Source organism: Kutzneria buriramensis (genome assembly GCF_003387475.1).
Classification (GTDB): domain Bacteria; phylum Actinomycetota; class Actinomycetes; order Mycobacteriales; family Pseudonocardiaceae; genus Kutzneria; species Kutzneria buriramensis.
Map to the genome: position 1 here is coordinate 57672 of NZ_QUNO01000023.1, position 57671 is coordinate 115342.

At 66.7% G+C, this 57671-nt stretch carries 37 protein-coding genes, 2 pseudogenes and 2 CRISPR repeat arrays (2 of these 41 cut by a window edge); of the genes and pseudogenes, 25 read left to right on the forward strand and 14 right to left on the reverse strand.

Annotation, left to right across the window (positions count from 1 at the left end; genetic code table 11):
* The 4 genes from BCF44_RS46790 to BCF44_RS46805 form a co-directional block, all read left to right on the forward strand.
* Positions 1-2210: the 3' portion of a transglutaminase TgpA family protein gene (locus tag BCF44_RS46790; RefSeq protein WP_147328932.1), read on the forward strand. Its footprint begins 19 nt before the window's first position; the window shows 2210 of its 2229 coding nt (coding positions 20-2229); its start codon lies beyond the left edge, outside the window; its stop codon occupies positions 2208-2210.
* Positions 2207-6595, forward strand: coding sequence for a type VII secretion EssC family protein (locus BCF44_RS46795; protein WP_147328933.1), 4389 nt, complete (start codon positions 2207-2209; stop codon positions 6593-6595). The genes BCF44_RS46790 and BCF44_RS46795 overlap by 4 nt, the downstream gene beginning before the upstream one ends.
* A gap of 15 nt (positions 6596-6610) precedes the next feature.
* Positions 6611-6880 carry a WXG100 family type VII secretion target gene (locus BCF44_RS46800; RefSeq protein ID WP_211353561.1) on the forward strand — a complete coding sequence of 90 codons (270 nt, stop codon included), beginning with the start codon at positions 6611-6613 and terminating at the stop codon, positions 6878-6880.
* An 85-nt stretch (positions 6881-6965) separates the two neighbouring features.
* Entirely contained in the window at positions 6966-8408 is a 1443-nt protein-coding gene (locus BCF44_RS46805; protein ID WP_116181034.1) for a pentapeptide repeat-containing protein, read from the forward strand.
* 1189 nt (positions 8409-9597) lie between these two features.
* On the opposite strand, the gene BCF44_RS46810 is transcribed toward BCF44_RS46805, so the two are convergent.
* Positions 9598-14568, reverse strand: coding sequence for a LamG-like jellyroll fold domain-containing protein (locus BCF44_RS46810; protein ID WP_116181035.1), 4971 nt, complete (start codon positions 14566-14568; stop codon positions 9598-9600).
* Positions 14569-14889: 321 nt separating this feature from the next.
* Here BCF44_RS46810 and BCF44_RS46815 point away from each other — a divergent pair, with 321 nt between their 5' ends.
* The 3 genes from BCF44_RS46815 to BCF44_RS46825 all read left to right on the forward strand — a co-directional run bounded on the left by BCF44_RS46815 (position 14890) and on the right by BCF44_RS46825 (position 22426).
* Positions 14890-21693: an RHS repeat-associated core domain-containing protein gene (locus BCF44_RS46815; protein ID WP_116181036.1), complete on the forward strand. Its 6804-nt coding sequence runs from the start codon at positions 14890-14892 to the stop codon at positions 21691-21693.
* Positions 21690-22091 (forward strand): CPCC family cysteine-rich protein, encoded by a 402-nt coding sequence (locus tag BCF44_RS46820; protein WP_116181121.1) that lies wholly within the window; start codon positions 21690-21692, stop codon positions 22089-22091. Before BCF44_RS46815 ends, BCF44_RS46820 begins: the two co-directional genes overlap by 4 nt.
* 155 nt (positions 22092-22246) lie before the next feature.
* Positions 22247-22426 carry an RHS repeat protein gene (locus tag BCF44_RS46825; RefSeq protein WP_116181122.1) on the forward strand — a complete coding sequence of 60 codons (180 nt, stop codon included), beginning with the start codon at positions 22247-22249 and terminating at the stop codon, positions 22424-22426.
* A 147-nt stretch (positions 22427-22573) separates the two neighbouring features.
* Here the strand turns inward: BCF44_RS46825 and BCF44_RS58830 are convergent, their stop codons facing one another.
* Both BCF44_RS58830 and BCF44_RS54985 read right to left on the reverse strand, forming a co-directional pair.
* The gene (locus BCF44_RS58830; protein ID WP_281283239.1) at positions 22574-22705 is read right to left on the reverse strand and encodes a hypothetical protein; all 132 of its coding nucleotides are present in this window, start codon (positions 22703-22705) and stop codon (positions 22574-22576) included.
* 119 nt (positions 22706-22824) lie between these two features.
* A complete protein-coding gene (locus BCF44_RS54985) occupies positions 22825-23088 on the reverse strand; it encodes a hypothetical protein (RefSeq protein ID WP_147328934.1) in 264 nt (87 codons plus the stop codon).
* Between the two features lie 589 nt (positions 23089-23677).
* On the opposite strand from BCF44_RS54985, the pseudogene BCF44_RS58245 reads away from it, so the two are divergent.
* Positions 23678-23815: pseudogene (locus BCF44_RS58245) on the forward strand (IS30 family transposase); the annotation flags it as partial.
* Positions 23816-25104: 1289 nt separating this feature from the next.
* Here BCF44_RS58245 and BCF44_RS54990 read toward each other — a convergent pair.
* The 3 genes from BCF44_RS54990 to BCF44_RS46845 form a co-directional block, all read right to left on the reverse strand.
* Positions 25105-25962, reverse strand: a complete 858-nt coding sequence (locus tag BCF44_RS54990) for a prolipoprotein diacylglyceryl transferase (RefSeq protein WP_147328935.1) — start codon at positions 25960-25962, stop codon at positions 25105-25107.
* 147 nt (positions 25963-26109) lie between these two features.
* Complete coding sequence (locus BCF44_RS46840; RefSeq protein ID WP_246016219.1) at positions 26110-28962, reverse strand: ATP-binding protein; 2853 nt, start codon at positions 28960-28962, stop codon at positions 26110-26112.
* A 6-nt stretch (positions 28963-28968) separates the two neighbouring features.
* On the reverse strand, positions 28969-30876 hold the full coding sequence (locus BCF44_RS46845) for a hypothetical protein (protein ID WP_147328936.1): 1908 nt from the start codon (positions 30874-30876) through the stop codon (positions 28969-28971).
* A gap of 275 nt (positions 30877-31151) precedes the next feature.
* Here BCF44_RS46845 and BCF44_RS46850 point away from each other — a divergent pair, with 275 nt between their 5' ends.
* From BCF44_RS46850 to cas6e, 9 genes are all read left to right on the forward strand, one after another.
* Positions 31152-31649 (forward strand): hypothetical protein, encoded by a 498-nt coding sequence (locus BCF44_RS46850; protein WP_147328937.1) that lies wholly within the window; start codon positions 31152-31154, stop codon positions 31647-31649.
* Positions 31650-32401: 752 nt separating this feature from the next.
* Positions 32402-32674: direct repeats of the CRISPR family, unit length 28 nt; unit sequence GGACCACCCCCGCTCGCGCGGGGAGCAC.
* Positions 32675-34774: 2100 nt separating this feature from the next.
* A CRISPR array of direct repeats spans positions 34775-35230; the repeat unit is 28 nt; unit sequence GGACCACCCCCGCTCGCGCGGGGAGCAC.
* Between the two features lie 199 nt (positions 35231-35429).
* Entirely contained in the window at positions 35430-35897 is a 468-nt protein-coding gene (locus BCF44_RS46855; RefSeq protein WP_170218134.1) for a CRISPR-associated endonuclease Cas3'', read from the forward strand.
* Between the two features lie 237 nt (positions 35898-36134).
* Entirely contained in the window at positions 36135-38558 is a 2424-nt protein-coding gene (cas3, locus tag BCF44_RS46860) for a CRISPR-associated helicase Cas3' (protein ID WP_281283240.1), read from the forward strand.
* Positions 38555-38938, forward strand: coding sequence for a hypothetical protein (locus tag BCF44_RS46865; RefSeq protein WP_116181041.1), 384 nt, complete (start codon positions 38555-38557; stop codon positions 38936-38938). Before cas3 ends, BCF44_RS46865 begins: the two co-directional genes overlap by 4 nt.
* A complete protein-coding gene (casA, locus tag BCF44_RS46870; RefSeq protein WP_116181042.1) occupies positions 38935-40509 on the forward strand; it encodes a type I-E CRISPR-associated protein Cse1/CasA in 1575 nt (524 codons plus the stop codon). The genes BCF44_RS46865 and casA overlap by 4 nt, the downstream gene beginning before the upstream one ends.
* Complete coding sequence (gene casB / locus BCF44_RS46875; RefSeq protein ID WP_170218135.1) at positions 40506-41120, forward strand: type I-E CRISPR-associated protein Cse2/CasB; 615 nt, start codon at positions 40506-40508, stop codon at positions 41118-41120. The genes casA and casB overlap by 4 nt, the downstream gene beginning before the upstream one ends.
* A 15-nt stretch (positions 41121-41135) precedes the next feature.
* Positions 41136-42293, forward strand: coding sequence for a type I-E CRISPR-associated protein Cas7/Cse4/CasC (gene cas7e / locus BCF44_RS46880; RefSeq protein WP_116181043.1), 1158 nt, complete (start codon positions 41136-41138; stop codon positions 42291-42293).
* Between the two features lie 5 nt (positions 42294-42298).
* Positions 42299-43027, forward strand: a complete 729-nt coding sequence (gene cas5e, locus BCF44_RS46885; protein WP_116181125.1) for a type I-E CRISPR-associated protein Cas5/CasD — start codon at positions 42299-42301, stop codon at positions 43025-43027.
* Positions 43018-43692, forward strand: coding sequence for a type I-E CRISPR-associated protein Cas6/Cse3/CasE (gene cas6e / locus BCF44_RS46890; RefSeq protein ID WP_116181044.1), 675 nt, complete (start codon positions 43018-43020; stop codon positions 43690-43692). Before cas5e ends, cas6e begins: the two co-directional genes overlap by 10 nt.
* Positions 43693-44490: 798 nt before the next feature.
* Here cas6e and BCF44_RS46895 read toward each other — a convergent pair.
* Entirely contained in the window at positions 44491-44691 is a 201-nt protein-coding gene (locus tag BCF44_RS46895; protein WP_116181045.1) for a hypothetical protein, read from the reverse strand.
* 578 nt (positions 44692-45269) lie between these two features.
* Here BCF44_RS46895 and BCF44_RS46900 point away from each other — a divergent pair.
* Positions 45270-47648, forward strand: a complete 2379-nt coding sequence (locus BCF44_RS46900; RefSeq protein WP_211353562.1) for a tetratricopeptide repeat protein — start codon at positions 45270-45272, stop codon at positions 47646-47648.
* Between the two features lie 221 nt (positions 47649-47869).
* Positions 47870-48445, forward strand: a pseudogene (locus tag BCF44_RS46905) (PHP domain-containing protein); the annotation flags it as partial.
* A 134-nt stretch (positions 48446-48579) separates the two neighbouring features.
* Here the strand turns inward: BCF44_RS46905 and BCF44_RS46910 are convergent.
* Positions 48580-49674, reverse strand: a complete 1095-nt coding sequence (locus tag BCF44_RS46910) for a helix-turn-helix domain-containing protein (protein WP_116181048.1) — start codon at positions 49672-49674, stop codon at positions 48580-48582.
* 14 nt (positions 49675-49688) lie between these two features.
* Entirely contained in the window at positions 49689-49835 is a 147-nt protein-coding gene (locus BCF44_RS56175) for a hypothetical protein (RefSeq protein WP_170218136.1), read from the reverse strand.
* A 754-nt stretch (positions 49836-50589) separates the two neighbouring features.
* Here BCF44_RS56175 and BCF44_RS46915 point away from each other — a divergent pair.
* Positions 50590-50865, forward strand: coding sequence for a hypothetical protein (locus BCF44_RS46915; protein ID WP_116181049.1), 276 nt, complete (start codon positions 50590-50592; stop codon positions 50863-50865).
* 15 nt (positions 50866-50880) lie between these two features.
* Here the strand turns inward: BCF44_RS46915 and BCF44_RS58835 are convergent, their stop codons facing one another.
* Positions 50881-51015 carry a hypothetical protein gene (locus tag BCF44_RS58835; RefSeq protein WP_281283242.1) on the reverse strand — a complete coding sequence of 45 codons (135 nt, stop codon included), beginning with the start codon at positions 51013-51015 and terminating at the stop codon, positions 50881-50883.
* Between the two features lie 318 nt (positions 51016-51333).
* Between BCF44_RS58835 and BCF44_RS46920 the strand changes: the two genes are divergently transcribed.
* A complete protein-coding gene (locus tag BCF44_RS46920) occupies positions 51334-52773 on the forward strand; it encodes a pentapeptide repeat-containing protein (protein WP_170218137.1) in 1440 nt (479 codons plus the stop codon).
* 426 nt (positions 52774-53199) lie between these two features.
* Positions 53200-53469, forward strand: a complete 270-nt coding sequence (locus tag BCF44_RS46925; RefSeq protein ID WP_116181051.1) for a hypothetical protein — start codon at positions 53200-53202, stop codon at positions 53467-53469.
* 12 nt (positions 53470-53481) lie between these two features.
* Here BCF44_RS46925 and BCF44_RS46930 read toward each other — a convergent pair whose 3' ends face one another.
* The 3 genes from BCF44_RS46930 to BCF44_RS46940 all read right to left on the reverse strand — a co-directional run bounded on the left by BCF44_RS46930 (position 53482) and on the right by BCF44_RS46940 (position 55010).
* Positions 53482-54072 (reverse strand): sigma factor-like helix-turn-helix DNA-binding protein, encoded by a 591-nt coding sequence (locus BCF44_RS46930; RefSeq protein WP_116181052.1) that lies wholly within the window; start codon positions 54070-54072, stop codon positions 53482-53484.
* Positions 54069-54293 carry a hypothetical protein gene (locus BCF44_RS46935; protein ID WP_116181053.1) on the reverse strand — a complete coding sequence of 75 codons (225 nt, stop codon included), beginning with the start codon at positions 54291-54293 and terminating at the stop codon, positions 54069-54071. The genes BCF44_RS46930 and BCF44_RS46935 overlap by 4 nt, the downstream gene beginning before the upstream one ends.
* 477 nt (positions 54294-54770) lie before the next feature.
* Positions 54771-55010: a hypothetical protein gene (locus BCF44_RS46940; protein ID WP_116181054.1), complete on the reverse strand. Its 240-nt coding sequence runs from the start codon at positions 55008-55010 to the stop codon at positions 54771-54773.
* 165 nt (positions 55011-55175) lie between these two features.
* Between BCF44_RS46940 and BCF44_RS58840 the strand changes: the two genes are divergently transcribed.
* Positions 55176-55304, forward strand: a complete 129-nt coding sequence (locus BCF44_RS58840; RefSeq protein WP_281283244.1) for a hypothetical protein — start codon at positions 55176-55178, stop codon at positions 55302-55304.
* Positions 55305-55311: 7 nt separating this feature from the next.
* On the opposite strand, the gene BCF44_RS46945 is transcribed toward BCF44_RS58840, so the two are convergent.
* Entirely contained in the window at positions 55312-56046 is a 735-nt protein-coding gene (locus BCF44_RS46945; protein WP_116181055.1) for a hypothetical protein, read from the reverse strand.
* Positions 56047-56791: 745 nt separating this feature from the next.
* On the opposite strand from BCF44_RS46945, the gene BCF44_RS46955 reads away from it, so the two are divergent.
* Both BCF44_RS46955 and BCF44_RS46960 read left to right on the forward strand, forming a co-directional pair.
* Positions 56792-57358 (forward strand): HhH-GPD-type base excision DNA repair protein, encoded by a 567-nt coding sequence (locus BCF44_RS46955; RefSeq protein ID WP_379801288.1) that lies wholly within the window; start codon positions 56792-56794, stop codon positions 57356-57358.
* A gap of 137 nt (positions 57359-57495) precedes the next feature.
* Positions 57496-57671 carry the beginning of an apiosidase-like domain-containing protein gene (locus BCF44_RS46960; RefSeq protein ID WP_116181058.1) on the forward strand. The gene runs 1186 nt beyond the window's last position, so 176 of the gene's 1362 nt are visible here — the first part of the coding sequence; its start codon is at positions 57496-57498; the stop codon falls past the right edge of the window.

Below are 57671 nucleotides of genomic sequence, written 5' to 3' on the forward strand. Positions count from 1 at the left end.
CGGACGCCGCCTTCGTAGTGGTGCTGTGCATGGCGGCGCTGTTTGGATTCAGCACCACCTACAGCGGCTTGTCCTTCCTGCTCGTCGGCGCCGTCGGTGTGCTGCTCGGGGTGATCGTGGGTTGGCTGGGCGGCATGCTGCGCCAGCCGGTGTTGATGGTGGCGTTGTTGACCGTGGTCGTGTTCTTCCTGCTCGGCGGCGCTGTCGCGCTGCGTGGCCAGATACTGCCGACTGTGCCGGTGTTGGCCAGCCTCGCCGACCTGAGCGTGCACGGGTGGATGCAGCTGCTCACGACACTGCCGCCGGTCGACACCAGCGGTCCGTTGCTGGTGATCCCGTACATCCTCGGACTTATCGGCGGGGCGGCCGGGTTTACACTGGCCCGGCGGGTGCGCCTCAGCATCGCCCCGGTCGCGGTGCCCGTGGCGTTGCTGGCGTCGGTCATCCTGCTCGGCACCTCGGAGCCGGCGGCGTTGTTGTTGCAGGGAGCGGTGTTCACCTGCGTTGCCGGACTGTGGGCCGCGCTGCGGGCCGCGCGGAGGCACCAGCGGGTCGGTGGCCGTGCCGGCCGGGCGTCCCGCCTCCTGTCCGGCGCGGGTGTTCTCGGAGTGACGGTCGCGATCGCCGCCGTCGCCGGTCCGGCGCTGCCAGGCGCGGGCGACAATCCTCGGCTTGTGCTCCGGGACCATGTCCAACCGCCGGTGGACGTCGCGGCGTTCCCGAGCCCGCTGGTCGGCTTCCGCAAGTACACCAAGGACGCCAACCAGCTGTGGGACCAGGCGCTGTTCACCGTGTCGTCGCTGCCGGCCGGCGCCACGGTTCGGATCGCGACGCTCGACGACTACGACGGCTCAGTGTGGGGAGCGAGCAACCGCCCGGGCGCGGCCACCTCGTTCCAACGCGTAGGAACGCGGATCGAACAATCGGTCACCGGCACTCAGGTGAGCATGCGGGTGACGATCAAACCCGCCTACGCGCAGGCGGACGATCTCGACGCGTGGCTCCCGACCGTCGGCGCGGCGACCGCAGTCGACTTCACCGGCCCCCACGCGGCGTCGGAGTCCGACAGTTTCCGGTACAACCTCGGCGCGCGATCGGGCGTGGTCACGGACCGCCTGTCCGCCGGCGATTCCTACACCGTGCAGGCCGTGATCGACTCGACGACGTCCCCGGTCGATCCGCAGCCACTCGGACAGTCCGAAGTGGACTCCAAGTTCACGGCGCTCGCCGCGAGCCGAGCAGTGCAGTGGGCAGGAAAGGCGAGCGGCCCCTGGAACGAACTGCAAGCCGTCACCACCTACCTGCACGCCAACGGCGCCTACAGCGACGGTGGCCCCGGCGAGACGCAGTTCCTGCCCGGTCACGGCGCGGGCCGCCTCGGCTCGTTCCTGAACGGCCACCAACCGGTCGGGGACGACGAGCAGTACGCCGCCGCATTCGCGTTGATCGCCAACGACCTGGGCATGCCGGCGCGCGTCGTGCTGGGTGCGGTGCCCGAGGCGGACGGGACCGTCAAGGGCAAGGACGTCCACGCCTGGGTCGAGGTGCACGTGGCGGACGGCCGATGGATCCCGATTCCGCAGACGACGTTCATGCCGGACACCAGCCGCAAGCCGGATCAGCAGCCGCCGCAGAAGATCCAGAACGCGAGCGCCGCGGTGGTACCGCCGCCGAACGCCGTACGCCCGCCGAGCACGCTCGACGACGCGGAGCAGGCCGCCACCCGCGGCGGTCGTGTGACCGGCGACCCCGGACCAGAGGGCTGGCAGCTGCCCGAGTTCGTAGTGGCCGCGCTGACATGGGGCGGTCCACCGATCCTGCTCGGTGCCCTCGTGTGCGGACTGATCGTCGCCATCAAGGCGAGACGGCGCAGTCTTCGACGTAGCCGCGGCACGCCGGTCTCCCGTTTCGCCACCGGCTGGTTGGAGCTGGTCGATCACGCGAGGGACCTGGGCGTCGCGGTGTCCCGTGGCGGTACGCGGCGGGAACAAGCCGGTGAGCTTGCCCGGTACGACATCGGCGGCCTCGCGTTCGCCGCGGACGCCACCGTTTTCGGCCCCGGTCTCTCCTCCGACCAGGACGCCGAGTTGTTCTGGCGGGAGATCGACCGCGCCCGCCGGGCGATGAGCGCCGGTGTCGGCCGGTGGCGGCGGATCCGCGCTGCGCTGAACCTGACCACACTCCGGCCCGGCTGGGGGCGTCGCCGATGAAGCTGAAACTCACCCTGCGGCGATCTGGCCGCCCGGATGCCGATCTGCTCGTCACCGTGGACGCGCGGACGAAGATCGGCGAGTTGGCGCAGTACCTCGCCGGAGCTGATCCCACCGGCAGCGTGACCGGCGACAGCGCGCTGACGATCGCGGTGGTCGGCAGAGAACACCTCGCGCTCGATCCCTGGACGGCAGTCGGGGACACCACCCTGTGCTGCGGCGCCACCATCGCCCTCGTACCCGGCGGACGTACGTTCGCCGACCCGTCGATGCCCGTCGCGACGCTGCGGATCGTCGACGGGCCCGACGTCGGGCGGGAGTTTCCACTGCGGACCGGATCGAGCGTGATCGGGCGGGAGCACGACTGCACGGTCCGGCTCACCGATCCGCTGGTGTCACGCCGCCACGCCAGGGTGAACGTCACCGACGTCGTGGACATCACCGACCTCGGCTCCGCCAACGGCATGCAGATCGGCGAGAGCCAGGTCTCCCACACGGTGCTGCGGCCGGGAGAAACGGTCCGGCTCGGCGACACCGAGCTGGCGCTCGTGTCGTTCACGCCCGCAGTTGCTCGGGGCGCGGCCGTGACCACCGTCGAGTTCGTCCGCTCGCCCCGGCTGGACCCCCGCTACGTCGGCGTCGAGTTCGCCGCACCGACGCCACCGCAACGTCCGCATGGCCAGCGGTTCCCGATGCTGTCCGTGCTAGCGCCGATCCTGATGGGGGTCGTGCTCTACGCGGTCACCGGCTCGCTGCTGTCCCTGCTGTTCGTCGGGCTCAGTCCGTTGATGATGATCGGCGGAGCGGTCGAGACCAAATGGGGCGCTCGCAAGGACTTCCGACTGGCGCTCCGCCTGTTCCGTTCCGACGTGGACGATCTGGTCGCCGACGTGCGCCGTGAACTGGAGCGGGAAGCCGTCGAACGTGACCGGGAACATCCGGCGACCGGAGACTGCGTCGACGCCGTCCGCACCCGCGCACCGTTGCTGTGGACCAGACGTCCCGACGACCGTGGCTTCCTGGAGCTGCGCCTGGCCACCGGGGCACTGCCGTCGCGCTTTTCCGTGCGCCTGCCCGACACGCAGGCACTGCCCCGAGACCTGGTCGCGGAGCTGGCCAAGGCCGTGGATCCGTTGGGCGTCGTGGCCGGCGTGCCGATCGTTGCCCGGCCAGGTGAGCACGGAGCGATCGGGGTCGCCGGGCCCAGACCGGTCATGCTCGGCGTCGCACGGGCCCTGGTCACGCAGCTCGTCGCGCTGCACTCGCCCGCTGAGGTCGTGCTCACGGCGTTCGCCTCGTCGGAATCGGCTCGGGACTGGGAGTGGCTGCGGTGGCTGCCGCACACGACATCGCCGCACTCGCCGATCAACTGCCGTCAGCTCACGTCGAGCACGCCCGAGGCGACGGCGCTGGCCGCCGAACTGGATGCGTTGCTGGAACGACGGGAAGCGGGTGGCCCCGGCCCGGCCGTCTTCGTGCTGGTGGAGGACGACGCGCCGATTGACCGCAGTCGGCTGGTCGAGCTGGCGGAGCGGGGATGGAAACTCGGCATCCATGTGCTGTGGCTGGCTGGCGACACCACCGGTCTGCCCGCCGCGTGCCGGGCCTTCGTGTCGGTCGAGCACGGCCCGGACCGGGCGACGGTCGGGTTCGGACACGACGGGCACAGCGTCACCTCAGTCGTGGTCGAGACGCTGGACGCCGGCACCGTCGCAGAGCTGGGTCGCGCGCTCTCACCCCTGGTCGACGCCGGCGCGCGGCTCGATGACGACAGCGATCTGCCGAAGTCGGTGTCGTTGGTGTCCGTCCCGGAGGAGCCGATGGCGATGGCCCCGGCCGCCGTGCTCGAACAGTGGACCGCCAACCAGTCGGTGCTGACCGGCCCGTACGCGCCCGAGGAGCCGATCGAACGGGCCGGCACGCTTCGCGCCGTCATCGGTATGTCCGCGACTGGTCCGCATGCCCTCGACCTGCGCGCCGACGGTCCGCACGCGCTGGTCGGCGGCACGACCGGCGCCGGCAAGAGTGAACTGCTCCAGGCCTGGCTGCTGGCGATGGCCGCCGCCCACAGCCCGCAGCGCCTGACCTTCCTCCTCGTCGACTACAAGGGCGGTTCCGCGTTCCACGAGGTCGCCGAGCTGCCGCACACCGTCGGCATCGTCACCGACCTCGGGCCGCACCAGGCCCGCCGGGCGCTGGAGTCGTTGACCGCCGAGCTGCGTCGCCGGGAGGAGATCCTGGCCAAGCACAAGGTCAAGGACCTGGTGCAGATGGAGAAGGACGGCCATCGTGACGCGCCGCCCAGCCTAGTGATCGTGGTCGACGAGTTCGCCGCGCTGGTGGCGGAGATCCCGGAGTTCGTCGATGGCGTCGTCAACATCGCGCAGCGCGGCCGATCCCTCGGCCTGCACCTGATCCTGGCCACCCAGCGACCGGCCGGCGTGATCAAGGAGAACCTGCGGGCCAACACCAACCTCCGGCTGGCGCTGCGGATGGCCGACGAGGCCGACAGCATGGACGTGCTCGGGTCGCCCCAGGCCGCGTTCTTCGATCCGGAAGCCCCCGGCCGCGCTGTGTCGAAGACCGGGCCGGGACGGCTCGTGCCGTTCCAGACCGGCTACGCCGGCGGATGGACCACCGCCGAGGGCGACAAGCCGGAGATCGTCGTCGAGGAGCTCCGTTTCGGACGTGGACGGAAATGGACGCTGCCCAAGAAGCGGAAGGCCGTGCTGCCCGATCCCGGTCCCACCGACATCCAGCGACTCGTCGAGGCCGTGCGGCAGGCGGCCGAGCACGCCCGGCTCCCGCGCCCGACCCGGCCATGGCTGCCGGAGCTGGAACCGGTGTATGACCTGCACGACCTGTACAAGCGCCGTCGCAATTCCCGGGACAGCGTCGAAGGCGAGCTCGTCTTCGCGATCGAGGACGACCCGCACGACCAGGAGCAGCGGCCGGTGGTCTTCCATCCGGACGTGGACGGCAACCTGGCCGTCTACGGCACCGGCGGCGCCGGCAAGAGCACGCTGCTCCGGTCGATCGCGATCGCCGCCGGCTTCACCGGGGGCTGCCACGTCTACGGCCTCGACTTCGGTGCCCGCGGCTTGGCCATGCTCGAGGAGCTGCCGCACGTCGGCAGCGTCATCCCAGGCTCCGAGCACGAGCGCGTCGTGCGGCTGCTGCGCTGGCTGCGTGCGGAGATCGACGAACGAGCTGTCCGGTTCTCCCAGGCGCATGCCGGCTCACTGGGTGACTACCGGAGCCTCAGTGGCGATTCCGGTGAGCCACGGATCCTTTTGCTGCTGGACGGCATGAGTGCCTTCCGCCAGGCGTACGAGGTCGGCGAGCACAGCCGCTGGTACGAGGTGCTCCTGGGCATCGCCGCCGACGGCCGCAATGTCGGCGTGCACCTCGTGCTGTCCGCCGACCGCCTCAACGCCGTGCCCACCGCGCTTGGTTCCGCGATGCAACGCCGGGTGGTGCTGCGGATGGCCGATCCGACCGACTACACCCAGGTCGGGATGGCCGTCGACGTGCTGGGACCGTCTTCGCCTCCCGGCCGGGGCATGCTGGGCGGTGCCGAGATCCAGGTCGCTGTCCTCGGGTCCCAGCCCGACGTCAACTCCCAGGCTGCCGGTGTCCGTCGGCTCGCCGCGGCGATGACCGGCGCGGGTCTGCCCGCCGCGCCGCCCATCCGGCAGCTGGCCGATCAGATTCCGCTGTCGGAGCTGCCTGTTCTCGAGGCCGAGCCGGTGCTGGGTGTCGCCTCGGACTCGTTGGCGCCGTTCACCTTCCGGCCGACCGGCAGCTTCGTCGTCTGCGGGCCGCCCGGCTCGGGCCGTACCACCACCCTGCGGGCGATCGCCGCAGCGCTGCTCCGCTGGCAACCGGACCGCGAGCTGCACTACTTCGGCCTCCGACAGTCCGAACTCGGCGACCTCCCCTGCTGGGCATCGGCCGCCCGGACCGTCACCGAGCACACCGACCATGCCCGTCAGCTCGCCGAACGCCTCGACTCCTGGGTGCCCGGCGACCGCCCCGTCGCCGTGTTCCTTGAGAGCGTCAACGAGATTTCCGACGGCCCGGCGGGTGCTCCGCTGCTCGCACTGGCCAAGCGGTGCCTGCAGGAGGGGCACTTGCTGGTCGTCGAGGGTGAGACCACCGTGCTGTCCAACTCGTACAACGAGCTGGTCAAGTACGCCAAGAGCGGCCGCTGCGGCCTCGCCCTCCAACCCGACACCAACGACGGCACGACCGTCTTCCACACGCCCTTCCCGCCGCGGCTGCGCCGTGCCGACTTCCCGCCGGGCCGGGCGCTGCTCGTTACCGGCGGCCGGACCGCCGTCGTCCAAGTCGCGAACCCGGAACCCGTTGGGATCACACAGTAATAGGAAGGAACCGCCATGCCAGGCTTCCTCGGGATGGACACCGACGCCATCCGCAACCTCGCCGCCCAGCTCGACTCCAAGGCCGGCGAGATCGACCAGATCGCGAACGTGCTGACCGCCACCCTCAACGGTGCCCGCTGGGAAGGCCCGGACGCCACCCGCTTCCGCGGCGACTGGAGCGGCACCCACCACCCCCAGCTCACCGCCGTCGCCCAGGCCCTACGCGAGGCCGCCACCGCCGCCAAGAACAACGCCATGCAGCAGGAGAACGCCTCCAACGTCTAACCCGGCCGAGGGGACCACGGGGCTCGCCTCGCGGTCCCCTCGACCGTGTTCACCCAGGCCGACAGCGACGAGGAGGCTGAGTCAGATGGATCTTGAGCGGTCCGCCGGCCGGCTCGGCGACGAGGAGCGCGCGCCACGACCTGGCCGTTCGACACCGGACGAGCGGCCATACGCCGAGCTCACCACCAAGGCAATCGTCCGCATCTCGCTCCTGCTTGTGCTGGCCGGAGTCCTCGTCGCCGGTGGTCTGATCGTGGCCTTTGGGGATGGCCGGCACGATGCGCAACTCGAAGCGATCAAGACCGCCGGCACGTTCGTGGTCGGGCTGGGTGGTGGAGCCGCGTTGTGGCTGACCGCGCGACGGCAGCGTGCGAATGAAATAGGGCTGAATCAGAAGCATCGCGACCAACTGCTCGCGGAGAAGTCGTTCGCGTTGCAGGGCGAGACGCTGGAACGCAACCTCGCGCACCAGCGCCTGGTCTCCGCCGCGGCCGAGGACGACGCTCGAGTCAGGCGGATAACCGAACTCTACGCAAGGGCCGCCGATCAATTGGGCTCCGACAAGGCACCCGTGCGGCTGGCCAGCATGTACGCGCTGGAGCGACTCGCTCAGGACAACGTCGAGCAGCGGCAGATGATCGTCGACGTGCTGTGCGCGTATCTGCGAATGCCGTGCTCGGGAGATGGTGAGTGGCGGAATGTCAGTGTTGAGGAGCGTGAAGTCCGCCGCACCGTTCAGACGATGCTCGCGCGGCACCTAAACTGGCCCGCCGATATACCGGAAGCTCCTGGTGTTCATTGGTCGGACATTGATGTCGACCTTGCCGGTGCGGTCCTTCACGACTTCTCACTGGCGGACTGTCGTGCAGGATCCTGTACCTTCAGCGGTGCGGTATTCATCGGGCACACCGACTTCTCCCGTGTCCGGGTCGGGGGTGGGGTGCGATTCAAGGGGACGCGATTCGACGACACGGCTTGGTTCACCGGCGCCGAATTCGGTGGTGATGTTCGTTTCGACCGGGCGATCGCTCGTGGCGACATCTGGATGTCGGCTGTCTCCTTTGGCGGTGATGCTTGGTTCGATGGTCTGAGCTGTGAACGACTGGCGTGGTTCTCAGGTGCTCGGTTCAATCGAAACGCCGTGTTTGCCCGGTCGATCTTTGTTGGCCTTGCCGGGTTTTCAGGCGCGGAGTTCGGTGGCCTCGCCAGGTTCGATGGTGCCGAGTTTCGTGATGACGCCACCTTTCGGTTGGTCACTTTCGGAACGGATGCGTCGTTTGTGCGCTCGACGTTCTCGATGGACGCCTGGTTCTCCGGTGCGCACTTCTCCGGCGACCTTCTGCTGGATGACGCGACCTTCTGTCGAAGTGTGCGATTCGATCAGTGCGATCTCGGTTCAGGCAGTTCAGGCTCGGCTTCACCTAACGGCGCTTCCATGCACGGCCAGGTCATGCTCGCCTCGGGCGACTGGATCCGAATCTGGCCTTCGAAGTACCTGATCGAATCAAGCTCAGCTGCGACGGCGTGAGTTTCCGGCTCTGTGAGACAGTTGCTCCGGGCGCGGCTGGTCGAGCAGCGCGGGCTGGTGTCCGTAGGAATGTGATCCAGTTCCCAGCGAGGTCCCACCGACTCTGGGGCCCGCATGGGCAACGGCCCGCGTGCAGCAGCACGATGGTCGCTATTCCAACGTCTTCGCGACCTTCACTGACGCACTCAGACGGGCCGAGCAAGCGGGGGTACGCGGCGACACGGCAAGTCTCGACGTGTTCGAGACGGTCAGCCAGGGTGAGGTTCCGTTCCCGCCCACGGTCTTCGATAGGTCCGACCAACACACGCTGGGGAAGATCAGCAGTGCCCGCTACGGGTCGTCTCGTGCCGCTGGTCGAGCCTGGCCTGTGACCCGATGCCCTAGTTCGATCAGATCGACGCTGCTCTGGTCTACGCGTGGGGTCAGCTGGCCCACGCCAGGACTCGTGCGGACTCGTAACGCCATCGTCGATCGTGGTGCCGTCCATATCGAGTATGAGCGGGATCGGCCCTGTCCGAGCGCTGCCGGCTACCCGCAGGCGCGGGCCGTGTCCAACGGGGACCTCGCTGGCGACCTGCGTGCTGGCAGAACACACCCGCGTCATCGACCGGGGTTGCGTGAGTTGGCCCGTTGACTGACCGCAGTTGCGGTTCCGTCTTGGGATCAGCCTCGAATCCTGCTCGAATCCTGACGGTCTGGAGATTTGTCCAGTTCACGGATGGTTCGTGGGGCGTGCCACGGCGCCCACGGGGGTCGTCAAGGGTGTTCAAGATGGCCGATTTGGCGTCACGAGGGGCCGCTATTTGATAGCAGTACTCATGTTAGCCGGCGTTTACACAGGTCAGACTGGGTGCCCCCGGGGAGAAGCGCACCTGCGATGTCGATCTTCTTGCATTGGCTTTGACCTGGCGTTTCTTGGAGTGAGGGGGTTCATCTGGAACTTCCTCTGGAGGCACCAACCTGCGCTAGTCTCACGGTCAGCCGCGTCCTCTCGTGTCGAGAGCGTGCGTTTGAAGCGCGGGGCATCACTTCTTCGCGTTGTGCCCGAACTGCACCTGCCGCGTGACCCGTTGCACCTGATCCTCGCGGAGGGGCCTCAACATTTCACCGACGGCTGGACGAGTTGACGCCAAGAGGCGGCGTGGCGTGCCCAGGGATCTGGGCACGCCACGCCGGTTGTTTCACCGTGTCACAGGTCGGCCTGCGGTGGGAAGGCGTTCATCGCGTCGAGCAGTGCCTGCACGAGTGCGTTGTAGTAGCTGTCGTTGGGGCTCCCGCTGGTCAGGTACTGCGAGGCGACCTGGTTGACGTTGCCGCCGTCGCGGACGGCTTGGTCGAAGTCGATGAAACCGTCCTCGCCGTAGCTGCCGGCAGACTGTCGGATGTCGGAGTTGAGCAACTGGCGTTGCTGCTCACGCGGATCGTTCGGACTGAGACCGAGTGGGGCGATGGTCGTGACAATGACGTGCACCGCCGTCCCGTCGACCCGGTTGATCTGCTTGAGGCCATCGGCGCTCGTCGCCTTGATCAGCTTGGTGAGGCTGGCCTCGACCGTGGCGGCGCTGTCGCCGGCCAGGATGTCGTTGGCCCCGAGACTGACGACGACAGTGCGCAGGTTGGGCTCGTCCGTCACGGTCTGATTGAGCGTCGCGCCAGCAGTGCGGGCACTCGGGGCACCGACGCCGCCGACAGGCCCGGTCGGTGCGTCGCCGTGGGCTAGCACGCCAGCGTCGGTGCTGGTGAGTGCCTGCTGGTAGACCCGCACATCCGAGATCGACCCGTTGAAGAAGTCGTCAGCTGCAGTCTGGCCCGGCGTGACCGCGCCTATCGAGAGCTTCGACGTGGCCTTCCACGGCGTCGGATTGGTCGTTGTGCCGACGAGTGCGCCGTCGATGTAAAGCTTCATCGTGCCGGACGTCGCGTCGAACACGGCGAGCAGATGGGTCCATTTGTTGAGTGTCGGCGGGCTACTGGCGTGCACCGCCGGGTAGTCGGACGGGTCGAGCACGTCCGTGCTGGGACTGATGAACGTCCAGGCGTTGAACACCTTGTTGTACTGGAGGTACGCGCTCGCCGACTGCTGACCGCCGGCTCCGACGGCGGTCATGTAGTTGCTGGCCGACTTGGCGTAGACCCAGGCGGAGATGCTGTAGCTGCCGGTCGTGTCCAGTACCGGTCCGGCCGTGGTGATCCTGCTGTCCCGTCCGTTGAAGACCGCGGAACCGCCGTGGTCGCTGCTCCAGGTGACGCCGCCGGTGACCGTGCCGGGGTTGGTGCCGACGCTGTCCTTGGCCGTGGTTCCGGAGCCGTCGTCCAGCTTCCACCGGGCGATGGGCGGCAGTCCGACCTTGCTGTCGTTGACGATGCTTCCCGGCAGGGCGGAGCCGACCTTGCCTGGCACCTTGTCGACCCAGGTGCCGCCGGTGGAACCCGCCGCCGACGTCTGGTCGCCAAGGACCACGATGGTGCCCTGGGAGTTGTCGGTCGTTGAGATGTCGACCCCGGTGACGAAGGCGGTGGTGTTCATCGCGGAGACGAACGGTGCGCCGTCGACGTTGCCGCTGACGTCGCCGGCCGCCGAGTACGTCGGGGTTGAACTGCCGGCATGCACCGGGAGCCAGTTGAGAGCATTCGGGCTGTGATAGCTGATGGCCAGATCTCCCGTCCCCGACGGGAGAGCGACGGGATCGCTGTAGACCTCACCGCCGGCCGGGATGGTGATGGACCGCAGGCCGCAGCCGGCGGGCTTGCCCGCGGCGGCGCAGAAGGTCAGCTGCGCGGGAGCGGCTGAGGTCGCCGCTCCGGTGCCGGCCTGCCGGGCGATCGTGACGTGATCCAATGTGGACGGTGTCGGGACGCCGGTGTTGGACAGCCGCACACGGGCGTTAGCGCCGGTCACGGTCGGATGCGCGATGATCCGCATCGTTCGGTTCGCGTCGCTGTCCGCGGGGGCCGGTATGGTGTGATCGATTGGGGCTGCCCAGGCTCCGAGCCAGCCGGCCTGGACCGGGCGAACGCCGATGGCCAGCACGTGCAGCGCGTTGTCGCAGATGGTGGATCGGAAGCTCGTGCCGATGTTGGGCAGGGTGATGGACTCCAGGGTCTTGCCCGGGTCGGTTGGCGCGAAGATCGCGAACACCTTCGGTTTGGCGGGGTGGTCCCCGCCGGACCATTGGTCGAGGACGAAGGCCGCGCCGTCGGCGGAACTGCCGATCCAGTCTGTCACTGTGGGGAACTGGGGGTTGGAGTGGGTGTGGCCGGTGTCCTGGTAGGTGATGGTGCCCGGTGTGGCGGGGGTGTTGCCGCAGGTGCTTACCGCGAGCAGGCCGACGGCGCTGGCCTTGACTTGCTGGTTTGCCGGGAACGGAATGGTCTGTCCTACGGCGACGACGTTGTCGTTGCCGTTGGTGTTGGGGGCTGGCATGGTGAAGGTGGCGCCGCCGATGGTCGTTGACTGGCCGGGCGCGAGTCCGGCGTTTGACAGCGTTGAGCTGACGAGTCCGGCCCCGTTGAAGTCCAGGTTGACCGGGCTGCCGGCGGCGGCGATGCCGTGGTTGTTCATCGCGTCGGTGAAGTTGTCGGCGATGACGTTGTTCAGCGGTGCCACGGTGAGGTAGTCGATGCCGACCTGGTAGCGGTTTCCAGTGGTGGAGTTGGTGCCGTTGAGGGTGAAGGTGAGGGTGTGTGTGCCCTTGGTCAGGTGTGCGCCGTTGAGCGGCAGGTAGGCGCGGCTGAGGCTCTGCCAGTGGCCGTCGAATGGCGTTTTGTCCGTGCCGGCCAGTGGTGTTTTCCCGTCCAATGTCACGGTGACCCGGCCGTAGTCTGTGGACTTGGTCATCTCCGCGCCGAGCGCGTAGTCGGCCTCGAGTGGCGTGGTGAAGGTGAGGTCGAACTTCTGCTGGTCGGCGTTGCCAGGGAAGAACAGCTGCCAGCCGTTGGAGTACAGCTCTCCACCCTGTTGCGTGGTCATGGGGATGTTCTGCCCGGCCGGCTGGCTCGGGGTCACGTCGGTGTTGAGTTCGGCTTCGAGTTTGGTCTTGGTGACGCCGACGTTGGGTGCGACGTAGAAGGCGTACGTGGGCGACTCGGGTGAGAGCCGGTGGGCGTCGTCGAAGGTCCGCAGGTTCAGCGTATGGTAACCGGGCGAGAGTCCACTGGGGACGGTCAGGGTCGCGTTGCCGCTGGTGGTGGCGATCCAGCCGCCGTCATTGCCGAAAGTCTTGTTCAGGTTGCAGTCCCCGGTGGACGGGATGGCCTCGGTGCCGGCGCCGTCGAACGTGTAGGTGATTCCCGCGAAATGAGGGGGATTCGCCGTGCCGGGCGGCACGTTGGCCTGAAGTTGAAATGTGCCAGGGGTGCCCTGGGCTGAGCCCCAGTAGCCCTCCGGGTAGTCGAAGCTGAACGCGGTCGGTGTCTCGTCGAACGGCCCGGTCCGGGCGATGAAGCTGTACCAGTCCGACCAGTTGGACGTGAGCCAGTCAGCGCCGTCGGCCGGCATGTTGATGGTCGTGGCTCGGAAGGCGTACTGATCGTCGGCCAGTGACTTGGGAACCGTCCATCCGCCTTCGGTGTCGTTGGCGATGCCGATCAGGTTCGGGTTCGCCGCGAGCTGCTTGGTCGCGTCCTTGTTCCACAGCTGGAACTGGAGGCCGAGTGGCAGTGGTGAGTCGTTGTTGTCCGTAGCCGACGAATAGAGGGTGGGGGTCGTGTCGGAGGTGGTGGGCAGGCCGCCGTTGCAGCTCACTTCGTGTGAGACGTGCAGACCGGTCGGAGTGTTCGGCGGGAAGTTGTACGTCACGTCGAGGTGCGCGTCGGTGGGCGCGAAGGTCTTCCACTGCGCGCCGTCGCTCTCGTTGGGGGCGAGCAGGGCGACCGTTATGTTGATCCAGTTGCCGTTGGCGGCGTCGGCTGCCAGCTGATTGGCTGCGAACTGTACAGGCGCCGCGCCGCCGCAGGTGTCACCGGCATGGGAACTCGCCTGACTGATGAAGGCGCCGGTCGGCCCGGGGAAGGCGATGCCGGAGTGGATGGGTCCAGCTTCGTAGAGGTTGACGGGCTCGTCGGTGCACCGGCTGTACTGGTGGATCTCAGTCGCGTAGAAGTACGCGGAATGGATCGTCGCTGTGTAACCCGCTCGCTGTTGCAGTGGCGAGGTGTCGATCTGGAAGTACGAGCGGGCGGTGCCGATGTTGTTGCAGTGCGAGACAATGTCTCCGCAGTAGCCGACCTGCTGCGGAAAGGTGCTGTCGTCGAAGATGCTCTCCCGTGGGCCACTGCTGGACACCACTAGCCAGTGCTGGGTTCGGCCCGACATCTGCGGGTCGATATAGAGCGGGTAGATGACGCCAGGACCGGTGAGCGCTGCGGGATCCGGCGCGATTGTTAACTCCGAAGTGGACGGAGTCTGAGTGACGGATAGGGCGGTGACGTGTCCGCTACCGGGCGAGGTGGCACTGGGGGGCGGACCCACGTTCGGAGCGGCAGTGGAATCCCACATGATCGGTGTGCTGCCGTGCAGCACCTCGGCGCCTGAGCCGTCGCGAGCAGACAGTCCATTATGGTCTGCGGACAGGGTCAGGCCGGTCGTGGCCGTGGTGATTTTGATCGCCTTCAGCGCAGGATTGGCGGCGGCCGTCGCGTCGTGCACGACCAGCACTTCGCTGTAGTCGTCGGCCTGGGCCGTGAGCTGGAGGTCGACGCCCGGCAGCACGGACGGATACACGGCCGTCGCGCCGGAGACCTGAGGCACGGGCAGCGGTGTCGGCCAGGAGAACGACACGGTCTTGCCGTGCGTGCTGACAGTCGCGAGCGGAGAGCTCCCGCCGTTGGAGAACTTCACGTCCTCCGCGCTAGCGGCCGGGGCTAGTAGGCCATCGGCGGTGGGCTTCAGTGACGTCTCGATCGGAACCCACGCGCTGCCCCGCTTGACCCGCACCGGCGCCGTGTAGGTGCTCATCGTGAAGGTGCCGTCGGGATTCGCCATGACTTTGCTGGTCTCGCTGCCCTCGCCCGCGACCTCCACCTTGGCGCCAGTGCGGCGGGCCTGCGCGGACGCCGTCGTCTCCGACTGGGTCTGCATCTTGTTGACCGGCGGCCCGACCGGCGTCGGCACAGGCGCGGCGTGCGCGGTGGGAAGCCACAGGCCGCCGGCGAGTGCCACCGCTACGATCCCGCTGGCGCCCACGCGTTGCAAAGGCGAAAATATTCGCGAATCGGACACCCGTCTGAATGGGCGCATGATTGTGCTGCCTCCCCCTCTGTCGCGGCCGAAGCCGTTTGAACAGCGGCTGGCACGATAGCTGTGGGCCGGAGTACCGGCAAGGGAATGCGGGGTGGCTCTGCCGAAAGGGTCAACGTCGGCCGATGTGTGTCCTGCGGGTGAGATCCTTCTTCCCTTGGGAACACTGTCCGTGTAGCGTCCGCTACCGGGCGGTTTGAGTCTGCCAAGGGGGGCGCTGTGAGCCGATTCAATGGATCTGTCGTGCGTGCGATCAGACGGCCGCGAGGTGTCCTCGTCGCCGTCTTGATGGCCGTAGCGCTCGTTGCATCGCTGGCCAGCGCGGGTCTGACGCCTCCGCCGGCCCAGGCGGACCGAAATGGACAAGCGCCGGTCGAAAAACCGATCCCGCACGTGGAGCGGGTCCTGAGTGGGGCCAAGAAGAACATCGGCCAATCGTCGAATCCGATCACGAACGTGTCGTGGCCCGCAGCCGGCGATGCTGATGTGATCACCAAGACAATTCCGCGGACCGCAAAGGCGGCCACTCCCACCCGGGCTGGCGCACTGCCCATTTCCATGAGCCCTGAAAACGAGCAGCAAGCGGCAGACGTGCCGTCATCGACATTCCATGTGCATCTCGCCGACCAGACGGCGACCCGCAAGGCGGGCGTCAGCGGCGTGCTCTTCACCGTCAAACCGGACAAGCCGCAGAACCAGCACGACACGGTCGACGTCGACTATGCGTCCTTCCGCAATGCGATCGGCGGCGACTTCGGGTCCCGTCTGCACCTGAGCCAGCTCCCAGCCTGCGCGCTAACCACGCCAGACCGCCCGGACTGCCGCAAGCAGACACCGCTGACGTCGTCGAGCAACGATGCGAAATCGGCTCACGTGTCGGCTAAGGTTTCTTTCGCCACGCAGAACGCCCAAACGCCAATGGTGCTCGCCGCCACGGCCGGCCCCAGCGGGCCGAACGGGACTTTCACGGCGTCGTCGCTTTCGCCATCGGGAACGTGGTCGGTCGGCGGCAGCACCGGCGCGTTCACCTGGTCCTATCCCATTGCCGTGCCGCCGTCTGCGGCCGGTGCCGATGTCGCTCCGGCGGTCGGCCTTTCCTACAGTTCCAGCGCGGTCGACGGTCAGACTTCGGGCACCAACAACCAGTCGTCGTGGATCGGCGAGGGTTGGGACTACGCTCCGGGCTATATCGAGCGTTCCTATCGAAGCTGCGCCGAGGACCCCGCCGGCACCGCGCCCAAGGTGCAGGACCTCTGCTGGGCAGGCCAGGTCGTGTCGATGGACCTCAACAGCCAGTCGGTCTCGCTCGTCACCGGCGACAACGGCCAGACCTGGCACGCCTCGGCCGACACCGGCGACCGAATCGAACTTGCCACCGGCGCGAACAACGGCGTCAACAACGGCGAGTACTGGCGGGTCACGACGCCGGACGGCATCCAGTACTACTTCGGCCGCAACAGCGGCCCCGCGGGCGCGACCAACTCTGCGTGGACAGAGCCGGTCTACGGCGCCCACTCCGGCGATCCCTGCTACAAGTCCTCGGGTTTCGCCGACTCCTCATGCCCGCAGGCCTGGCGCTGGAACCTCGACTACGTCGAGGATCCGCACGGCAACGTCACGGCCTACTACTACACGCCGGAGACCAACTACTACGGCGCCAACGGCGGGAAGAACGGCGTCCAGTACACCCGCGACGGCTACCTGTCCCGGATCGACTACGGACTGCGGGACAACAACGGCACCGTCTCCAGCGATCCGGCGCCGGAGCAGATCGTCTTCACCACCGCGGAGCGCTGCCTGCCCACGGACACGATGGACTGCGCGCCGTCGAAGTTCACCAAGGCCAACGCCGCGTCCTGGCCCGACACGCCCCAGGACCAGCAATGTGTCAAGGACGACCAGAACACCACGCCCACGTGTGAGAACGACAGCCCGTCGCTGTGGAGCACCAAGCGGCTGGTCAACATCACCACGCAGTACTACAACGGTTCCAAGTATGTTCCGGTCGACGGCTACGACCTCACCCACCAGTTCTTCACGGCAAGCGACTCCGACCTCTGGCTGTCCTCGATCAAACACACCGGGTTCGGCGCGGACGGTTCCACGCTCGCCACGCCTCCGGTCAGCTTCGTCGGCCAGACGTACGACAACCGGGTCTTCGGCTACAACACCCAGCCCGTCATGGCGCACCGACGGATGACCGCGATCACCGCCGAGACCGGCCAGGTCACCGCGGTGACGTACAAGCCGGTGGACTGCACCGCCGCGAACCATCCGACGGACATGTCCAACGACCAGATGATGTGCTTCCCGGTCTACTGGACGCCGCAGTTCAACTCGACGCCGATCCTGGACCTGTTCTACAAGTACGTCACCGCCGAGGTCGACGTCCAGGGCACCAGCAACCTGTCAGCGGTCCACAAGACCACCTACAACTACATCGGCGCTCCGGCCTGGCACTACGACGACAACGAGCTCGTCAAACCAAGCAACCGGACCTACGGTCAGTTCCGCGGCTTCTCCCAGGTCGAGGTCCGCAGCGGCGATACCGCCAACGCCAGCAACGGAACCCCGGACAAGCAGACACTGACCCGCACGACCTACTACCGCGGCATGGACGGCGACATCCTGCCCAACGGTGGCAATCGCGCCAACGTGACGGTGACCGACTCGCTCGGCGGCCAGGTACCCGACAGCAACCAGCTCTCCGGCACGCCACGCGAGGTCCAGACCTTCAACGGCGACGGCGGCGAGCAGCTCAGCACCGTCATCACCGACGCCTCCGTGATCGCCACCACCGCATCACGCGACCGCGCAGGCTTGTCCCCGCTGACCGCGGACGTCGTCGCCACCACGAAGTCGAGGACCCTGACGGCACTGGCTTCGGGCGGCGTCCGCACGGACACCGAGACCACGGCCTACGACAGCGCCGGCCGGGTGTCGCAGCAGACGTCCACGGTAGATGGACTGCCCGATCTGTGTACGACGGCCACCTACGCCGACAACACCGACAAGTGGATCCGGACTCTGGTCAAGGAAGTCGTCACCTCGCAACAGAAGTGTCCGGCCGCCGGTACGGCGCCGACGCCGGTGCTCAGTGACGTCCAAACCTACTACGACGGTCAGTCCGACCTCGGGACGCTGCCGGGGCCGGGTGACGTGACGCGCACCGACAACGCGACCACGGTCACCAACGGTGTGCCCACGTTCATCACGACAATGAAGGCCACGTACGACGCCTCGGGGCGCGTCACGTCCACAACGGACGGACGGCAGAACGTCACCAGGACCACCTACACACCGCCGGACGGCGGAGTGCTGGCGAAGCGCGTGGTGGCCAATGCCAAGCAGCAGAACACGACCTACGTGTACGAGCCCGCAAACGGCAAGCCCACGGAGATCGTCGACGTCGCCAACCACGTCACCGACGCGCAGTACGACCAGCTCGGCCGGTTGACGGCGGTGTGGCTGCCCGGCCATCATCACGGCAGCGACCCGGCGTCGAGCACGTACACCTATGCCCTCAACAGCTCCGGTCCGTCGACGGTCACCGCCAAGACCCTGATCGACTATGGCAGCGGCACCAACTACACGACGAATGTCACGCTGTTGGATGCTTTCGGACAGGTGATCCAGACCCAGTCTAACGCCGAGGGCGGCGGCCGGATCGTCTCGGACAACTTCTACGACTCGCACGGCTGGGTGATCCGCAGCAACAATCGCTACTACACCGACGGCGAGCCGGGCACGGACCTGGTCTCGGTGGCCGACAAGGATGTTCAGGACCGCACGCTGAACTCGTACGACGGCAACGGCCGCATCCTCGTCGCCAGCGACTACAACGGCCTGACGCCTAAGTGGTCCACCACAACCGTCTACGGCGGCGACCGCACCACCACGATTCCGCCCGCCGGCGGCGTCACGACTACCCAACTCGTCGACGGCCGCGGCCACAACAGCGAACTGCGCCAGTACACCGCGCAACCCATGATCAACGGCAATATGGTGTCCGGCGGCAGCTACCAGTCTACGAGCTACCATTACACGCCGCTCGGGCTCCAAGATCGGATCACCGATGCCGATGGCAACACCTGGTCGTACAGCTACGACCTGATGGGACGCAAGGCATCTCAGACGGATGTCGACGCCGGAACCACGACCTATACCTACGACAACGCCGGACTGCTGACGACCGAGACCGACGCCCGCGGGCAGACCCTCGCCTATTCATACGACGAGCTGGGCCGCAAGACCGCCGAGTATCGGGGTTCGCAGACCGGCACGATGCTGGCCTCCTGGGTCTACGACACCGTCCAGGCTGGCAAGCTGAGTTCGTCGACACGCTATACCGCCAGCGGCAACTATCAGGTCGGCGTCACCGGCTACAACGGCGCCGGCGACCCGACCGGCACCCTCGTGCGCATTCCTGCGGCGGAGACTGGACTGGCCGGCGACTACCGCACGTCGATGTCGTACACCTCCACGGGTCTGATGAACGTGACGACGCCTGCGCCCGGCGGCGGGCTGCCGGGTGAGCAGGTCGTCACCGCGTATGACCCGCTGGCCAACCCGACGAGCGTTTCGGGCTACAACACCTACGCCACGAACGCGGATTACACGCCGTACGGCGAACTTCACAAGTTCAACACTGCGGGTGGCCAGGGCGAGCTTGGGTTCGAACGGGACGCGCAGACCCGCCGCGTCACCGACGTCAAGCTGACCGCGACCAAGGCGCCCCCACAGATCGACGACACCAGCTACTCCTACGATCCCTCAGGCAACCTCACCTCGAGCAAGGACGTCGAGGGCCCGGCAGGCTCTCCAACCCAGCAGCAGTGTTTCGCCTACGACTCCCTCGACCGGCTGTCGCAGGCCTGGACCGCCAGCGATTGCTCGGTCCAGCCCACGGCGGCTGGCATCAGCGGGGCCGACCGGTACTGGACGAGTTGGACCTTCGACCCCGCCGGGTTGCGGAAGACCCAGGTGCAGCACGCCCTGACCGCGAACACGCCTGACACCACGACGACGTATACGTATCCCAACCCGACCGCACCTCAGGCTCACACCCTGTCGTCCAGTTCGACATCCGGCCCGGGCGGCACGTCCACCGCGAGTTACACCTACGACGCGGTCGGCAACACACGGACGCGGTCACTGCCGACCGGCCAGCAGACGCTCACCTGGAACGAGGACGGCCGGCTGGCCACCGACCAGACCGACGCCGGCGCGTCATCCTATGTGTACGACGCCGACGGCAACGTGCTCATCCGCCGCGATCCCGGCAGCAGCACGCTCTACCTACCGGGCGAGGAGCTGAAGTACAACACCACACCGAAGAACGTCGTCGGCACGCGGTACTACGGAATCGGCGGCTCTACAGTTGCGATGCGTGTCGGTGGTGGGGACCCCACCGTGCTCACCGGCGATCAGCACGGCACCAATAGCATCGTGTACCAGCCCTACACCGGTGCCGTCACGCGGCGCACGTTCGACCCGTACGGCAACGCGCTGGGCACGCCTCAGGGCATTTGGCCGGACGACCATGGGTTCCTCAACAAGTCCACCGACCAAACCAGCGGGCTCGTCGACGACGGCGCCCGTGAATACGATCCGACCATGGGCCGCTTTCTGTCAGTCGACCCGGAGCTCGATCCGGCGAGTCCGGGTCAGCTGAACGGCTACGCGTACAGCGCGGACAACCCGACGACGTTCAGCGACCCGACCGGCACGCGTCTCGCTGGCTGCGAGGAAACGCACACGAACTGCATCGACGGCGGGCCGGTTGGTGCGTTGCACAATTTGCCGCCGGATCCCACGGCGCCGCAGATCAAGTTCAATACTCCGCGTGTTGTTGCGATTCACGATCCGGTGACCGGTCTGAACTTCATCAACCATGTTCAGATGCCGAAGGATCTGGACTTCGACCGGGCGATCTCACTGCTGGCCGACTATATGGCCAAGCCCGATAATAAAACGTACTGGAATATTCGGAGTAGTTTCGAAGACCCGTTGGCGCCCGACGACACCGTGGTGACGATGTTACAGGCCGTCTGTCATCAGGACGACTGCGGCAAGGGTGTTGGCGAAAAGCTCTTCCATTTGCATATCGCAATTGCCGGTCGGGACCTCGTGGCATACGGCGGCCTCGCGGCAGGCTCATTGGCGGCAGCGGGAATGGAAGGTGCCGGCGCCGCTAAGGCGGCGGTCGGTGAAAAAGATTACGCAGTTGGTGAATTTGGTCAGCTAAAAGAAATGCCGGAGCGTGTTCGTTCGGCATTGTCGTGTGCGACGGGGAACAGCTTCGCCGCCGGCGCGCTCGTGTTGTTGGCGGACGGATCGCACGAGCCGATCGAGGACGTCAAGGTCGGCGATGCGGTGGAGAACGCCGATCCCGACAGTGGCGAGAGGCAGCAGCATGTGGTCACGGCCGTGCACGTCACCGACACCGACACCGACTTCGTCGACCTTACTGTCGGACTGCCCGGCGCGTCCGAGACGATCACCGTGACCGCACACCATCTGTTCTGGGATGCGACGACCCATCAGTGGGTCGATGCGGCTGACCTGCGAGTGGGGGAACAGCTCGACACACCCGGAGATGGGCATGCCGCGGTGGTGTCGACGCACCGATACACAAAGTCAATCCGTACCTACAACCTGACCATCGACACCGTCCACACGTACTATGTGATCGCGGGCGACACGCCGGTGCTGGTTCACAACTGTGACGAGTGGACGAAGCAGGGAAACCTTGATAACCACTACGAAAAGCATGGCGATGAGATGGGGTATGACTCACAGAGAGAATACAGTGAAGCTGCCAAGGATCTCACGTGTGATTGTGATGGTGGTCGACCTGGCGTGATGCGCAAGCTCGATGATAGCAGCGACGAGGGAGTTGTGATCAGATATTTTGACCCCTCGACAAACGAATATGGAATGAAGGGCCCCAAAGGGATTATCACCTACTATAAATTGGATGGCGGGATTGGCACTTTTAAGAAGATGCCAGGAAAGCCGTGGAGCCCGGGAGAGCCAAGTTGGTGAGCGATCAGCGGTCGTCAGGCGCTGAGTGGGGCGAGCGTTTTCCCTGTTCATGCTGCGGACATCGGACTCTAACCGGTCCGCCGGGGTGTCAGGAGATCTGTCCGGTGTGCTTCTGGGAGGACGATGTAATGCAGCTGCGGTGGCCGCTATTGGAAAAAGCGGCGAACCGTGTCGACCTGGTGACGGCGCAAAAGAACTACCAATCCTTCGGCGCCTCCGAGGAGCGCTTTTCTGCTTCAGTTCGAACGGCGGCCAAAATCGAGCCGGTTCATGAATTGTGGCGCCGTATTGATCTCGCGCGCGATGACTTTGAAGAAACGCTCTCAGAGCTCGCTCAATGGCCGTCGGACCGCACAGTTCTCTATTGGTGGTCGGATCGGTACTGGCGGCGTTCTTAAGAGCGACGGTACACGGCTGCGCCGACGATCAATTGCAATGCAATGTGGTGCCCGGTGGTAGCTATCAGTCGACGATCTACCGCTACACGCCCCTGGGACTCCAGGGTTAGGGCGCCGATGCCGACGGCAACAACTGGTCGTTCAACTATGACCTCATGGGCGGCAAGACGTCCCAGACGGACGTCGATGCCGGCACCACGATCTACAGCTACGACAACGCCGGACTCCTGACTTCCGACACCGACGTCAGAGGGCAGACCCTCGCCTTCTCCGACGACGAGCTGGGGCGCAAGCCCAGCGATTACCGGGACAATCCTGACCTTCTGGTCATATGACACCGTCCAGGCTGGCAAGCTCGCGCCGTCGACGCGCTATACCGCCAGCGGCAACTATCAGGTCGGCGTCACCGGCTACAACGGCGCCGGCGACCCGACCGGCACCCTCGTGCGCATTCCTGCGGCGGAGACTGGACTGGCCGGCGACTACCGCACGTCGATGTCGTACACCTCGACGGGTCTGATGAACGTGACGGCGCGATCCGCCGAGGACGGCCGTGGCAGCGCGACCTGCCGGCGCAAGACAGCCAGTTGATGGTGCAGTAGGAGAATCTCCACGTCTTTGGCGGTGTCTGAGCGGACGAGCAGGGCTGTTCAGGACAGGAGTCGTCAGAGGATCAGGTACACGAGTCGCAACGCCACGACCATCGATCATGCCGAACGCGATCCGCCTGCCTTCACCCCTGGTCAACGCCCACGACCGAGTATCGGGCATCCGCAGGGTCGGGTTCCAGATCAGCGTGCGGTCCAGCAGTTCCGCGCGCAGCACCTTGACCCAGCGTTCGGCGATCGCGTTCATGCGGGGCATCCCGGACACCGGTCAACACTGAGGAGATGCGGGCGTCGCTGAGGATCTTGTCGATCAGCTTGGGGTATTTGGTGTCGCGGTCACGGATAGGGAACCTGACCCGTGTGAGGTTGGCGGTGTCCTCCAGGTCCATGAGCAGCATATTGCGGACTGTTGCGGACGGCCTGTGTCACCCAGGTATGTGTGGGTGTGTGGAAGTGCCGTGGACGTGTACGCGCCTGCCGGTGTGGTGGATGGTGGCGAGGATGTACTGGCGCTGCCCGGTGAGTGTGACCGTTTCGATGAAGTCCATGGCCAGAACCGCATCGCCCTGGGAACATAGGAAGGCCGCTCAGGTGACGGTTGTCCGGTGCGGGGCTGGGTCGATGCCCTCGGTCTTGAGGTAGCTTCGCCGGCCACACGGCTACGAACGGCTCATAATTACTGTCGCCGCGAAACCATTGTCAGCAGCGCAGTTCTGCGGAGTGCCTCCGGCAGGATTCGAACCTGCGCACCCGCCTCCGGAGCCTCCGTTACTGACACTCGCATCTACCTGCGACTTTGCCAACAGCGTTAGTCTCCGCCGCCCCTTTGAGCACACTGATCAACGCTGCTTCGCGTCACGTGTGGTGTCACGGAGACCGTGACCAGACCGTTACGTGTGGCTGGTCGGATCGGTCGTGTCGTGGGCTCGCCGACGCCGCGCCGAGGTGGTCGCTGACGGGCTCGCTGCGAAGAGCCAGACGTTGCCGGCGATCTTGGCACGGACGCTGACCTGGGACCAGGGTCAGGAGATGGCCGAATACGCCCGGTTCACCATCGCCATTGGGGTACGGGTGTACTTCTGCGACCTGAAGAGTCCGTGGCAGCGCGGCAGCAACTGGGTCCGCTGGAGACTGCGGGATCGCCCGGTTGAAATGGTGGATCGGTCACCGAGGGCAGTCCGCGAGTGTCAGGAGCCTGATCTAGTGTCGAGCGCCCGCAGGGCGGTGGCTACAGCAACGCTTGCGATCGGCAAACGAGCCAGAGTGATGCCGGCGAACACGCGACGATGATGGCACCGCTAGCAGCAACCATGCCTCCGCTCCCTCGCTGCTGCGTGTGTCTAAATTTCCTTTTCTATGTCAAGCGGCCCGCCTTCGGCGGGCCGTGGCCGCCGCGCGCCGCCAGCTTGCTTACCGGCCGCTCTGGCGCGGCGTGCGGCCTGGCGGCCGGTCCGCGCCGAGCGGCCGAGCGGAGTGTGGCGGGAAGCCACGCCTGTGGCCGCGAAGAATTAAAGTCCGGCTGGCCACTTTCACACTTCTGTCTTCGTCTTGGCCAAGTCCAGTGTCGAATGGATATCTAACTGTACTTGATTCGTGGAACGAGGGAAGTGATAGACTTGTCAAACGGTTGCGTTGTCATGGTCCTGGATGCGTCGGCAAGCCATTCTGTCGGTCTATGCGGCGATTCCTAGGTCGACTAGCTTTTGTAGAACTTCGAGGTCTTCGGCAAGTTCGGATGCGTCTCCGCCGGCCACGACGACGATCGAATCGAATTGGCTTCGAGCGGCCTTTCGTATCACAAGATCGGCCAAGTCGGGTAGCGATTCTCGATTATCGAATTCGGATGCTTTGGTCTTGGTTATAATAAACTGGGTGGCGTTATCTCGCAGTACCAGATCTCCGGGCAAGTCAAACACGGCGGTTTCGGAGAATTGGGCCCGCGAAGTGTCGAGTGCCCAGTCGCCTTTTTGGTAGAATTTTTGTGTCAGTTCAAGGGAGTTTGCTGTCGTGCTGTCTGCTGCGTGGGGTGAGAGCTTTTTGAGAACCCAAGTACCCTGTTTTCCTTGGAGTGTGACATGCCGAAAAAGGCATCCGCTAAGGGAAAGTGGGTGTCCTGCTATGTTAATGTCGGTCAATGTGACCGAATCGAATAGGATGCCAAGCCCGCTGCATGAGTCGAATGTGCATTCAGTGCAGTCGACGTTCCGTACGTGCGTGGGAGTCTCGAGACCCGCGCCTTGGCCTAGGGTGCAACTGGAGAACGTGCATCGAGATAGTGATAGATCTTGAAAGGAAATTCGCTCGCCAACGTGCTTGACGTGGCTAAAATTCTGATCTGCAACCATCTTTCGCAACGAGCTCTCCTTGTTGATGGCGGTCTCCCTTATCTATTCTAGCAGTGCGAATCACGACTTGTTGGTTGGAGATTTGAGGCCGAAGAGCTCGTAAACCTCGCTACTTGTAAGGCTGGGGTATGTTATTAGGTTATCTTCCGATCTGATGTAGTCACGTCTGAGATGGTTTCCCTTGGTTGACTTTGAGTTGGTTGTGATGTCTATATTGAACCCGCCAACTGTAAAGTCGGGTTCCCGTTTTCCGATGGCCGTTAGTGGAGTTACGTTCGTGTCTATTTGAACGTCGCGGTCGCCTTGAGCGCTTCGCTCGATGTATTTGCCGTACATCTGTCGTGCGCGAAACGGCTCACCGGAGCGAAGAGCGTCTCGCGCTGCTCGCATTTCCTTCAGTGTAAGTACGTCTTCTATGTCCTCTGTGTCGCCGTTTCGTGCTCGCTCTACCGCTTTTCGGATTCGATCGACGCTTTCGCGGTCTTGGTCGGCTAGTTGATCGGATGACTTCCCCTTTTTCGAGTCGTTCGGGGTGTTATCCGGTGTTGATGTGCCATTTTTCGATCGCTCTGGCTCTGGTGGCTTAGTGTCGCGTCCTGTTTTGGAAGCTTCAGACGCTTGTGGATGCTTTGATTCAGCTCGATCTTTTGCTTTGCTGGATGGCTGCAGCGAATGAACCGCCGGTGGGGTATCTGAATTCTTGCGTTTGATTGCGTCGGATGATTGCAACTCTTCCTGATTGCTGGACTTTTTATTTCGTTCATGGTTAGAGTTTAGTGACTTTTCTCCGATTTCTGCTCGCGCGGCATCTGATTGTGTAATTCGAGCCCGGGCGGCGCGATCGAGGATCTGGTGTTGTGTAGCGGCTGGATCCAGCTTGGTCGTACCGGCGACCGCTGTGGCGCGACGATCGTTCATGCGTCGACGCAGTGGGCGTTCGGTACTTTCAGCTTGCGCAGCCTCTGATTGACTAGGGTGTTGTGGTTTGGTTGGCTTCTCGCATGCGGTTGTAGCCTTGTTAAGAAGGGAGTGGTCGGTGGATACTGCAGGCGTGTCCCTCGCCATTTAGATCTTCCTTGGCTCGGTGATCACAGCGAGAGGCCATGTAGTGGCAAGATCGAGAAACCAGGTCGCTTCGACTAGGCGGGCTTCGTCGTCACCGGCTGAACTCAACTGCGCGACGGCGAGTTCGTAGCGTGAAGGGATGCCGCCGGTGATGATTGTGGTCCCGGGCCGCCAACTGTCGGGGTGTGCTTCCAACTGTTCCAGTTGCTCGACAACCGTGGCTGAAGTCAGATACAAGCCGCGCTCAGCCCACTGATCGGTGTCTGGGTGCTGTCCGTCGCCCTCATATGCGCTCAAAGCCCGAAGCACATCTACCCACCGGTACCTGCCCGCTTGCCATTCGACGTCCGAACCATCGCAAACCGAGATCCCGCCATCGAGTGCGCGCAACGCGATCCCCGCTAGGTGGGTGGCCAGCTCCTCAGGTTGGAAGTAGTAGGTCAGGCTGGTGTAGCGGGCGTCGATTGCGTCATTGATCTGGTGCAGGATGGCATGACTGATGATCTCGTGGGATGCACGGCTCATCAGTGCCATGCACCAGTCTCGGCTGGGGTTGGGGGAGGGCCGCCCGGTCAAGTGCGCGACGGTGAGGAGTTCGATCCACAGCACCAGCTCTGGGTCCTCGGCCAGCCCCTCGGTCTCGGCGAGCTGTCTAGCTGTCAACAACGGCCCAGCGGATGCGCGGTCGACCGCGATCTGCGGTACTGGCCCGGCCGGTCGGGTTTCGCGAGGTTCGCCGTAGGGGACCGTGATGCGGATCGGGCGGTCCATGCCGTCGGCGAACACCGCCGCCCGGCCCGGCGGCAGCGACACCACATGCCGAGACTGCGCCGGATCGAGGTTCATCGTGGCCCCGACCGCGTCGCGGTCGTCTTGGCCGGGCAGCCGGTGCACGATCTTGAGGGCGGTGTTCTTGATGACGTCCGGGACGATCTTGTCGGGTATCTGTTCGGCGACCACGATTCCTTCGCCGTAGGCGCGGATCTCCGCCAGCAGCGCGGTGAACAGCTCGACGGCGTGGGCGGTGGGTGAGCCGGGGGTGGCGCGGCGCAGCAGCCGGTGGGCTTCTTCGATCACGGTCACATGCCGTAGCCCCACGGTCGGCTCCTTCGTGTGGCGGACACGGAGGTGCTCGACGATCCGGATCAGCAGGGCGCCCATGAGGAACGCCTTGTCTCCGTCCTCACCGACGTCCTCGATTTCTAGGACCACGTTCCGGCGAAGGAGGTCGGAGATGCTGATGGGGTAGTGGCCGTCGAAGAACCGGCCCGGCGTTCCCAAACGGAGCGAGCGGAGACGGACGTCGACGAAGCCGCGGACGTTGTCGCTGACCTCCTTGCCGTAGCCGATGCCCTCCACCACCTCCAGCGCCGTGCTGTGCAGATCAGCCAGCCGCGGGTAGCGCGGCGTAATCCCCGACAGCCGGGACGCGCTGATCGTCGGATCCCACCCCAGGTCCCGGTAGCAGCGGTCCAATGCCTGGCTGAGCACTTGCGGGAACGGCTCGTCCGCCTCGAACGCCGCCAGGAACAAGGCACGTAGCAGGTCGATGTGGGTCTGCAACGGGAAACCCGGCTCGGGGTGCAGCGGGTTCAGGCCGTAGGGCACCGCATCCGGATCTCCCGGGTGCAGCACCACCACCTGGTCGGCGCCAATACGGCCGGCCATGCCGATGTACTCGGTTTTCGCCGGCTCGATCACCAACCATGGAACCTGCTGGTGGTGGAGTTGTTCCAACAGGTGCCGGGTGGTTTGAGACTTGCCGGAGCCGGTAGCGCCGGTGGTCAGGACGTGCCGGTTGAGGGTGGCGGTGGACACCGTGAACTCGCCGGCCTCTTCGTCGGCGTCATCCAGGATCGACCCGAGCATCACCGTGTTGCTGTCGTCGCCGTGGTGGTCGGGAGTGAGGTCGAACTCGGCGCGCTCCACCAAGCGGATCCCGGGCAGCTCCCGCCGGGGCGGTCGGGCGATCGCCGCCAGGAACTCGCCGCTGGCCCGCACCACCGCAGCGGCCGCCCGCAGACCGGGCTGCTGTCCGCGGTCGGAAACCAGGGTGGTGTCGGTGGGACGTGACGCAGTGGTCAGATCAGTGGCCTTGTCACCGGGGGCCAGCAGATAAGGCAGGTCATCCAGATCGCTCGCACTGCACAGCAGCGCTGCGGCCCGATGAGCCTTCGTCGGTGTGTCGGCTCCGACCAGGACCTCCACGTCCCATACCCCCGCCGCCAGGGCGCGGGATAGTTCGCGGTAGCGGGTCTGGGTGCGGGCCAAATCAATCTGGGCTTGGGCGGAGTTCTCCCGCTGCCGCAGACCGGGAAACGCCGCCTCCAGATCGGCCAGTTCCTCGCGGACGGTCGTGACGTCGACGGGGCGGGCGATGATCAACCACACGAACGGCGTCCGTAGGTGCGCCACGTAGTCGTCGAACCCACCACGCCGCGGCGCCGATGTCGCTTCTTCTGCTTGGCTGGTCCACAACGGATCCACGGTGCCGGTGCAGCGCACCCACGCCGGCAAATCCCGCCATGCCCGGCCCAGAACGTCCGCATCGACGCGGGTTCCGCGGGCACCAGGCGGATACGCCACCGGCACCTGCCCCAACTCCATCGCGCTTGGGCCATCGGAGAGTGCGGGACACCAGGGCCGGCCACCGAGCAGAATCTGTACCGGACCTCCCAGCTTCGGGCGGTACCAAGCGAACAGCAACGCCGCCTCCGACCTTGTCCGCAGCTCAGCATGCGCCGCCGCCAGCGCAGCGAAAATCTGGGAACTACTCGGGTCAGGCTTGGCGTCGTCGGTATGCCGGGGGACCTGCTGCAACCGCACCACGGCAACGTGATCAAGGATGTGCACGGAGTGTTAGTCCTGTTCCGGGTTGAACAGCACCTGCGGAAGCAGACCGATACCGGGATTGCAGTCACCAGCCACGACCCGGCGGCCGTCGCGTCCATGCTCCACGAGGATGAACGCCGTGTGCGGCAGCGACTGGATCTTCGTAGGCTCGACCTGGAACTCGTACACCCGTGAGCGGGTGGTGCCGGTACTGGTGGACTCGCTGCTGGTGGTCGACACGGTGTCCTGCCAGGTCTGGGCGCGGGAGGTGGTGACCGAGTCCTGGGTGGACGACGAGTAGCCGCTGGCCATCGCCTGAAACGCGGCGCGGGTCTTGGCGGTGGAGGTGCCCTCGCTGCGGCCGGTGGAGTCGCTGGAACCCTGCGACGTGGACTGGGAATCGGAGAACGACTTCCCGACCGTGTCGGTGATCTGCGAGAGCACGAACGTGTGGTGGCGCCCGATGAACTCCGCCGCCTCTTTCGCGTCGTGGGCGTTGCCCAGCCGCATCAGCACCGTGGCCCCATCCCCGGTGCCCAGCAGCTTGCGTAGGTCATCCCGCAGGTGCGCCAACAACAACACCACCCGCACACCCACGCGCTGTGCCTGCTTCGCGACCGCCTCGATCGTGGCCAGCCCAAGATGGTCCGCACCAGCCAGGATCAGCACAGATGGAGCCCCGGCGCGCTCGTGCACGGACAGGTCGATGACGAGCCGGCGCACCAGCAACGCGTCCAGCATCTCGCGGGTCGACTCGTGCGTGCCGCCCGTGGCCACCACCGTCACGCCCCGCGGCGGCCACATCCTGACCTCGCCAATCGTCGACCCGCTGCTGGCAGCGGATGCCGAGGTGTCCCGTTCCGCCAACGGGGACAGCACCGCAGTCAGGTACTGCACCTGCTCGGAGACCCGCTCAGACGAACCGACCAAGTCGATCTTCGCGGTGATCGCCCGGATCTCCTCCTTGCTCAACGGGAGCTCGGCGGACACCAACGTATGCACGCGACGTAACACCATCAGCCCCGCCACCAGGCGAGACCAGGTCACCTTCTCGCCCAGCTCGTCGACGACCGCACGAATGAGGTCCCGATGCAGGGCACGGTGATCGGTCCGCGTGCCCGCGGTGGGCAGCGTATACACCGCGTGGGCGATGAGCTCGGCTACCCCGGCGGGGGTCAGGTTGTCCAGCAGGTCGAGCTGACCCAGGCTATCGGGCAGATCGACCTGCTGGACGGGATAGCCCAGGCCGGCGGCGAACATCGCCAGCCCGCCGCCGACCCGTTCTTCGCTGAGGTCGACCACTGTGATGCTGGTGCCCTCGGCCACGAGCGAGGCACCCATGGTCGTGACCAGGCTGGCCCATCCGTGTCCAGTGCCGCCGATTACGTCCACCCGCGTGGTCTGGCCTGGAGTGATCGGCTCCCACGTCGGACGCTGCGCGTGCCGTTGCTGCTGCCAGAACTCGTGCTGCCGGCGCCTGGACTCCCACCGCTTGTGCTCTTGACCGAACCGGTAGCGCAGCAGCAGGTTCCGCACGCGTGCTGCCCAGATCAACACCGACGGTCCCAGGAACGGTCCGACGGAGAGCACTGCACCGGCGGCCACCGCGATCGGCGACCACACCCCGACATGCGGTGCCACCGACGGCGCCAGCCAGCCACCACCGATCAGTGCCAGCCCGACACCCGTACGGCGCACAGCACCCTGCCGGGCCGAGCGTCGCCACCCCTTGAAGCGTTCGATGTTGCTGGTGTCGAGCGCGGTCCAGGCCGGCTCGGGCTCGGTGAACCCCTCGGCCGGCACTACGGGCTGCTGGTGCACCCACCCCCACCGCTCCGCGGGCTGAAACAACTGGCGCGCCAACACCGCGTTGCCTGGCCGCGGGGCGCCCGAGGAGAACCCGTCCGCCGCCTCGTCGTACACAGCTGCCCCCATCTGTCACAGCCGCTGCCCGTCCGTCTGGTCGTCCGGTGACTGTAGGACCTCACACGGTTACCGAGGGAGAGCTGGCAGGTGCGTACTGAACTTCTTTCCCGTGAGCACCCATTCGGCGCAAGGCGCTGCCACCGTGTGTAGTAGTTCAGTGGGGCGGGTGGGTGTGGTTGTCAACCATCTGTCGTACACACGCGTCCCGCATTTTCGGTACACCCGAGCCAGAAACCGGGGCATACTCACGATCCCGGCCACGACCTAGCATCAGGGGGACCAGCGTGCCGAGGCGACCTGAAGCGACCGACGGCGACTACGACAGCTTCCGCAGCAGCGGCGACGCCGAGGAATCAGACCTCTTCGTGCCCTCACGCGATGTCGCGCGACCGGCACCCCCCAGAAGCGACATGTGGTGGGGCGGCCTGGAACCGGATACCCGCTACACCAGCACCTTCCCGACCCGCTCGGACGACGCGATCGCCGCGCTGCGTCGCCCCGACTACCGTGGCGGGCGGACCGAGCAAGCCCGACCACGCTCCTCCTCGGCAACCTGGAGCAGCTCCTCCAGCAGTCGTCACGAGTTGGAGCGTGGCGACAAGGTCTATAACACCCGCTCTGTCGGCGGGATCCTCGGCGGGGCTGTGCCCAAGGAGACCGAGGGCAAGGTTCTGGGCATCAGCCACGGCGTGTTCAACCGATATGCGGTCGTCGAATTCAAGAACGGCTCGACCGAGAAGGTCAACATCGAGCACCTGCGCTACGACAGCGGCTGGTACTGATGCCTCGCCATCGTGTCCTCATCGCCGGGCGTCCGGCCGGAGCGCAGTCGCGAGTGCGGTGAGCAGTAACAATTACCGGGTTAGCGACCGGCCGAGTCGAGTGCGTGACTCCAGAAGCAGTGCGACGCAGGCTTGATCGCGCCGAGTCGAGGTGAGACGAGGTGTGTTATGTCCTCACTTTGTCAGAGCCCGCCGCCTCAGTGAAGACGAGGACTGGGATCTGTCTCGTCTGGTCAGGCGGGGTAAGAACGAGTCGGTCCGGGTCCGCCCCGCATTGCCCCCCCGTTGCCGCGTCGTGGTTCGATAACGTTGAGGTCCGCTCCCCGGCTGGTGAGCCGGACCTGGTCCGCCCGGACAAGCCCGAGCAGGGTAAGACCGGAAAGCGTGCCAGAACCAAGATCGGCGATCCGTTGACACGCTCATGGGAATCGTCTAGGCCACCGGCGCGTGCACCAGGAAGTACTCGATGTTATAGGAAGCCGGCCGACCCTTGCGGGTCTTCATGTCCTTGGACCGACAGATTAAAAGTCGGACTGTTGTCATCGGCACCACCAACTACCTGCAACTTTTCAACATGATCAAGCTCTTCGGTATGCCATGCCCCCTGTTGACCCCGTTTCGCGTCACGCATAGTGTCACGGGAACCCGGAACACGCCGTTCGCGGTGAACCTGGTGGCCGGCGCGCACGGGCCACCCCCGCTCACCGGGGAAAAAACACGTGGCGGGGCCTCTCCCTCACGGGTTCGCCAGCGGACCACCCCCGCTCGCGCGGGGAACGCATGTCCTCGAACCAAGCGATTCCGCACGGGAACGGACCACCCCCGCTCGCGCGAGGAGCACGTCACCGCGACGGACGGCCCCCAGAGCAGCTACGGACCACCCCCGCTTGCGCGGGGAGCACCGCGACGTCTCGTCGACCGCCGGAATCGGAACCGGACCACCCCCGCTCGCGCGGGGAGCACGAGGCCGCCGAGCGCATCATCGAAGGGCCGGCCGGACCATCCCCGCTCGCGCGGGGAGCACTCCGCGAGGACCACCTGGATGACGGCGGAGCCCGGACCACCCCCGCTCGTGCGGGAGCACGCCCAGTACTGCTCTTCGGTGATGCCGTAGGTCGGACCACCCCCGCTCGCGCGGGGAGCACTGAGTTTCCAGGTAGTAGATGTTGTCGCCGTAGGGATCACCCCCGCTCGCGCGGGGAGCACGCGCCAGCCAGGTGGTAGCGCAGCGACCAGCGCGGATCACCCCCGCTCGCGCGGGGAGCACGGCCCGGCGGCCGGAGCACAGTGCGTCGTGACCGGACCATCCCCGCTCGCGCGGGAAGCATTTGCGGCAGGCCGGGATGTTCGCCGGTCCGCCCGGACCACCCCCGCTCACGCGGGGAGCACTTGACCGCACCCGGTGTCGCGTCAGCCTGATCCGGACCACCCCCGCTCGCGGGGAGCACGCCGTTGAGGGTGGACAGACCGACCTGGACAACGGACCACCCCCGCTCGCGCGGGGAGCACAACAGCTTCACGCCGGGAACGCCCCGCCCGTACGGACCACCCCCGCTCGCGTGGGGACCACCGAACGTGGTGCACAACGTCATGCCGGCTGAGAGGACCATCCCCGCTCGCGCGGGGACCACCCGGGCACCGGAACGTTGCCCTCCCACCAGCCCGGACCACCCCCGCTCGCGCGGGGAGCACCTGGGACACCATCGACGTCAAGAACGACAACATGGGACCACCCCCGCTCGTGTGGGGAGCACGTTCGACATCAACGGGGACCTCGATCGGCGCCAGGGACCATCCCCGCTCACGCGGGGAGCACTCGATCCCCTTGTCATACGGCACGTATCCCTCAGGACCACCCCCGCTCGCGCGGGGAGCACCCCGAGGCGTGTGGCGATCGCGTAGGTGGAACCGGGACCACCCCCGCTCGCGCGGGGAGCACGATGCCGCAACCACACTCGCCGCTGCGCGATGCCCGACCACCCCCGCTCGCGCGGGGAACACTAGCCGAACGCGTGCGCCAGGGTCATCGCCGAGGGGCCACCCCCGCTCGCGAGGGGAACACTCCGCGTAGCGGAGCCTCATTGACGCCCCCGCCGGACCACCCCCGCTCGCGCGGGGAGCATTGCTGCGACTTCGCGCCGACCGGCGCGGCCCAGGGACCACCCCCGCTCGCGCGGGGAGCACATTTTCCGCACCACATCGGCCGTCACCAAGACGGGACCACCCCCGCTCGCGCGGGGAGCACAGAGCTTGAATGCGGCGCCGGGCACCCCGATGAGGACCACCCGCGCTCGCGCGGAGAGCACATCCAGGGCGCCGGCGGCGGCATCCTCCAGATCGGACCACCCCCGCTCGCGGGGAGCACGCGGCCTCTCTGCGGCACCAGACCGGCATCGACGGACCACCCCCGCTCGTGCGGGGAGCACGTCACCGCGACGGACGGCCACCAGAGCAGCTACGGACCACCCCCGCTCGTGCGGGGAACACTACGGGTGCACGACGACCCCGGTCGCCTCGTAGGGACCACCCCCGCTCGCGCGGGGAGCACATGACCTCAGTGCGGATCTGCACGTAGGTGTTGGGACCACCCCCGCTCGCGCGGAGAGCACACGCAGGCCGAGGTCAACGCGTCGGCGGCGTACGGACCACCCCCGCTCGCGCGGGGAGCACGTCGCGAACACCGCCGTCGGCATCATCTTCCGCGGAACATCCCCGCTCGCGCGGGGAGCACATGCCGTCCAGCGAGTAGTCGCCCTGCACGTAGGGACCACCCCCGCTCGCGCGGGGAGTACAGACCTATCCGCGCCGGGATCGCGATCAGCAGCGGACCACCCCCGCTCGCGCGGGGAGCACAGGGGAAGGATGACCGACGGCTCGGCCGGATCCGGACCACCCCCGCTCGCGCGGGGAGCACCTCGGACCGGCTACTGGCCGAGACGACGATCTGGGACCCCCGCTCGCGCGGGGAGCACCCGCTCGGCCACGCCTGCGCCGTCGTGCCTTCCGGACCACCCCCGCTCGCGCGGGGAGCACGTCCTCCCACACCGACGGGCAGGTGTAGTTGGCCGGACCACCCCGCGCGCGGGGAGCACAACGTCGGCACCTTCAGCACCTGAAGGTCGTTGGGACCACCCCCGCTCGCGCGGGGAGCACCAACTTCAACTCGTTCGGCAACAACGGCCGCACCGGACCACCCCCGCTCGCGCGGGGAGCACTCGGTGACAGGGCCGACCGCGGAAGAGAACGCCGGACCACCCCCGCTCGCGTGGGGAGCACGACATGGCCGAGGTCGAGGCCGCGATCAACGTGGGACCACCCCCGCTCGCGCGGGGAGCACCTCGGGCGCGAGATCGTCCTGCGACACGATGACGGACCACCCCCGTTCGCGCGGGGAGCACAGCCACTACTGCAGCCGGATCGCCGTCGTGAGTGGACCACCCCCGCTCGCGCGGGGAGCACGCGGTGGCGCCGACGTCGAAGGTGTAGCCGAGCGGACCACCCCCGCTCGCGCGGGGAGCACTGCACGCAGTGCTGGGCCGACCTGCGGCAGGACGGACCACCCCCGCTCGCGCGGGGAGCACGCTTTCTGACCTGCGATTTTGCAGTGCTCGACCATCAAACAGCATCACTTCATACAGCCACGTCCCCAAGCACTGCCCGCCCCGGATTTCACGCCTTCTGTTGAGTTGTCAAACAACTAGCCGAGAGGTGCGGGCCGGCAGGACACGACGGTACCCACCTCAGCGACGAGCCGATGAACATCGTGCTTGAATAGGCCGGGTGCCGAAGCTGTGGGGGAAGCGGAAAGACTTGCCTAGCGACTACCCGTTGCTGCACCACCTGATCGACACGGCTGCCGCCGCGTATGTGTTGTGGGACAAGCATCTCGCGCCCGGTGTGCGGGCCTGGTTGGTGGCGCAACTCGGCCTCGATGACCAGGACGCCCGCCGCTTCGTCGCGTTCCTCGCCGGCCTCCATGACGTCGGCAAGGCGTGCCCCTGTTTCCAGGACGAGTGGCCACCGCCGGGCAGCGCCGACTACGTCCGACACGAGCAGGTCAGCTACCTCACGCTCCCGACCTTGCTCAACGGGTTCACCGAGGTCGAAGACCCCATGGTGGAAAGTGTCGCGCACCGAATCGCGGAGATCGCCGGTGGCCACCACGGAGAATTCCAATCGGTGGCGCGGCGTGGCATCCGGGTCCCTGGTCACTCCGAGGGTGGTTGTAACTCTCCGGAAGCTACTTGAATGACACCAGCTCGGTAGCGCGCAGAGTGTTCAGCTAAGCCGTTCAGGTGAAGCAGGATCGATCCAGGCCTCGCGTCGTGCGTCTGCTGCTACAACCCGGTAGACGCACTCCGCAATCAGCCTCGAATACCCGTACCACCCGAAGAGGTTGTCGTTGATTCTTGACGCGTCCACCAGCACTTCTCAACGAAATCATGAGCGATCCGTTGTTGCGAGTACCGCGAATCGGAGTATCGAGTGGAGAGGGAACGGTTCAGGGCGGACTACGACCCGCCAGCACTGGGGGCAGCTTGGGGTAAGGCTTCCACCGGTGCGATTCCCCACCCGTTGGCCTGCCATGTCTTGGACACCGCAGCCGTAGCCAAGCTGGTCTTTCCTGTCCTGTTGGGCCCCACGATGCGCACGGAACTGCTCGACGGGTTCGCCGTGTTACCGGACCCGCTCGGCTGGATCGCGTTGCTGTGTGGTCTTCACGATCTGGGCAAGTTCTCACCGGCCTTCCAGGCGCTCCGCGCGAGCCTCGCCAAGGAGCTGCTGGGTACGTCGGCCGTAGACGATGTGGACTGGCTCGACGCGGTACGGGTACGCACGCGCACCGACACACCACACGGTGTGATCACCGAGCTACACATGCAGCAGTTGCTCCTGTCATGGGGCGCCGAGCGGTTGACCGCCGCCCGGATCAGCGCCGCTGTCGGCGGCCACCATGGATACTTCGCCGAATCGAAACGAGTGCAACAGGCGCGCGGTACGATCAACGATCACGGCGGCGCGAAGTGGGCGTCGTGGCGGCAGACCATGGTCGAGGCGTTGGCGCACCTGGTCGCGTTGCCGCTTCCCTCGGCGGCGCAGTGGCAGCAGGTCAGGCTCAGCCACCAAGCCGCGGTCAGCCTCGCCGCACTGACGTCGGTCAGTGACTGGATCGCCTCGGACAACACGAACTTCCCTTACGCGGGCGCGGGCGTCGACTTGAGCCAGTACACCAAGACGCGCGCTGCGGCTGCGCGCGCGGCGATGGACCGGCTGGGCTGGCAACCGTGGTCGCCGCCGGCCGACACGAGTTTCACCGCCTTGTTCGGTCCCGAGCTGCCTCGACCCGTCCAGCTCGTGGTGCAGCAGTGGTCGACGAGCCTGACGGAGCCGGCGCTACTGATCGTCGAGGCGCCGACAGGGGAAGGCAAGACCAAGGCCGCGCTGCAGTTCGCCGCCAGTATGGTGCGCCAGCGGGGCTTGGCGGGGATGTTCGTGGCGCTGCCCACTCGGGCGACGAGCAACCAGATCCTCGACGTGGTCACACGGCTTCTGGACGGGCTCGGCGACTCCACCACCGTCGGGTTGGTGCACAGCAGCGCGAACGACTACCTGGCCGCGCGCGCCGCCGAGCAGCGGGAAACAGCGGCTCCCGGCGACGTGTCGGTGGACGATCCCGCCGACGGCGACGTGAAGGCGCGCGAGTGGTTTACGCGGAAGAAGAATCTGCTGATCGGCCTGGGCGTGGGCACCGTGGATCAGCCGATGAAGGCGGTCATCCGTTCCGGTCACGTGTTCGTGCGTCTTGCCGGGCTGTCGAACAAGGTAGTTGTGATCGACGAGATGCACGCGTACGACACCTACATGTCCACGCTGCTGGACCGTCTGCTGATGTGGCTAGGTCGCATGGGTGTCCCGGTCGTGGTGCTGTCGGCGACGCTGCCGTCGAGGCGTCGGACCGAACTCGTGGCAGCCTGGCAAGCAGGGGCTCAGGGGTGCGGGTGTACAGAACGTGACGCGGTCGGGTCTGCGGCCGCCTACCCGCGCGCCACGCTCGCGCTGCCCAGCAGGCCCGCTCAGCAGGTGCCCGTCGCGGCCTGCGCGCTCAACAGCGGTCGGCGGGTGCAGCTGTCCCGTGTCGACGACTCCGATGTGGTGCGCTGGGTGCTCAACCGCGTGCGCGACGGCGGATGTGTTGCCGTGATCCACAATCTGGTCTCGCGGGTGGCCTCGACCTGCGCCGCGCTGCGCAGCGAGATCGCTCGTCTCCCGACCGACGAGCAGCCTGAGCTGATCGCCATCACCGGCCGAATGTCCACCAAGGAACGCCACTGCGTGGAAACGGAGCTGCACGGCAGGTTCGGCCCCGAGGGTGTCCGGCCGCACCGGGCGATCGTGGTGGGCACACAAGTTCTTGAGCAGAGCCTGGATCTGGACTTCGACGCCATGGTCAGCGATCTGGCGCCGATCGACGCGTTGATCCAACGCGTCGGCCGCGTGCACCGCCACTCGCGGACGGGCCGTGGAACGCTGACGCTGGCGATCACCGGCGTCGCGGACACCAGTGACGGCCCGGTGTTCCCCCCGTACCTGTCTACGGTGTACCAGCCGTGGGTGTTGCTGCGGACGTGGGCAGTCCTGCGTGACCGACAGGTTCTCGTCTGCCCCGATGACGTACAGGGCTTGGTCGACGACGTCTACGGCCCCGATGAGGCGGTGTCCTGCCCGGCCGGCTGGCAGGACGCGTGGGACCGCGCTGCCACGCGCATGGACGCGGCCTTAGCCCATGAGCGGCATCGCGCCGGCATGATGTTCATTCCCATGCCGGCGAGCATGCAGCATCCACGCGAGTTGACCGTGCGACCGCGCAATCCCAGCCAGACGCGGCTGTCGTCGGGGCGATCGAGGTGAACGACATCGACGAGACGCCCGAGTCGGTGTCGATTGTGCTCCTACGGGAGGACGAGACCGGCCGCCTTCGACCGCTCGGCGGCGACGACACCGTTGTCCTCGACGCAGGCGGCGGGCTCGACGGGGCCATCGTGGGTGCGCTGCTGGATGCGGCGGTGCGGTTGGCGGTGCCGGAGGACATCGACCCGGTCGTCGCCGACGCGATCGCAGCGCTGCCGGTGCCGGCGGCCTTCCGTGACAGCCCCTGGCTCTACGAGCACCGCGTGCTCGTTCTGCGTAACGGCCGGTGCACCGTCGGCGACACCACGCTGCGGTATCTGGAGGGCATCGGGCTCCGCCTCGGCGACATCGACGACCGCACTGATGTGGAGGACGCGTGAAGTTCGACCTGGTCACCGAACCGTGGATACCGGTGATCGACCTGGACGGCATACGGCGCGAGGTCAGCCTCGCGTATGCGATTCTCGGCGCCCACCGGCTTCGGCGGATCTCCGCGGAAGCGCCGCCGATGACCGCCGCCCTGTATCGCCTTGTCCTCGCGGTCATGCATCGCGCGTATGCGCCTGCAGACAACCCGGCGTGGAGCGAACTGTGGGACAAGCCGCGGCTGGAATTCGCGCCGTTGCGCAGGTACCTGGAGCCGTTGCGTGATCGTTTCGATCTGCTGCACCCCACGCGCCCGTTTCTGCAATGCCCGGCGCTGGCAGCCAAATCCCCGAGCAGTGCGGCCAAGCTGGTGCCGTTTCGGGCCAGTGGCAACAACGTTACCTTGTTCGACCACACCACCGACAGCGACAGCGTCCGGTTGTCCCTGGCCGAGGCCGCGCGATGGCTGATCGCCGCGCAGGCCTTCGACCCGGGCGGGATGAAGACACCCTTCGAGAAGGACAAATCGTCTGAGCGGGCGCCGTGCAACTACTTCGGCGTCGTGGTGGTGGAGGGAGCGACGCTGAAGGAGACGTTGCTGCTGAACACGCATGAGTACTCACCGGCCGACGGCAGGCCGGAGCTGACCACGCTGGAGGATCGACCGGCGTGGGAGGAGGCCGAGGCACCCTCACCCCATCCGGATCAGCGCGTGCCCCGAGGATGGACGGACCTGTTGACGTGGCCGGCACGCCGGATCCTACTGTCCACTTCGGATCACCACGGCGCGGCGGTCGTCGACAAGGTGGTGGTCACTCCCGGCGTGCGGCTGCGGACCGAGTTGGCGATGGTCGAGTTGATGGCCGCGTTCCGCCAGCCGACGACCAACGGCAAGCCGAAGAAGGACGCCCCGCTGCTGCCGATCCGGCTGCGGGAGGTCCGGGGTGTCTGGCGGCACAGCGTCGAGTTGCTCCTGGCCGGCGGCGGCGGCCGGCAGCGCCCCCGCTTGCTCGACCAGATCGCCGACCTGGTCGAGGACGGATACATCGCCGACGACATCGTCTACACACTCAGGATCTTCGGTCAACAACTGGACAAGAACAACGCCGTCGTCGAGTCCTGGGCGGAGGAGGAGGTCCCGGCGCCGGTAGCGCTGCTCCGCGCGGACGACGATTCGCTCGGCGGTATCCTCGGGTTCGCCGTCAAGCTCGCCGACGATGTCGGCGAGGCTCTGCGGGCGTTGGAACGCGACCACCGGGCCGAGTTGCGTGGTGCGCCGACTGCGGGTATCGACCTCGCGTACTGGCCCCAGCTCCCGCAGCCGTTCTCCGTCTTCCTGCGCAGCCTGGCTGCCGCCCACGTCGGCCGCGGCCCGCAGACGGACGCCGTCAACGCCTGGGCCGCCGCCGTGCGGATCGCAGCGCTGACCACAGCCAACCGGTGGGCCGAGGGCTCGCCACGACAAGGCCGGAACCTGGTCGCGGCCGCCAAACAACACGCCCGGTTCACCGGCCGCCTCCACACGATCGTCGCTCTCTTCCACGCGCACACCGCCGCCTTCATCACCCGGGAGAACACCGCGTGACCGACATCCCGCCACCCGATCAACGCTCACCCGAATCGGGCGCCACTCCTGCTGATCGCAGGTCCGAGTTCCTCAAGGCCCTCTACGCCCTGCACTGGGGCCTGGAGTCGACCACCCCTCATCTGCAGGCGCAGGCCCGGAGGACATTGGCGCGGCTGCGTCGCAGTCTGACCGGGCCACGCCACGAGGTCGAGGCCTACGAGTTCGTCCTGGCGCACGAGCCGCCGCGCGCTGAGCAGAACGCGTGGCTGCTGGTGGCGGGCCTGTACGCGCTGCACCCCCAACCGCGGCGGCGTGGGCCCGGGCCCAAGACCATCGGCGCGTCCCTGCGCGCGCTGGCCGACAAGCGCGGGGACTCGGTGACGCGGCGTTTCACCCAACTCGTCGCGGTCGACCGCGACTCGCTGCCCCACTACCTCCGCCAGGCCGTCCAGCTCCTGCGGTCCGAGGACGTTGCGCTGGACTACACCCAGCTGCTCAGTGACCTCATCGTGCTGCTCGGCGAGCGCTACCTCAGCGACCGCGCCCACCGGGTCCGGCTGGAATGGGCACGCGACTTCCACCGGCAACCAGCCCAGACCGAAACCCCGTCCCCCACCACGACTGTGTGACTACCGGAGAACCACGTGATCATCGAGCTCCACCTGCTGCAGTCCTTCCCCGTCAGCAACCTCAACCGTGACGACGTGGGTCAACCCAAGACCGCCACCTTCGGCGGACACACCCGAGGTCGAATCTCTAGCCAGTGCCTCAAGCGCTCGGCGCGGCTTCTGTTCAACGAGCACGGCCTGGACACCACGGAGACCGGCGTGCGCACCAAGCGGCTACTCACCAACGCAGCAGAGCTGCTGGTCGCCCAGGGCCGTGACGCCGACGAGGCCGCGCGAGTGGTCGAAGTGGGACTGGAGGTGTTGGGCTTCGGTGTCAACCCGGCCACGGGACTGACACAGTACCTGTGGTTCGTCGGCCGCCAAGCGATCGACCTGCTCGCCGAGTTCTGCAACCAGCAGTGGGACCGGCTCAGCGCAGCGGCAACGGACAAACAGAAGGCCAAGGAGAAGACCACCAAGGACGGCGCCAAGGAACCAAAGCCCGTCAAGATCAAGCCGAGCAAGGACGACCTCGACGCCGCCCGCCGCATCCTAGATGCCACCCGGGTCGCCGACGTCGCCTTGTTCGGCCGGATGATCGCCGACAACAAGGACTTCAACGTCGACGCCGCCTCCCAGGTCGCCCACGCGATCTCCACCCACGCCGTGGTCAACGAGTTCGACTACTACACCGCCGTGGACGACCTCAAACCCGACGGCGAGTCCGGCGCCGACATGATCGGCACCGTCGACTTCAACTCCGCCTGCTACTACCGCTACGCCAACCTCGACCTGACCACACTGACCAGCAACCTCGGCGGCGACAGCGACCTCGCCGCGCGAGCCGCCCAGGCGTGGCTGTCCGCGTTCATCCACGCCGTGCCCAGCGGCAAACAGAACTCCATGGCCGCACGCACCATGCCCGACACGCTGCTGGGCGTCGTCCGCGAGCACGGCGCCTGGAACCTGGCCAACGCCTTCCTCGCACCCGTGACCGAGCCCGACCTGATGGCCGCCTCCACCGACCGCCTGATGCGCCACTTCACCCAGCTGCGCGGATTCTACGGCACCACCGCGATCCGTGATGTCGCCGCAGCGTCGGTGACCGGCCAACTGCCCGCCTCGGACGCGGGTGAGGTGGTGCCGACGCTGGACGCGTTCACCTCCCGAGTCCTCACTGCCGCGCAGGCATGACCGCGATGCCAACCTCACTCGCACTGTGTCTGGACGCCCCGATGCAGTCGTGGGGAACCCGCTCGCACGGCGTCATCCGTGACACCGCACGAGAACCCACCAAGTCCGGTGTCGTCGGCGTGATGGCCGCCGCGCTGGGAATTGCGCGTGACGACGATGCGGCCATCGCCCGGCTCGCCGCACTGCGCCTGGCGATCCGGGTCGACCGCGAGGGCATCCTCGAACGCGACTTCCATACCACCCAGAACGTGCCCACCACCCTCGGCGGCGGGCACCGCACCGTTGTGAGCGAACGCTACTACCTTGCCGACGCGCTGTTCCTCGTCGTCCTCGAAGGCGAACCGAGCCTGCTCACCGACATCGCGACCGCGGTGCAGCGACCGCGCTGGCCGATCTTCCTCGGCCGCAAGGCCTACGTACCCACGCGCCCGCTTCTCGGCGCGGCAGACACCGGCCATGGCTTGTCCGACACACCCGCTGAGACAGTGCTCACCCAGCATCCGTGGCTTGAGCTCGACCCACAGGTGCGCCGCGCCGAACAGAACAAGACACAACGCGCCGAGCTGCGCACCGTGGTCGACTGCGACCCACGCCTAGCCGACGCCGAGGTACGTCACGACGTGCCGCTGCGGTTCACCCAGGGCGACCGCCGCCACGCCACCCGCACCGTGCGCACGGGCTATGTGCCGCTCACACCAGAGATGACCGCCATCGGAGAACCGCCGTGTTCCTGAGCAAACTCACTATCAACGTGCGCTCGCGCGAGTTCCGCCGGGACTACGCCAACATCCACGACATGCACCGCACCGTCATGTCCGCGTTCAGCACCGTCGACACCGACACCGCGCCCCGGCAGGAGCAGGGCATCCTCTGGCGCCTCGAGGACGCGTACGGCGGTTTCGTCCAGTACGTGCAAAGTCGCACCGCACCGGACTGGACCCGCCTCCCCTTCGACTATCTGACCGGCCCGGCGCAGGTCAAGAGCCTGCAACCCGTCCTCGACGCCGTCGCACCCGGCCGGAAGCTGTCGTTCCGGATCGTGGCCAACCCGACCTACGCCAAAAGCCAGGGACCTGATGTGCGGGGCAGACGCTTCGCGCACCGCAGCCCGGACAAGCAGATCGAATGGCTCGTGCGCCGAGGCGAAAGCCACGGCTTCGTTATTCCCGTAGGCGGCGACGGCCACCCCGACGTCACTCCCTCACCTTGCCCGGACTTGGCCGGCCGCAAGACCGACCTGAACGGCAAGATCACCGTGCTACCGGTGCGGTATGACGGCCACCTCATCGTCACCGACCCAGACACGTTCACCGACGCGCTATGCACCGGCATCGGCCGCGCGAAGGCCTACGGCTGCGGGCTCCTCAGCCTGGCCTTGCCACGCACACAACGACAGTAGCCGAACAACGTTCGAACCAAACACATGTTCTTTGGCAAATCCACAGTGGACGGCCGCGCCGCCATTCGCTCCTGTCTCATGCCAGGCTGCTCCTACCCGCTGCACGGTCGCCAAAAGCAGTCTTCCCCGCGCGAGCGGCGCTGTTCCAGTACCTCGGCCGAGAAGACCTCAACGACCTGTCCTCCCATGCGAGCGGAGGGGTGTTCCGTGAGCGAATAGGTTGGCATCCACGCCGCCGACCGGCAGGCCCGTCTTCCCCGCGTACGCGGGGGTGTTCCGGAGGTTCCCGCAGGTCACGACTTCAAGCTGTGGTCTTCCCCGCACGCGCGGGGGTGTGCCGGAAATCAACGCCACGACGTATTACCTGAACCTGTGTTCCCCGCGCCCGCGGGGGTGTTCCGTGCTTGTGGAACGTGGCCCGGTCCTCGGCGTCGTCTTCCCCGCGCACGCGGGGGTGTCCCAGGCGCGAAGGACTGCCCGAAGTGCGGCAAGGGTCTTCCCTGCGCACGCGGTCGGCTGGGCCGTGTGGAACCTTGTCACTACGGCGACAGTGGGCTTCACATCGAAGCGCGTTCCGCCGGATGGCGTAACGGTCGACGTTGCTCCGGCGATGCCATGACCACGGTCCAGCGCGGAGCCCCCCGACGCGCTGAACCGAGCCCACACCCACCTCGTGTGGTTCGTCCAGCCGGCGTGGCCCTGTTCCCCGCACAGGGCCACGCCGGGTCACGAGAAAACGTGTGGCCTCTCCGGTCGCCGGCGCGGTGCCGGCGCCGCGCACACCGTGGGCGGGGAGCCTCACGGCAGAAGTCGGGCGAGTGCTGCGGTGATGGCTGCGGCGAGGGTGAGGACGGCGGCGAAGGTCGCAGCGGCCCGCATCAGGGCGGCGGGGTAGGTGGCGCCGTCGAGACGGGCGAGGACGCCCGCTGCGGCGGCGGCCAGTAGCGCGAGCACGCCGATCAGGCCGGCGGCGAGCAGGATAACGGCGATACGGTTCACGGCGATCTCCCCGAGATGGGCGGTCTGGTGACCTAACCGACGATCACGGGTTTGGTGTTCAGCGTGGTCCGATCCGGACAACGATGAACACTGTTGAACACGCAGGGGTTGGTGGGGGAATGACGGGGGAGCGTAAGGGGCGAGAGGCGGCGCTGGCCGAACTGCGCGTGCGGCTGGCTAACGGTCTGGCCCGAACAGGGCGACAAAAGTCCCAGCTCGCCCGGCTGGCCGGGTTGAGCCGCACTACCGTCCAGGCGGCGTTCCGGCCCGGCGGACCAGCCCCGACAGCCGCAACGGTCGCGAAGCTGGCCGACAAACTCGGCTTGCCGGTCCAGGAGTTGCTGGACCTGCACCACGCCGCGACGGCACCACCCCATGCCACGCCATCGGTAGAAGACAGGCCGGGTAAGGCGATTGGGCAGTGGGATCCGCACGATCTGGAGGTCCATCCTGCCGGCCCGGCCGGCGGGGTCGACTCGTCTGCACGGTCGCGGCGGGCGCTGCCCGGTTACGTGCGCCGCGCCCACGACGGGGTCCTGGCCGAGGCGGTGCGCGACGCCGCGGCCGGTCACAGTCGGATGCTCGTGTTGGTCGGGTCGTCCTCGACCGGCAAGACCAGGGCGTGTTGGGAAGCCGTCCAACCACTGGCCGCCCACGGGTGGCGGCTGTGGCACCCGCACGACCCGACGCGGGCCGAGGCCGCGCTCGCCGAACTCGACCGCGTGGCGCCCTGCACGGTGGTGTGGCTCAACGAGGCACAGCACTACCTCGGCCGCCCCCAGCACGGCGAACGCATCGCGGCCGCGCTCCACACGCTTCTCACCGACCCTGACCGTTCACCGGTTCTCGTTGTGGGCACCCTGTGGCCCGACTACGCCAACACCTACGCTCTGGTGCCCCCTGCCAGTGGGCCCGATCCGCACAGCCGGGTTCGGGAGCTGCTGACCGGACGCACCCTTACCGTCCCCGACGCCTTCGACCAGGAGGCGCTCGAGGCCGCGACTGCCCTCGCTCAGGGCGGCGACGAGTTCATCGAGGACGCTTTGACTCGGGCTCAGGTTCACGGGCGTCTCACGCAGGACCTCGCTGGCGCGCCGGAGCTTCTGCGCCGCTATGAACAGGGCACCCCGCCGGTGAGGGCTTTGTTGGAGGCGGCGATGGACGCCCGCCGTCTCGGTGTCGGCCTCCACCTCGAGCAGGCCTTTCTCATCGATGCCGCTAGCGACTACTTCGCGGACCAGGACTACGACCAGCGCGCCGAAGATTGGGCTGAAGCCGCCTTCGCCGACCTCGCCCGTCCTGTCCACGGCAAACAAGCGCCCCTGCGCCGCACCGCTGTCCGTCGCGTGCGCCGGCCGGGCATGGCGCCTGTCCCAGCGGCGGGGGTGGTCTTCCGTCTCGCGGATTACCTCGAACAGCATGGCCGCGCCACTCGCCGCAGAAAGTGTCCGCCTGGGTCCTTCTGGGACGCCGCGCACACTTATCTCACGGACGCCGGTGACCTCAACAACCTCGCCGAAGCCGCGTACCGCAGGTGCCGCCTGCAGTGGGCCCACCACCTCCGGCAGCGGGCCGCCGACGCCGGCCACCCTGACGCCCTGCAAGCGCTGGCGCGGCTGCGGGAGGAGGACAGGGACCTGAAGGGCGCTGAAGCTCTCTACCGCCGGGCCGCCGACGCTGGCAAGAACGACGCTCTGATAGCGCTGGCGCGGCTGCGGGAGGAGGACAGGGACCTGGAAGGCGCTGAAGCTTTCTACCGTCGGGCCGTCGACGCTGGCCAGGCCTACGCTCTGATAGCGCTGGCGCGGCTGCGCGAGCAGGCCGGGGATCGGGAGGGCGCCGAAGCCCTCGCCCGGCAGGCCATCGACGCCGTCGTCGACCCGTTCGCCCTGGATCGTCTAGCGCGGCTGCGGGAGGAGGCCGGGGATCGGGAGGGCGCCGAAGCCCTCGCCCGGCAGGCCCCCGACGCCGGTCACCCGTTCGCCCTGCGAAGTCTGGCGCAAATACGGATGGAAGCTGGGGACTTGGAGGGTGCCGAAGCTCTCTACCGCGGGGCCGCCGACGCCGGCAACTCCGACGCCCTGGCAGCGTTGGCGTGGATACGGATGGAAGTGGGGGACTTGGAGGGTGCCGAAGCTCTCTACCGCCGGGCCGTCAAGGCCGGATACCCCGCCGCTCTGCCAGAGCTGGCGCGGATACGGAAGAAAATGGGGGACCTGGGCGACTCCGCAGCTCTCTACCGCCGGGCCGTCGACGCCGGATACCCCACCGCTCTGCCCGAGCTGGCCCGGATACGGAAGGAAGCGGGGGACCTGGCGGTCTCCACAGCCTTCTACAGCGGGATTGGCGACGCCCGTAACACCGACGCTCTGGCAGTGGTGGCGCGTATGCGGGAGGAAGCTGGGGACGTGGAGGGCGCCGAAGCTCTCTACCGCCGGGTCGCCGACGCCGGCGGCGCATACTTCTTGCGAATGATGGGACGGATGCGGGAGGAAGCTGGGGACCTGGAGGCCGCCGAAGCTCTCTACAACCGGGCCACTGAAGCTCTCTACCGCCGGGTGGACGGCATTGTTAACCCATCCGTCCTGCTAGTCCTGGCGCGGATGCGGGAGGAAGCTGGGGACGTGGAGGGCGCCGAAGCTCTCTACCGCCGGGCCGCCGACATTGGCGACCCATTCGTCCTGCTACTGCTGGCGTGGATGCGGGTCGACAGCGGGGACCTGGAGGGTGCCGAAGCCTTCGCCTGGCGGGCCGCCGACGGTGGCTATGCCGACGCACTGCTAGTGCTGGCGCGGATGCGGGAGGAACATGGGGACCTGAAGGGTGCAGAAGACCTCTACCGGAAGATTGCCGACGCCGGATGCACGCTTGGCACCTCTAAGTCGAGGTGGCCGTACGGGCTGGATCCCGACGGCTCATCTACTCCCGGCCAGCCCAGCAACTCAAATTCCCGCTGAGTTCCGATGTCCATGGCGGGCGGGCGTGTCCGTGCTCATCCATCATGGCCTTGAAGCAGACACCAAGTGTCAGATAGCGCCACCAGTCTTGGTTGACAACGCGAGCGCCGTCCCGTTCACTGCCCTAGTAGTCGAACACAGGTGCCTAGAAAACGTCACAGGCTGCACAAACAGAGCATGCGCCGGCTTCCCCACGGCGAGCACAAACCGTGGGGAGCAGCATGACCTACGAAAACCCGCCCGTCCCGTGGCGCGAGCTCGAACGAGCACTGTCCGGCAAGCCGCAGCCGGTCGGTGACGGCAACGACAGCCCCGCCTGGTCCCGCCACCGCGACGGCTACACCCCGCCGCCCGGCGTCGCCAGCTACGCCGACCGCCTTGCCGACCCCGATCGGGTGCCCTACGCGGAGCTGCACTGTCACTCCAACTTCAGCTTCCTCGACGGTGCCAGCCACCCGGAAGAACTCGTGGAGGAAGCCGTCCGGCTTGGGTTGGACGCGCTGGCCATCACCGATCATGACGGCATGTCCGGCGTTGTCAGATTCGCCGAAGCCGCACGAGAACATGGTCTTCCGACCGTGTTCGGGTCCGAGCTCAGCCTCGACCTGAGCGCCCCGCAGAACGGCGTCGCCGACCCGGAGGGGCAGCACCTGCTGCTCCTGGCCCGCCGGCCCGAGGGCTACACCCGGCTGTGCCGCACGATCACCACCGGACACCTCGCCAGGGGCGAGAAAGGCCGCCCCGTCTACGACCTGGACCAGATTGCCGAGGACGTCCGCGGTAAACGCTTAGCTCTCATCTCGGCATCAAACTGATATCAATCTGCAAGGTTGGGTAACTCTCCCGCCCGGTGCAGCGGAGATGTCCTTCATCGAAGTCGGCCTGCCAAGTGGTCGATGCTTCGACACACGCCGCCCACTGCGGCTGCCGTCTAGCGCCTACGCATGTTCTGCCGCCACAGGTCGTCGTACCTGCGCATCCACGCGGCGATTTCGTCAGCGTTGCAGTCGGGAACGCACTCCCGCGGCCACCCCGACCCGCAGTAGGCACCGCGCAGGAACGCCTTGACCAAGTCGCGTTCGGGCAGCTCACCATGGTTTATACCCCGGCTGAAGCGGGCGGCAACGGTAGAGCGGCCCGGGATGTGAACGCCGGGATGGCACCGGGCGTCGGAGATGGCGGTCGCCATCGTCTTACCGGCCTTGCGCATCAACTCCTTGAGTGCGGCGATGAACGCCGGGATCGTGTCGATCCCGGTAAGGTCGACGGCGGGTGGCGGCGCGTGTGGGGCGGTCCGGTGGACCGGTACCGGGCGGCTGTATCCCTGTACTCGATGCAGGAGGCGCTCCCAGGAGGGCAAATCGGCAGGCGGCACGTCGCAGCCGAGCAGGAATGCCCGGATCACACGCCAGTCCAACCAGCGCCGATCTGGGCGGAACAGGTCCGCCAGGGTCGAGGATGCAACGGCTTCAGGCTTCTTCTCCCTCCTGCGCCAGACGTGGGCAAAGGACTGGGATTGGTCCAGGCCGGAAAGGGCCTTCGCGGCCCGCCTCGCGACTTCTCTGTAGCTGCGCATCCGTAGGCTTCTCAGGGCCCCGATGTAGTCGCGCACGGTGCGAATGGCGTTGGGGTCCGCGGACAGTGACGCGCAGGTCGCGATGGCGCGTGCGGGGTTGCCGTGGCGCCGGCGCCGGGCGGTGGCATGGGTGGGAGGGCTGGCGGGTGCCGATGGTGTGGGTGGCATCGGCTGCTCTTCCGTCCTGGGCCCGGCGGCCTTCCACAGCCCTTGCCACCAGGCGAGGTTCTCGCCAGGTGGTGCGCACGCGTTGACGATCTTCTCGACGACGGCCCAAGATGGCTGGCGGACATTCGTCTCGGCTTTGTGGATCGTCACGTGGCTGTAATTGATCTTCGCTGCCAGGTCGCGCAGGGACAGGCCGGAGGCGACGCGCAGCGCCCGCAGTTCGGATCTGAGTGCGGGCGCCGCGTCGGCAGACGGCGCCGAGTTGATCTCCGTCTTCGGCATCGTGGGGCGCCCGGTTATCGTCCCGGCAGCGGCAGCGGGCGACTACGGGATCCGCTCGGCGCAGCCATCTGGGATGCCGCTCCGCCGAGCAGAGCCACTGTGGTGGAGGCGAGGCCCAAGTCGGCGCCCAGCAGGCGCAACACCAGCAGCACGGTGGCCATGGCGACGAAGATGCATAGGCGCATCAGAATGATCTCGACGAATTGTCTGCGACGTGCACAGTAGTGGGGGACTTGACTACACCCCTTGCGGCCATTGGAATCTAGCGGGGTGCGACAGCGGGTTGAGCACATGAGGCACCGTCCTTGTCTGGGTTCCCCACGGGTGTGGGAGAACATCGTCCGGGCGGGCAAGCGATCGAATGTCGCAGTCCTCGTGGTGCCTGCCACGAAGGACCACCCGTTCCCTTGCCGAGATCCTTTGTAGTGCCTCGATCGTCGGTCTTGAAGCGGTTCCCCGTTACCAAATGCGCGCCCAGATCACCCATGTCGGCGCAGATGCCGCCGTTGGAGTCCACCGTGGGCGGGTAACAAGGGTCCGTGTTACCCGCGCCGCGGTGTCTCCCGTGACCCAACATGAAAGCATCCGCGATCGAAAACTGCCTCCTACCAGCGGAATCGGCCGCCGTTCCCGTGCGAGCGAGAGCAGCAGCCTCCGCTGTCTCTGGCCGGACTTGGCCGGATTGGTTCCCCACGTGCGGGTCGGACAGGCAATCTGATGTGATGCCGGAGCGGAGGAGCTGAACGCGCCTCACCGGCGGACAAGAGGGACGTTCCGAGGCACCGTCCGACGTCCGGGCAACTCGGGACTGGCCGGTCTTCCCGTGCCTGCGGGAACCGGCCCCCTCCCCTCGCTATCGCGCACCCAACGTCGTCCCCCGTACGTTTACTCGAATCGACGCGTTAGGTCGGCGACGTGGTCATCGACGCGCTGCTGCGCAGCTCCGAGTCGAAGCGGAACCTGCTGGCGGTACTGCTGGCGCACTCCGCCAACCTTCTGCCGGAGCAGGCTCGGCTGCGTGGCGCGGGTGGGGCCCTGTTCCGCGCGGTGGCGGCGGCGCTGGCCAGTGTTGTGCTAGCCCACCTCAACGGCGCCGACCGGCCACCGTCGCCGCGCCATCCTGTCCGGCCGGCGGCCACGCGGATGGGGACGCCCGTCAGCACATGGGCGTGGAGTTTCGATGCACGCTGATGGGATGCGACCGCTCTAGTAGGTCAGGCCGAGCCGGGGCTGGTCCAGCCGCTTCACCACCGACACAGCCTGGTCGGCGAACCGCTCGTAGAACCGCGAGACCAGCCCGAAGCCGTGTAGCGCAGAGGAGGGGCGGGACGACATCCCCACGTGGCAAATAGGAACCAAGTGACTCAGCACGGGGTGGTCCCTTGGGTGGCCGCGACCATCCGATGGGGCCTGGCTGGTGTGGCTGCGGCGGCGTGGATAGCAATGCAGGATGGTTGGATCGACTGGCCTGTAGTTGGGGCATGGCTGGCTCGGAGTGCCGGTTCGCTCGGGTTGGCGGCGCTGGTCGTATTGCTGACAGCTTGGGCTACCTCGCGAACGGCACCCAGTCGGCACGCCGGGACGGCTTACGAACGGGACCGCTTCCGGCTCCACGGCCGTGGTTCAACGACGACGACGCGCACACCGTTGAATTGGTGGATGGTGGCGGCCGCCGTTGTGGTGGTCGTGGTAGTGGCGTGGGTGGCCACTACCGAACTGTGGAACGTGGCCAGCGCGCCGAAAGACCCGGCCGCCGCTGCGAAGGTGGACGCCATCAAGACAGGCTTGAGCACCGCCGCGGGCGCGGGCGGGGTGTTCGCGCTGCTGCTGGCCGTGCGACGGCAGTGGCACCAGGAACTGACCGCCGCCGACGTCACCATAGATGCCACGGCCCGCCGCATCACCGAGCTGTACACCAAGGCCGCTGACCAACTCGGCTCGGACAAGGCACCAGTCCGCCTGGCTGGCCTGTATGCGCTGGAACGCCTCGCGCAGGTTAACCCAAGCCAGCGGACCACCATCGTGCAGGTGATGTGCGCTTACCTGCGGATGCCCTACACGCCACCGGGGACCACGCCCGAGCCTGGGAACACCACCGAACAGCGCCACGAATACCGCGACCTCGTCCAAGAACGCGAAGTCCGCCTGACCGCACAACGCATCCTGGCCGAACATCTCCGCCCCGGCTACGACTTCGACCACCCCGCCACGACGTTCTGGCCCAACACCGCACTCGACCTCACCGGCGCCACCCTCATAGATTTCGACCTGAGCGGCTGCCACCTCACCGTCGGCGTGTTCACCAGGGCGAGGTTCGTCGGGGTCACCAACTTCGGCTATGCGGAGTTCGCCAGTGACGCCATGTTCGGTGGGGCGAGGTTCGTCGGGGAAGGCAGGTTCGGCGGGGCAAAGTTCCGCTGGACCACCGACTTCGCCGAGGCGGAGTTCGCTGGGGATGCCCAGTTCGATAGGGCGGAGTTCGACGTGAACGCCGGATTTAGCAGGGCGGCGTTCTGCGGGGAAGCCGGGTTCAGCGGGGCGCGGTTCACCGGCTACACCGAGTTTGTCGAGGCGGAGTTCACCACGAACGCCGGGTTCAGTTCAGCGGAGTTCGCTGGAGACGCATGGTTCGGCGGGGCGAGGTTCTGTGGGGGCATCCAGTTCGACGGGGCTGAGTTCGCTGAGGACGTCCGATCCACCAAGATGAATTCCCTCAGGGCCACCAGGTTCGAGGGTGCGACGTTCGGTGGAGACGCCTGGTTCAACGGGGCGAAGTTCGCCGGGGCCGCCCGGCTCCTCAGGACAAGGTCCTCCGCGCGCAGTGGTATCAACACAATCGCGCCAGACCAGGACCCGCTGGACGGGCCAGCGCAGGGGTGGGCTCGAGTGGACGTGCCGGGCCTGGTGACACGATCACGGGTCTGGCCGGCCGGCTGGATGGTGCAGCCGTCAGCCGGAAGCCTGCCAGACGACCACGGTGAAGGTCAGTGGGGCCAGCTCGTGTACTCGCAACCAGACGCCAGCACGGGAACCGACGAACCCGTCCCCGCAACAGAAGACGACATCGATCCCCAGGGCACGCCAGCCCCGTCGGAATAGGCCACACTTCTCCGTTACCGGGAGCGGTGGCCCTGCGTGGTCAGGTGGTCAGCTACAAACCCTAGCTACAAGCCGGCGTCGTGCCGGTGCGGGAACCACCTGCTGCACGTCGTGGAGTACACCCACGAAACGATCACGCGCCCGGGCCAGCCGTCGCTACTTGTGCTGCGCTGCAACGAATGTCCTCCCAGCGAGGTCCCTTGGGTTCTTGTGATCGCCAAGACCCGGCTGCCGGATCGGGTCGAACTCGATGACAGCAGGTATCGTGACCTCCGTTCCCGCCTGCGCCAGCTTGCGACCGACGACGATGCCCGGGGGTTCGCCTGGTTGGCCTCGCACGACGAGCAGCCCCCATAGCCCATTGCCTGAACGGCGGCGTCGCGGCGATCGTGTCCTCGCTCTGCGCCGGTGCGGTAGGCACGAAGGATGGTGCCCAGCGAGGTCACGGGCGCGGCCAACGCCGTGCACCGGTACGGCGCCATCCAGGTCGACCTGTGCATCCGGCCCTCCGCGGTGTTGGGTGAACGTCTCCGGAGACCGAGCAGGAAACTGCTTGCGTTGACCGGCGCCGCGTCGGTGGAGTTGGCGCGTAAGAAGGTCACCGCGCTGACGGCGGCCGCCAACGCGGTGCCGCCGCAGCAGCGGAAAGCGGAAGCGGTGAAGAAGCCGCCGAATCGGCGGGCAAGGCTGTGTTGAACCTCATCGTGTTCATGGCGGGTCTTCGCGAACCGGCAGCTCTCCGGTAGCGGTGGTTTTGCGTGCCTGGACCCGTTGGCGATACGCGGCTTGCCGGCACGCGTCCGAGCAGTACCGGCGAGGCCGCCCGAATTCCTTGATCGTGGACCTGGTGGTCACCGGGCCCTGTGGCGTCAGAGGGCACGGACACACTGCGCAGGTGACAAGCGACGTGATGACTGCACGCCACGCCCCGTGCCGATCGCAGTGCCCGGTAGTCCAGTGCGGTTCCGGCCTTCCCAGCAGCTGAGCCCTAACCGCGTCCGGGACCAGGACATGACCCGGGCCGTCGAGATAGTCGCGCACCACCTGCGCCCGCGTGGGATGTCGCAGCGAGGACATCGCTCGCGATTCGATCTGGCGGACTTCATCACGTGTTAGGTCAAGGCTGGCCGCAACGTCGGCGCGCGATCGGGCGAGGCCATCGCGCAGGCCGTAGAGCAGGGCGATGACCTCGGCGTCTCGTGGACGAAGGGTGTGCAGCACGGAGTTCATCTGCTGCAGGAGTAGCAGGGCGGCGACGTGGCGGGTCTCGTCGCGCGGTGTCGCACGCCGACGCGTCATGACCGCACCTCCTCGTCCTTGTCATCAGTATCACTGGCGAGGGGGATCGCGTGGCTGCGACGGGGGACGCGGTCGGCCAGTCTGCGAAACACCTTGGTGGCCTCAGTGAGCACCGCCGGGACGTCTTCGGGGTTTGCCTGGCACAGGGCGACGATCACCACCAGGCCGAAGACGACGATGAGTATCAGCAGCGGCGACAGATAGACGAGCAGGGTCAACACGGGAGCCTCCGGGCACGACAAAGACGCCGACGCGAGAGGCGGCGGCGAGCGGGTGGGGAAACAAAAAAGGCCCCGGCCAAAGTAGGCGGGGGCCTGAGGGCACAACTGTGCCGAGCAACGCCACTGTATCACGTTGAAAGGCCGCTGTTGTCCACGCGAGGCAGCTTCGACGGATTTTCGGATTTCAGCAGCTCAGGGCCTTGCGACCCCATGTGTGCCAAGGGCGCATATGGGTGCATATGGGTGCGTGGACTTTCGTAACGGTTCCCACGTGAGGTGCTGCCGGAATACGTGAAAACCGGTAATGGAGTCCCGTTCGTGCTGGTCAGCGGTTGATGCTCGCCCTTCGCGGGCCGGCCTGCGACGGCTGGCTTGGGTGCGCTCCTCCGTGATGTCCGGCGGCTTGCCGGAGACGCAACGGTGATCAACTGCCGACGTCGTCGATGTGCCGGCGGTAGAAGTCCAACACCAGGTCGGTCACCGCGGTCGGAATCGGGATCGTGGCGCCGGCGTGGTGACCGCGAGCACCTGGTCGTTGGTGACCGCCACGCGCAGCTCGACACAGTCAGGCCGGCCGAACGACCAGGCCCGGCGCCGATCGGCGGTCAGCGGCACGCCGGCGAGCATGAGTGCGTCGTACAGCCGCAGCGCCGGCGGCTCTGGCGCCGGCTGGGCCCACCGGCCATGCATCGCGCTGGCCTCGTCCACCAGCAGCACCGCATCGGCACCTTCTCCAGGGAGCACCAGCCTGGCGTGGACTCTGCAACGGAGTCTCAGCAGCTCAGCGGCTATGTTTGACGGAGACTAGTGATCGCAACAGGTGTTTGTGCAAGGCGGTCGACATGCTGTCAACCGGCCGGACGAGCGTCGACAACTATTCAGATGTCTGGTGGCAGCGATGAGATCGAGGTGCAGATGAACCGGGCCGCGAACGGCATGATCGATCCGGCCGTCGGCCAGGAACTGATCAAGACGGATACTCAATCAGACCAGGCACGTGTAGCCGCATAGCCGCCTTCTACTTTTTAGCGATCCGACGGCGTAACCGCTTTTGCACTATCGGCACCACGATCATTGCCCCAAGGAGAAAAACACCGTATAGAGCGGCTATCTTTGCGAGTGGATCGACGGACGACCGCATCACGACGAACATCACGCCGAACACGATAGCGCCGCATGCGGCAAGTCGAACTCCTGGGTCTAAGGGAGACGGCCCCGCGGCGTTGCTCTGCGCGGCCTGGACTGTCACATCGCGGGGACGATTAGTGAGGGTCAATGCTGAGATGGGTGGCCCATCGACCAGCAGCGAGAAGGTCAGCTCGTGACGCCGCGCAAGTAGAGCGGGTCCCACGTGAAGGGTAGACCCCTCGGCCTGCCAGGGCGGAGCAGGGATGTGATCTGCGTCGGACTCGAACTTCAGCACGTCGACGATTGGCGCACCGATGTCGAGCATGATGGGCCCGTTGAAGGCGTCCTGCCCGACGTCGGCCCTACCTCGGGTGGCGAGAAGGACCTGCACCAAGTGAGGGTCGCGTAGGACAGTGTGGTTGCGGCGGATCTCCAGTGTGACCGGCATACTGGAGTTGCTGCGGACGAGTTGAATCGCGTCGAAGCGCCAGAAGTAGATCGTGGTGGGACGGGCGGGGATCGCGCGCCACGCCACGTAAAGGACAGCCAAGGCAATCACCGCAGATACGGCGCCCCACAGCCAGGTGGTGTCGTACCAAGGGGTCGGGTCGTCCGTGAGGAGCACACGCGAATATCGTTGCTATCGGCTTGGTGTTACAGCAGGCGACAGGTCTGGCCGACCTCATCGCCAGTTTCCCGATGGAGTCCATGCACGGGGCCGGTGAGTTGGTCACGCCGCTGACAGGTTCGAACTGGCCGACGACGGCCGCGCGATGCTCGACGACCTCGCCAACGACGCGTCGCCCTGTCGATCTTCAGCAGCTCCACCGAGTCGGTCGACGGCTCCGCGTCCCCGATCGGGATCGACGAACAAGCGGTCGGCACTGGTGAGGGTGAAGTGCCGGTACAGCTCGTCCCGCCCAATCTCGAGGAACTCCGGAAGGCGCTCCAACCCCTCGTCGCCCGCGGCCGGTCACCGCAGGTCCATCACGGAAAGCGTGCCGAAACCAGTTTTCACGCGTCGCCGACACAAGGAGCCACAGAGCTACACCCCGAGAGAACTGTCGCAGGCGACGCCACACGGGCGTCGCCTGCGACATCACGACAGGTTGGTGACGCTAGGAGAAGATGGTGACGATCAGCCGCTCCCACACTACTGCTGGGCGGAAACCTGTACGAGGTGGAGCACTGCGGCCGGGATGTGGATCCATCGCCGGCCCGGGGGACGGCGAGGATCGTAATGTCCCGTGGATGCTGTGCAACGGCAACACGGACTACCACAGCGCCGTGCCTTGGAGGGAGCGCTGGCTCACCAACTGGCAAGCTAGCCGGACGGCTTCCGGTAGCCGTGAGTTGGTGAGTGTTCAGCTCTGATCGAGGATCCGGCTGCGGACCAGCGGCCGGTTGCCGCCCGATCGGGTGGACCTGCTGTCATACATCGGCGAAGGTATTGCGACCAGCAGGTGCCGATGGAGAAGGCGTTCAAGGGCCCCAAGCTCATCCTGGACCGCATGGGCACCTTCGACGTGCACGCGGTCGCCGAGGCCGACCCGGAGGAGTTCGCCGCCCTGGTGTCCACCCCGCCGGCGATCCACCGGTTCCCGGGGTCGATGGCCAAGAGGTTGCAGACGCTGGCGCAGTTCCTGGTGGAGCACTACGACGGCAAGGTCGAGAAGATCTGGAAGCAGGGCAAGCCTTCCGGCGCCGAGGTGCTCAAGCGTCTCACGGCCCTGCCCGGTTTCGGTGACCAGAAGGCCCGCATCTTCCTGGCGTTGCTGGGCAAGCAGATGGGTGTGAAGCCGGAGGGCTGGCGCGAGGCTGCCGGCGCGTACGGCGAGGAGGGCTCGCGCCGCAGCGTGGCCGATGTGGTGGACGCGAAGTCGCTGGGCGAGGTGCGGGCGTTCAAGAAGGCCGCGAAGGCCGCGGCCAAGGCCTGAGACCGCGCCGTCGCCGGGCTCACCCGGCTTCCGGATCCCCCTCTGTCCGGATAGGGCTGGACCGGTCCGTGTCAGCGCCTTAGCCTGTCCACCATGGGCTTCGACGATCTGACGGGGCCCGCACAGGGGGGTAAGTCATGTTACGGCAGTATCTTGCGGCGGCGGCCGCCATCCTCATGGTCGGCACTGTGCCGACTCCCGCCGCGAGCGGCGCGGCGCAGTCGCCGAACGCACCCGGTCCGATCTTCGCCTGGCCGACCTCGCCCAGCGCGAACGGGCGGTACCTGCTCGACCAGTTCGGCCGGCCGTACCT

Bases quoted from the DNA above. Each gene is read 5' to 3' on its own strand.
- BCF44_RS46920 (WP_170218137.1), top strand. From the start codon at position 51,334: ATGGTGGCGGCCGCCGTTGTGGTGGTCGTGGTAGTGGCGTGGGTGGCC.
- BCF44_RS54990 (WP_147328935.1), bottom strand. From the start codon at position 25,962: ATGAACGATCGTCGCGCCACAGCGGTCGCCGGTACGACCAAGCTGGAT.
- BCF44_RS46910 (WP_116181048.1), bottom strand. From the start codon at position 49,674: ATGCCGAAGACGGAGATCAACTCGGCGCCGTCTGCCGACGCGGCGCCC.
- BCF44_RS54985 (WP_147328934.1), bottom strand. From the start codon at position 23,088: ATGGACCTGGAGGACACCGCCAACCTCACACGGGTCAGGTTCCCTATC.
- BCF44_RS46845 (WP_147328936.1), bottom strand. From the start codon at position 30,876: ATGGGGGCAGCTGTGTACGACGAGGCGGCGGACGGGTTCTCCTCGGGC.
- cas5e (WP_116181125.1), top strand. From the start codon at position 42,299: ATGCCAACCTCACTCGCACTGTGTCTGGACGCCCCGATGCAGTCGTGG.
- BCF44_RS46930 (WP_116181052.1), bottom strand. From the start codon at position 54,072: ATGACGCGTCGGCGTGCGACACCGCGCGACGAGACCCGCCACGTCGCC.
- BCF44_RS46900 (WP_211353562.1), top strand. From the start codon at position 45,270: ATGCTCGTGTTGGTCGGGTCGTCCTCGACCGGCAAGACCAGGGCGTGT.
- BCF44_RS46795 (WP_147328933.1), top strand. From the start codon at position 2,207: ATGAAGCTGAAACTCACCCTGCGGCGATCTGGCCGCCCGGATGCCGAT.
- BCF44_RS46825 (WP_116181122.1), top strand. From the start codon at position 22,247: ATGGGCGGCAAGACGTCCCAGACGGACGTCGATGCCGGCACCACGATC.
- BCF44_RS46800 (WP_211353561.1), top strand. From the start codon at position 6,611: ATGCCAGGCTTCCTCGGGATGGACACCGACGCCATCCGCAACCTCGCC.
- BCF44_RS46925 (WP_116181051.1), top strand. From the start codon at position 53,200: ATGGTGCCCAGCGAGGTCACGGGCGCGGCCAACGCCGTGCACCGGTAC.
- BCF44_RS58840 (WP_281283244.1), top strand. From the start codon at position 55,176: ATGTCTGGTGGCAGCGATGAGATCGAGGTGCAGATGAACCGGGCCGCG.
- BCF44_RS56175 (WP_170218136.1), bottom strand. From the start codon at position 49,835: ATGGCCACCGTGCTGCTGGTGTTGCGCCTGCTGGGCGCCGACTTGGGC.
- BCF44_RS46805 (WP_116181034.1), top strand. From the start codon at position 6,966: ATGGATCTTGAGCGGTCCGCCGGCCGGCTCGGCGACGAGGAGCGCGCG.